Raw genomic sequence first — 57,671 nt, 5'->3', positions numbered from 1 at the left:
TGCGGCGGAGTGCGCGCCCGCCGGCACCCGCGCCGGGAGCGGCCTGCACCGGTGCCGCGGGGTCCGGCGGGCGGCGAGAGGAGGCCGCCGTGCCCACTGAGCCGCCCGCCCCCGCCCCGTACCGGTCTGCCGGCCGCTACGCCTCGCCGTGCGCCATCTTGATCAGGCGGTCCAGCACCTTGCCGCCGCTCGCCCGCAGGCCGTCGTGCTCCCACTCGTTGGTGATCCAGGTCCGCAGGCCGCGCACCGCGCGAGCGGTCTCCAGCGAGTCGGCGGTGTCCACGTACATGTCGTCGTGGTACACCGCCGCCACGACCGGTACGCCGTTGGCGGCCAGGCGCGCCCGGTCGTACAGGTCGGGCCAGTCGGTGCGGGCGGCGAGCAGCTCCGCGGTCTCCTTCAGCGGGCGCAGCGCGGGGTCGGTGTCGAACATCCAGGGGTAGATCATCTCCCCGGTGAACAGCACCGGCGCGTCCGACTCCAGCGCGGCCCGGGCGTCGAACCGCGGGAACTCCTTGCGGAGCCGCTCGGCCGACCAGGCGGTGCCGCCCTGGTCCACCGACCGCTGGCCGTAGATCGACTCGTGCAGCACGGCGTACAGCGGGCCGCCCGCGAAGGAGAGCTGGGCCTGGGCGCCGGCCAGGAAGGTGTCGGAGAGCTCGGGCCCGGCCGCGCCCTCCACCCAGGCCTCCTCCAGCAGGTAGTGCAGGACGCCGGAGCCGCTGCCGCCGCCAAGCAGCAGTCCGAGGGCCTGGAACGCCTCGACGGTGAGCAGCCCGCCGTCCGGCAGGGTCGCGGGGGCGTCCGCGAGGTGGGCGGCGATCCGCCGCACCGCCTCGACGTCCTGCGGGAACCGGGCGTAGTGGTCCTCGTTCTTGCGGGCCACGCGCGGGTAGGCGGCGCGGTAGACGTCGTCGGCCGAACTGCCGAGGCCGGCCAGGCCTCCGGTGATGAAGGCCTCGGTCAGGCCCTCGGGGGCGATGGAGAGGTAGGTGAGCGTGCAGAAACCGCCGAAGCTCTGACCGAGCACGCTCCAGCGCCGGTCGGCGCCGAGCAGCCGGGTGCGGATCAGCTCTGCGTCCCGGACGATCGAGTCCGCGCGGAAGCGGGCCAGGTAGTCCGCCTGATCCTGCGGGCCGCCGCGCCGGGCGAGGGTCTGCCGGGTCGCGGGCGTGGACCGCCCGGTGCCGCGCTGGTCGAGCAGGAGCACCCGGTAGTCGTCCAGGGCGCGCTCCAGCCAGGAGTCCCGGCTGAGCGGGCGGGCGGCCTTGCCGCCGGGCCCGCCCTGGAGGAAGAGCAGCCATGGCAGGTCGTCCCGCTCGCGGCCGGCGGCCACCACCTCCCGGGCGTACACCTCGATCTGCTCGCCCTGCGGGGCGGCGTGATCGAGGGGCACCTGGAAGACGTGGTCGGTCGTGACAATCCCGGGCAGCCGGCTGACGGTGGACATGGAACTCCTCGGTCTCTGCTGGTCACAACGGTGGTGTCGCGGTTCACGGGATCACCGGGTGCGGGGGCCGCGACCCCCGCACCGTATCCTGGCGGCGATCGAGCGCCGGTTCGACCGTCCCCGTCCATCCGGCCGGGCGGCCGACCCCGGCCGACGCCCGGTCCGAGCGGTGCGGACGACAGCCAGGAACGCCCGGAACCAGGCCTCGGCCGCAGGCGGCGACGGGCCCGTGGCGCGGTCCCGGTGATGCTCCGACGGACGCGGCACGACCGCCCGGCGGGGGCGGTCCCGACCAGCGGCGCTTCGGGCGGGGCGTGACCTGGCGGCGGTGCGCGGCGTTCACCCCGGGGGCCCTGCGCCGGACGGAGACCGACCGGGGCCCGGCCCGGCCGCCCCTGGCCCCACGGCGACCGCCGGCCACGCGCGGTACCGGGCCCGGTCGCCGCGAGGGGACCGGCCGGCCCGACGGGCGCGGGCCACGCGGCAGGGCGTCACCGGCGGGCCGGAATGGCGGACCTGACGGGGTGTCGGGCGCGGTGGCGGGCCCGACGCGACGGCGCGGCGCGCCGGTACCGGCCCGGTACCGAGCACCGCTTGGTACGACCCGCCACCGGGTACGGCCAGACACGGCACACCCGCCGACGGGAAACCCCGCCGGCCCGGCACCATCAGCACGCGATCGAGCATGCTCGCGGCCCACCGGCCTGACCCGGCCACCGGACCGCCGAGGGGAGGAGAGTCCGGTGACCGCCATGAGGCCACCACAGGCCATGCCGGCCGAGAGCGTGGTCGGCGCGCCGAGACCGGTCGGGCGCCCCGACCAGGTCCCGCCGACCGGCCCCGGGGGCGCACCCGCCGGTTCGGGTCGGCCCACCGCCGCGCCGCGCCCGCAGCCCCCCGCGGTCCACCACGCGGTGATCTGCGTCAATGCCCCGGCGATGGCTGCCTCCGGCCCCGACGGCCAGCTGCGCGGCCACGGCCTGCACGGCTTCTACCGCAACGGTGTCCGGGCACTCGCCCGGATGGAGCTGCGGCTGGGCGGCATGGAGCCGCTGCCGCTCCAGGGCGCCCTGACCAGCACCGCCCAGGCTCGCTTCCTCGGCGCCGTCCGCATCCCCGGCGACCTCGACCCGGATCCGGCGCTCACCGTCGAGCGGCTGCGCCACGCGGACGGCGTGGAGACTGTCGTCGTGCGCAACACCGGCCCGCGGCCCGCACGGCTGCCGCTGGAGATCGCCGTCGGCACGGACCTCGGCCCGGTCGCCGAGATCGCCGCCGGACACCGCCCGCCCGACCTGCCGGGCCAGGTGCAGTCCGCCGGGTTGCGCTGGACGGGCCCCGCGCACAGCGCCGTGGTCAGCGCCAAGCCCTCTCCGCACGCCGTACTGGCCGGCGCCGGGGTGCTCCGCTGGGACCTGGAGGTCCAGCCCGGCGCCCGCTGGTCGGTCGAACTGCGCACCGAGCTGGAGAGCGCCGCCACCGGCCCGCGCCCACCCGGCGGGCGCGGCACCGGTGTCCCGCTGCCCTGGTCCGAGCCCGAGGTCCGCAGCGACGACTCCCGGGTCGCCCCGCTGGTCTCCCGCTCCCTGGACGCTCTCGGCGGACTGCTGTTCGCCGACCCGGACCGTCCGACTGACCTCTACCCGGCCTCCGGCGCGCCCTGGCGCTTCGGCCTTGCCCCGGCCGACGCGCTCTGGGCCGCCCGGCTGACCCTGCCGCTCGGGACCCGGCTGGCCGCCGGCACCCTCCGGGCGCTGGCCCGCCGTCAGCAGCTCGCCCCCGCCCCGGGCCGCACCGAGGGCCTGCTGCCCGGCGGCCTGCGGCACGGCGGCCCGGAGCTGCCGCCCACCTGCACCGCCACCGAGGCCACCCTGCTGTTCGTCACGGTGCTGGCCGAGGCCTGGCGCTGGGGCCTGCCCACGGCGGAGGTCGCCGAGCTGCTCCCGGCCGCCGAGCGGGCCCTGGCCGCCCTGCGGGACGGACTGGTCGACGGCTTCGTGACCGACCTGAGCCGCCCCACCGAGGAGCGCTCCGCCCACCCGGTCGCCGCCCGCGCCGAGGTCCAGGCGCAGGCCCACCGCGCCGCCCTGCACGGCGCCGAGCTGCTGGAGGCCTTCGGACGGCCGGGTGCCGAGGGCTGGCGGAGCTGGGCTGCCGAGCTGCGCGGGAGCTTCCGCGAGCGGTTCTGGATCGACGACCTCTCCGGCGGCCGCCCCGCCGCCGGGCTGGCCCCGGGCGGCCAGCCGCTGCCCGCAGTCGCCTCCTGCCTGGTGCACCTGCTGGACACCGGGCTCGCCGTCGACGGCGACCGGCACGAGAGCCTACTGGACCGTGAGCAGACCCGGTTGCTCGCCCAGCGTCTGGTCGCGCCGGAGCTGGACAGCGGCTGGGGCCTGCGCACCCTCAGCGCCAAGTCCCCCCGCTTCAACCCGCTGGGCCACCGCGGCGGCACGGTACGGGTCCACGAGACGGCGCTGGCGATCGCCGGATTGGCGGAGGCAGGCCACGAGAACGAGGCCGGCACCCTGTTGGAGGGCCTGCTCGCCGCGGCCGCCCACTTCGAGGGACGGCTGCCGGAGATGTACGCGGGGGAGCAGCGCACCCCCGGCTGCCCGCCCGTGCCGCACCCGGCGGCCTGCCGCCCGGCGGCGGTCTCCGCAGCCGGCGCCGCGCACGCGGTGTTCGCCCTCGCCGGGGTGCGGCCCGACGTGCCGGGTGGGCGGGTCCTGGTCCGCCCGGCCAGCACCGCGCCGCTCGGCGAGCTGGAGCTGACCGGCCTGCGGGTGGCGGGCGAGCCCTTCTCGGTCCGGGTGAGCCGGATCGGGGTGGCGATGGTCGAGGAGGCCTCCGCGGACCTGCAGCTCGTCGCCCGCTGACCGCGCGCCCCGGGCCGGCCCGCCCCGGGCCGGTGGCGCCGCTTCGGCGACTTCGGCCCGGGAGTCCCCGCCCGCCCGTGCGCGAACCGTGCCGGGCGGGCGGGCCGACGGCCTCGGGAGGGCCGGGCGCAAGGCCTGTGCTTATCGTCAGAGAGACGACTATGATCGTCGCCATGTCGCGTTACGATCCGTCGGCCTTCCCCCCGTTCGCTGTCACGGTTGACCTGGTGGTGCTGACGGTGCGCGACCACGCGCTCTGCGCCCTGCTGGTCAGACGCGGCGAGCCGCCGTTCCAGGGGTACTGGGCGCTGCCCGGCGGCTTCGTCCGCCCGGACGAGGGCCTGGCCGAGGCCGCCTCCCGGGAGCTGGCCGAGGAGACCGGCCTGCGCGCGCACTCGGCCCCGGGCCACGACGCGGTCGGCCCCGGTGCGGCCGGGGCCCACCTGGAGCAGCTCGCCACCTACGGCCATCCGCAGCGCGACCCCCGGATGCGGGTGGTCAGCGTGGCCTACCTGGTGCTCGCCCCGGACCTGCCGACGCCCCGGGCCGGCGGCGACGCCAGCAGCGCCCGCTGGGCACCGGTCGGCGAGCTGCTCGGCGACAGCCCGGCCGACGGCGTCCCGCTCGCCTTCGACCACGGGCTGATCCTCGCCGACGGCGTGGAACGCGCCCGCTCCAAGATCGAGTACTCCTCCCTCGCGACCGCCTTCTGCCCGACCGAGTTCACGGTCGGGGAGCTGCGCCGGGTCTACGAGGCGGTCTGGGGCGTGGTGCTGGATCCGCGGAACTTCCACCGCAAGGTCACCGGCACCCCGGGCTTCCTGCTGCCCTCCGGCGGCACGACGACCCGTCAGGGCGGCCGCCCGGCCCAGCTCTTCACCGCCGGCGGCGCGTCCGCCCTCAACCCGCCCATGCTCCGCCCCGACTCCTGAGCGTCGGCCCGGTGCAGGACCGGCTGACCTCCCACGAGGACCAGCAGGGGAGGGTCGCGGACCAGGGCAGGGCCGCCGTCGACGAGTTCACGGGCGAGTGCAGCGACCACCACCTCCCGCCGCTGCCCTGGATCTCGGACTAGCCGCCCGGCAGGCCTGCAGCCGGCGGCACCGGGTGCGCGGCAGGGAACCCCAGGATCGGATTGTCCCCTGATCGGGTGAGGTGGGCGGCCGGTGGCCCCGTTCCGCTCCCGCAATGCCCGGAATCGCCGCCGCCGCCCCCTAGTGTGCTGGCGCGGGGCCGTGCGGGCACGGTCCCGCTCCGCGTCGAGCGGGTCGGCCGAGGGCACGGGAGCAGCCAGCGATGATCCAGATCACCGGACTGACCAAGGTCTATCGCAAGGGCGCTCCGCCCGCCGTGTTGGACCTGACCTTCGACGCCCGGCCCGGCGCGGTGACCGCACTGCTCGGTGCCGAGGGCGCGGGCAAGTCCACCGCACTGCGGCTGATGCTCGAACTCGAGCGCGGCCAGGGCGTCACGCTCTTCGACGGCCACCCTTACCGCCGGCTCCGGCGCCCCGAGCGCGAGGTCGGCGTACTGCTGCCCGGTCCGGGCGAGGGCGTGGCCGCGGTGGCCGGGCACCCGGGCCGCAGGGCGCGCGGCCACCTGCGGATGCTCGCGGCGGCCGTCGGCGTCCCGGCCCGGCGGGCCGACGAACTCCTGGAGCAGACCCGGCTGGCCTCCGTCGCCGGGCAGCGGCTGCGCGTCTTCTCGCCCGGCATGCACCGCCGGCTGGCCCTGGCCGCGGCCCTGCTCGGCGACCCCGGGACGCTGCTGCTGGACGCGCCGACCGAGGGCCTGTCGCCGCGCAACGTCGAGTGGTTCCACTCCTTCCTGCGCTCGTTCGGCGTCGCCGGCGGCACGGTCCTGGTGACCACCCGCACCCCGCAGGAGGCCTCGCAGCTCGCGGACCGGGTCGTCACCCTGGACCGCGGCCGTCTGGTGGCCGACCAGCCGGTCGCGGAGTTCCGGCGGACCAGGCTCAGCCCCGAAGTGGCCGTGCGGGGGCCGCAGATGGCGCGGCTGGCGGACCTGCTGGTCAGCCAGGGCGCCGAGGTCCGCCGGGACGGCAGCGTGGGCCTCGCGGTGGCCGGCGTCGACCGCACCGAGATCGGCGAACTCGCCTACCGTCACGGGATCCTGCTGCACGAGCTGGCCGACCGGGTGGTCGAGCAGCCTGCTCCCCGGGTCGTCCTGCCGGTCGCCTCGGGCCGCTCAGGCCACCTCCGGGTCCGCCCGGTACCGGACGCCGAACCGAGCCCCGAGCCGGCCCGGAAACCGAGCCCCGAGCCGGTCCACGAGCCCGCAGGGCCGCCGGCCGCCGGACCCGCCCCGGACGCCCCGGCCGACGCAGCAGACACCGACCCGGTCGCCGTACCGGCTGCCGCGCGATGCGCCGACCCGGCCGTCGCGCGGGCCACCGAGCCGGACTCCGAGGCCGCCACCACCCCGCAGCGCCGGGCGCCGCGCCCCCAGGACGACGCCTTCCTGCCCACCCGCGCCCTGCCCGTCGCCGTGGTCGCCGCGGGCCTCCCCGTCCTCGCCACGCCCGGTCCCCGGGCCACGTCGGCCCACCCCGGCCGGCCCGCCGAGCGCAACCGGCCCGCTGAGCGCAACCGGCCCCCCGAGCGCACTGGGCCCGCCGAGCGCAACCGGCCCGCCGAGCGCACCGTGCACGGCGAGTCGGCCCCCACCGTCGCTGTCGACCGGCTCTTCCGCGACGACCCGGCCCCGGCCGGGGAAGCCGTCCGGTCCAAGCCGCCGGGGCGCCGTGAGAACGCCGACCTGCTCACCGACGACACCGTCCGCCTCCGCCGCCTCGCCTCGGGCGCGACCGCCGCCTCGGCCCCCGCCACCACCGACGACCACCGGAGCGAGTGAACCGTGCCTGTCCTGGCCTACGAACTGCGCCGACTGCGCGGCCTGCGTTCCACCTGGCTGCTGCTCGCCGGCGTCCTGCTCGGTGACGCCGCCGTGGCCGCCGTCCTGGCGAGCCAGACCCCGGACGGCCCGCTGGCCGCGCTCGCCGGGGTGCGGCTGCTGACCGCCGCCGTCCCGCTGATCCCGCTGCCGTTCGCGGCCCTCGGCGCCGGAGTGCTGGGCGCGCTCTCGTACGGGCACGAGGTGTGCCACCCGGGGCTGCCGGCCTCGCTGGTGTCGTACCCGCGCCGGGTGCGGCTGCTGCTGGCCAAGCTGCTGGTGGTCGGCCCGGTGGCGGCGCTGCTGGCGTTGGCCACCCTGTTGCTCGACACGGTGGCCGTGCACCTCTCGCTGCCGGGCGGGGTGACGGTGGCGGCCTGGACGGAGCCCGGCGCACTGTCGGAGCGGCTGTCCGGGGCGGTGAGCGGCGCCGGGCTGTCCGGGCTGTCGGACCTGCCGGGCGTCTTCGCCCCGCTGGCGCTGGTGGCCGGCCACGGGGTGCCGGCCGCGCTGCTGGCGTTCGTCCTGCTGACCGTCGTGGCCGCCTGGACCGGGGTGCTGACCGCGTCGCTGACCCGCAGTGCCGCCGCCGGGGTGCTGCTGCTGTGCGCGCTGCCGCCGCTGCTGGAGTCCGGCGTCGCCCTGCTGCTGCGCCGGACCGGCCGGCCGTGGCCGGTGCGCGCGGCCGAGCTGCTGCCGTTCCAGTCCGGCATCGAGTGGGCCTACGGCTGGGTGTACGGCGGGGCGCACGAGGCGGCGGCCGGGAGCGCGGCGCTGACGGACCCGGCGCTGCTCGCGGCGGTCGGGGCCCCCGCGGCCGTCCTGCTGCTCGCCGCGCTGCTCGTCCAGGCCCGGCGCCGTGCGCTGTAGGGCCCGGCGCGGCGACCGGTAGGGCCCGGCGCCGCAAGCGGTGGGGCGTCGGCACCCCGAAGAACCAAGATCGACCAGCAGTGACCGTAATGAGCGGTTCTTCCTGATAAGAAGTCAATTATCCAGTCACGGGCGATCACCCTTTCGTGTGCTTTTCACGAGAATTCTCAAGCCGCGCCCGCCGATCGCCGACAAATGAGGCGTGAGTACCCTTGCGCACCCCACCATGACCCCCGCCCGTTCCGCCGATGGGCCGATCCACGGTTCCGGCGACCTGGACCGCTTCTCGTACGCCGACCGGCCGGCCCCGCCGGCGCCCCGCTGGGAGGGCGCCGAGTCCGACATCGGCCGGGTCGGCCGCAAGACCACCAGCAGCCGCGGTCGCGGCCTGCACGGCCAGCTGGTCCAGCAGCTCGGCCAGATGATCGTCTCCGGTGACCTCGGCGCCGACCGCCCGCTGGTCCCCGAGGAGATCGGCCAGCGTTTCGAGGTGTCCCGGACCGTCGTCCGCGAGTCGCTGCGTGTGCTGGAGGCCAAGGGCCTGGTCAGCGCCCGGCCGAACGTCGGCACCCGGGTCCGCCCGGTCGGCGACTGGAACCTGCTGGACCCCGACATCATCGAGTGGCGTGCCTTCGGCCCGCAGCGGGACGAGCAGCGCCGGGAGCTGTTCGAGCTCCGCTGGGCGATCGACCCGCTGGCCGCCCGGCTGGCCGCCGGCCACGGCCGGGAGGACGTCCAGCAGCGGCTGGTCGAACTGGTCGAGATCATGGGCCACGCCGCCGCCCAGGCCGACCTCTCGACCTACACCCGGGCCGACGCCGAGCTGCACGGCCTGGTCCTGCAGATGGCCGGCAACCGGATGCTGGAGCACCTGTCCGGGATCGTCGGCTGCGCCCTGCACGTCTCGGGCGGCCCGGCGATCTCGTGCGAGCGGCCCTCCGAGTCCTCGGTCAGCCTGCACGCCCGGCTGGTGGACGCACTGGGGGCCGGCGACGGCGCCGCGGCCGAGGTCGGGATGCGGGCGCTGCTCACCGTCCACCCCGAGGTCGAGCCGTCCGTCCCCGCGCCCCGGGAGCACTGAGCGGGCTGTTCCGACGAGCGGAGGCGCCTGGCCCGGCGGTCCGCTCCGCCGAGGCCCTCCGGCCGCACCGCGTGGCGCAGCCGGAGGGCCTCCGCATGCGGAGGCCCGGACGGCTCTCGCAGGACCGGATCGCCCAGGCCTCCACGATCTGCCGTGGCTGCCACGATCCGCCCAGACAACGACGTCCGCCCAGGCCATGACAAAAGCTTTCGGCGCGAGTGCGCGATGATGGAACCCGGCCCCGTGGCCGCGGCCGCCGAGTGGTGTGACCCGCGACACGAAGGCCATGCGTAACACTTGACGAGTAGCAGCGATGTCTCCTGAGCGGGAGCAGCTCCGGAATACTCCAACATGTCAGAATGCTGTGTTGGTCCGCGGCGCTGCTGCCGTCCTGCAAACCCAGTCCTCAAGCCCGAGTCGGTCGGAATCGACACCGCGCGTCCGACGCGCGATTTCCTTCCCCGCCCGCTCGGGCGGCCGGTACGGGTTCGAGTCCACTCATCGTCCGAGAGGTTGTTCGTGTCGGCCAGCACATCCCGTTCGCTTCCCCCCGAGATCGCCGAGTCCGCGGCTCTGCTGGCGCTCATCGAGCGGGGCAAGGCCCAGGGGCAGATCGCCGGTGACGACGTGCGCCAGGCGTTCGAGGCGGACCAGATCCCGGTCACCAAGTGGAAGAACGTCATGCGCAGCCTCAACCAGGTGCTGATTGAGGAGGGGGTGGACCTCATGGTCAGCGCGGCCGAACCGGCCGGCGCCAAGCGCAAGAGCGTTGCTGCCAAGAGCCCCACCAAGCGCACCGCCACCAAGGCTGTCACCACCCGGAGCCCGGCGGCCCCGACCAAGCCGCCCGTCCGGATCGCCCCCGGCGCCCCCGTCGCGGCTCCGGCCGTCGCGGCCGCCGCCGCGGCCCCGGTTCCCACCGTCTCCGCCGACATCACCGTCGAGGGGGCGACCGTCGGCATCGCCGAGGTGAAGGCCCCGGCGAAGAAGGCCGTGGCCAAGAAGGCCGCGGCCAAGAAGACCGCCGCGCCGGCCAAGAAGGCCGCCGCCAAGAAGACCGCCGCCAAGTCCGGCAAGGGCGACGAGGAGCTGCTCGGCGAGGAGGAGCTGCTCGAGGAGACGGCGACGCCGGGCGAGAAGGCCGAGGCCGAGGGCCCGGAGGAGGAGTCGGAGGGCTTCGTCCTCTCCGACGACGACGAGGACGACGCGCCGGCCCAGCAGGTCGCCGTCGCCGGTGCCACCGCCGACCCGGTCAAGGACTACCTGAAGCAGATCGGCAAGGTCCCGCTGCTCAACGCCGAGCAGGAGGTCGAGCTCGCCAAGCGCATCGAGGCCGGCCTGTTCGCCGAGGACAAGCTCTCGGCCGCCGACAAGCTCGCCCCCAAGCTCAAGCGCGAGCTGGAGATCATCGCCGAGGACGGCCGCCGGGCCAAGAACCACCTGCTGGAGGCCAACCTCCGCCTGGTGGTCTCGCTGGCCAAGCGCTACACCGGCCGCGGCATGCTCTTCCTGGACCTGATCCAGGAGGGCAACCTGGGTCTGATCCGTGCGGTCGAGAAGTTCGACTACACCAAGGGCTACAAGTTCTCGACCTACGCCACCTGGTGGATCCGCCAGGCGATCACCCGCGCCATGGCCGACCAGGCCCGGACCATCCGTATCCCGGTGCACATGGTCGAGGTCATCAACAAGCTGGCCCGCGTCCAGCGCCAGATGCTCCAGGACCTGGGCCGCGAGCCCACCCCGGAGGAGCTGGCCAAGGAACTCGACATGACCCCCGAGAAGGTCATCGAGGTCCAGAAGTACGGTCGTGAGCCGATCTCGCTGCACACCCCGCTGGGCGAGGACGGCGACAGCGAGTTCGGTGACCTGATCGAGGACTCCGAGGCGGTCGTCCCGGCCGACGCGGTCTCCTTCACCCTGCTCCAGGAGCAGCTGCACTCGGTGCTGGACACCCTGTCCGAGCGCGAGGCCGGCGTGGTCTCGATGCGCTTCGGTCTGACCGACGGCCAGCCGAAGACGCTCGACGAGATCGGCAAGGTGTACGGGGTCACCCGTGAGCGCATCCGCCAGATCGAGTCGAAGACCATGTCGAAGCTGCGCCACCCGTCGCGCTCCCAGGTGCTGCGCGACTACCTGGACTGATCGATAACGATCGTCGACGTGAAGGCCCGGAGCCGTACGGCTCCGGGCCTTCACGGCTGTCCGGCCCCGGGTGTGTCAGCGTCCGGGTGCTGGTTGTCGCTCGTCCGGGTGGCGGCGTGTCCGGAAGCGGACGCACAGCGTAGTTGAACACCTACGCTGTGCCGGTTGCCTGCTGCCGAGCCTTCTGGAGTCACGGTGCCGACCGAGCCGGACCGCACTGACCTGCCGACCCCCGTCCCGCCCCGGGCCGACCCGGCCGCCGCCCGGGCGGACCGCCGTCGCCGGGCTGCCGTGCTGGCGCTGCTCGCCGCCGTACCCGTCCCGCTGGTCGCCCTCGGTGCGGCGGCGCCGGCCGAGGCACAGCGCCGGGTGGTCGGCGGCAACGCCGCCAGCACCGTCGACCACCCGTGGATCGTGGCGCTGGCCAGCCGCCAGCAGTTCGGCAGCGGCCGCTCCGGTCAGTTCTGCGGGGGCGCGCTGGTCGGCCCGACCAAGGTGGTGACGGCCGCGCACTGCTTCTACGACGAGGGCAAGGGGCGGGTGGAGCGGCCCGGACTCAAGGTGATCGTCGGCCGGGACGACATGCGCGGCACGTCCGGCCGCGAGGTGGCGGTGCAGTCGGTCTGGATCCACCCCGACTACTCCTTCGCCGCCAACATGAACGACGTCGCGGTGCTCACGCTCGCCGAGTCCCAGGGCTCCCGGCCGGTGGTCGAGCTGGTCGGCCCGGGCGAAACGGCGCCGTACGCGGCCGGGACCAGGGCGCAGGTGTACGGCTGGGGCGACACCACCGGGCGGGGTGCCTACTCGCCCGTGCTGCGCGGGGTGGACGTGTCGATCGTTCCGGACCAGACCTGTGCGCACGCCTACCCGGGCGGGCAGGACGGCAAGTTCGACGCCCGGGGCATGGTCTGCGCGGGCGAGGAGAAGGGCGGCAAGGACGCCTGCCAGGGCGACAGCGGCGGCCCGCTGGTCGTCGACGGGCGACTGGTCGGCCTGGTGTCCTGGGGGACGGGCTGTGCCGAGGCGGCCCACCCGGGCGTCTACACGCGGGTGTCCACGGTCGCGGACGCGGTGCACTCGGTGCTGTGAGTGGCGGGGAGCCGCCGCGAGCCTCGCGGTGAGTGATGCGTCGGTCACGTTCTGACGCAGCGTCGAATCACCGAGCCCGCAGCGGGTGAACGCGGGAGAACCGTCCGGAGAACAACGGAGCCGGGCGACCGGCCCCCGAGGGGGTCAATCGCCCGGCTCACCGGTCGCGCGCAGTGCGTGACCGGACACAGCTCGACGCTGGCTGCTGGTGGCGGCGCCTGGAATCAGCGCTCGTCGTCGGTGGCCGTCGCGTTGGGGCTGGTGCTGAGACGGCCGCTCTCGTCCTGTATCTCCACGGCGATCTTCTTGAGCTCGGGCTCGAACTTCCGGCCGTGGTGGGCGCAGAAGAGCAGCTCTCCGCCGCTGGCGAGTACGACGCGCAGGTAAGCCTGGGCGCCGCATCGGTCGCAGCGGTCAGCCGCGGTGAGCGGGCTCGCAGGTGTCAGAACAGTAGTCACGTCGCCTCTTCTCTAGCTCGACGAGCTGTCGTACCAGGGTCAACATCCAACCAGGCCGAAAACGTTCCCGCTCGTGGCTTTTCTTCTCTGAGGATTCTGCATGTGTTGATGAGGACGTGCCCCGGGCGCCGGTGGTTCATGCGTGCCGAGTCCCGGGATCCGTCCACCGCTCGAACGTCCGATCGGGATCGGGTCCGAGGTCCGCGTAGCATAATCCTCTGCCGGGTTGGAGCATAAGCCCCGTCCCGGGCCCCGGTAGCCTGCATAACGGCAGTTCCGGAGCTTGCGCCGGTCCCACGATCCGCCAGGACCGGTGCTATCGGGAGGAGATGGCGCCCCCGGGGGCCCACGCCCCGGCGCGGTCCTTGTTCGCGCAGCGCGTACAAGCTGCGCGGGGCCCGGCCGACGTGCTGCACACCCGACGGAGGGGTGTGGGCACGCAGAGCGACGGATGTCGGTGCGGCGTGCTGCACTGGCGTTTGGTCCGGATCCGTCCGGATGTGACCGATGAGACAGAACTTCACCGAGGAGAGTGCCGCGTGAGTGCCGAAACGACCGTGCCGTCCGCGCTGCTGGCCGGCGACGACGGTTCCAACTACACCGCGCGGCACCTGCTCGTCCTGGAGGGCCTTGAGGCGGTTCGCAAGCGCCCCGGCATGTACATCGGCTCGACCGACAGCCGTGGCCTGATGCACTGCCTCTGGGAGATCATCGACAACTCCGTCGACGAGGCGCTCGGCGGCTACTGCGACCGCATCGACGTCGTGCTGCACCCGGACTCCTCGGTCGAGGTCCGCGACAACGGGCGCGGCATCCCGGTCGACGTCGAGCCCAAGACCGGACTGTCCGGTGTCGAGGTCGTGATGACCAAGCTGCACGCCGGCGGCAAGTTCGGCGGCGGCTCCTACGCGGCCTCCGGCGGTCTGCACGGCGTCGGCGCCTCGGTGGTGAACGCCCTCTCCGCCCGGCTGGACGTCGAGGTCGACCGCGGCGGCCACACCCACGCGATCAGCTTCCGCCGCGGCACCCCGGGCATCTTCACCGAGACCAGCCCGGACGCGCCCTTCGAGCCCGCCAACGGGCTGACCAAGGCCCGCAAGGTGCCGAAGACCCGCACCGGCACCCGGATCCGCTACTGGGCCGACCGGCAGATCTTCCTCAAGGACGCCAAGCTCTCCCTGGAGACGCTGCACAGCCGCGCCCGGCAGACCGCCTTCCTCGTCCCCGGCCTGACCATCGTCGTGCGTGACGAACGGCTCACCGAGAGCGAGCAGATCGACGAGTCGGTCTTCCGCTACGACGGCGGCGTCGCCGAGTTCTGCGAGTTCCTGGCCCCCGACAAGCCGGTCTGCGACGTGCTGCGGCTGCGCGGCGAGGGCACTTTCAAGGAGACGGTGCCGGTCCTGGACGAGCTCGGCCACATGACCCCCACCGAGGTCACCCGCCACCTCGGGGTGGACATCGCGCTGCGCTGGGGCACGGGCTACGACACCACCCTGCGCTCCTTCGTCAACATCATCGCCACCCCCAAGGGCGGCACCCACGTCACGGGCTTCGAGCGCTCGCTGGCCAAGACCGTCAACGAGGCGCTGCGGGCCGGCAAGCTGCTGCGCGTCGCCGAGGACGACGTCACCAAGGACGATGCCACCGAGGGCCTCACCGCGGTGGTCACCGTCCGGCTCGCCGAGCCGCAGTTCGAGGGCCAGACCAAGGAGGTGCTCGGCACCTCGGCGGCCAACCGGATCGTCGCCGCCGTCGTCGCCAAGGAGCTCAAGGCCTTCCTCACCTCGGCCAAGAAGGACGAGAAGCTCCAGGCGCGGGCCGTGCTGGAGAAGGTCGTCGCGGCCGCCCGCACCCGGGTCGCGGCCCGCCAGCACAAGGAGGCCCAGCGCCGCAAGACCGCGCTGGAGACCAGCTCGCTGCCCGCGAAGCTGGCCGACTGCCGCAGCGACGACGTCGACCGCAGCGAACTGTTCATCGTCGAGGGCGACTCCGCGCTCGGCACCGCCAAGCTCGCCCGCAACTCCGAGTTCCAGGCGCTGCTGCCGATCCGCGGCAAGATCCTCAACGTGCAGAAGGCCTCGGTGAGCGACATGCTCAAGAACGCCGAGTGCGCCGCGATCATCCAGGTGATAGGGGCCGGCTCGGGCCGCACCTTCGACATCGACCAGGCCCGCTACGGCCGCGTCATCTTCATGGCCGACGCCGACGTCGACGGCTCGCACATCCGTACCCTGCTGCTGACCCTCTTCCACCGCTACATGCGGCCGATGGTCGAGCAGGGCCGGGTCTTCGCCGCCGTGCCGCCGCTGCACCGGATCGAGCTCACCAACCCCAAGCGCGGCCAGGAGAAGTACCACTACACCTACTCCGACGCCGAACTGCGCTCCACCCTGCTGGAGTTCCAGCGCAAGGGGCTGCGTTGGAAGGACCCGGTGCAGCGCTACAAGGGTCTGGGCGAAATGGACGCCGACCAGCTGGCCGAGACCACCATGGACCCGCGCCACCGCACGCTGCGCCGGATCAACCTGGGCGACCTGGAACAGGCCGAGAGGATCTTCGACCTCCTGATGGGCAACGACGTCGCCCCGCGCAAGGAGTTCATCGTGGACTCGGCGGCCACCCTGGACCGCTCGCGCATCGACGCCTGACGCACCCCGTCCGGCCGGGCCCTCCACCCACGGGTGGAGGGCCCGCGCGCTTTCCGTTCCACCCGAGGTCCACCCCCGCTCCGATCAGGGGGAACGGCCCGGTCCGTAGCGTCGGAGAGGTCAGCACAAGCCCTTCCGTCGGGACGGAGAAGTTCGATGAGCGCCCTTGCCAACCTCCTCGTGATCGCGGTGGTGATGGTCGCGGTGGTCCAGCGCCAGATGCGTGTCCAGCGCCTAGACACCGAGCGCCGCTTCTGGCTGCTGCCGCTGATCCTGGGCGTGCTCGCACTGCGCGACCCGCAGATCATCGACCATCAGCACACCGGGCTCTCGATCGCCCTGCTGGCCGCCGGACTGGTGACGGTGCTCGCGATGGGCTCCGTCTGGGGCTGGACCGTCCGGCTCTGGCGGGACGCCGACGGCACCGTCCTGGCCAAGGGCACCAAGGCCACGATGGCCGCCTGGGGCGGGATGATCGCCGTCCGGGTCGGCCTGTACGGGATCGGCTCGGCGCTGCACGTCCACCAGTCGGGCAGCGCGCTGATGCTGGGCATGGCGGTCATGCTGCTGGTCCGCTCGCTCGTGGTGAACTGGCGGGCCCGGATGCTGGAGCCCGTCGAGCGGACCGCCGTGCTGCGGTGATCTCGTCGAGACCCTGTCGAAGGACCGCAGTGATCCCCCGTCGGTGAGCCCTGAGCCCGCCGTGAGCACCGAGGAGGCACCCGTGGCCGCGTGGTACCGGACCCGCTGGCCGTCCCGCGAGGGGCTGGAGCGTGAGGCCGAGAGCCGGCCGCGGCGGGTCCTCAGCGTGTTCGGTCGGATCGTCCTGCTGGCCGTCGTCGGCTGGGGGACCTTCTCCGACGGCAAGTACGCCGGCTGGGCGGCGGTGGCCGCGGCGGCCGGGCTGGTCGCGGCCGTCGCGCTCTGCGCGCTCTACCTGCGGGTCACCCGGGAGCAGCGCCCGACGGCCTCGTACCTGCTGTCGGCCGCCCTGATCGGTGCCGCCTGGCTCGCCAACCGGGGGCTGGCCTACACGCTGGCCGACTTCCTCTGGATCGGGCTGGCCGTGACGGTGCTGATCCGGCTGCCGCCCGCGCCCGCGCTGCTCGCGGCGGTGGCCGCGCTGGGCTCGTACACGGCCGCTTCCCCGGCGAGCTGGCTCAGTATCTCCGCCACCGTCGGCGGTTCCGTCCTGCTCGGCTACCTGCTGCGGCTGGACGTCGAGGCGCGCGGCACCGCGCGCCGACTGCTCGAACAGGAGCGGGCCGCGCGGGCCGCCGAGGCGGAGAGCGCGGCGCTCGCCGAACGGGCCAGGATCGCCCGGGAGATCCACGACGTGCTCGCCCACAGCCTCTCCGCGCAGCTCGTCCACCTGGAGGCGGCCCGGCTGATGCTGGAGCGCGACACCGATCGCGAGCAGATTCGCGAACGGGTCGTCGCCGCCCGGCGGATGGCGCAGGACGGGCTGGCCGAGACCCGGCAGGCGCTGTCCGCGCTGCGCGGCGAGTTCACCCCGGTCGGGGACTTCCTGGTCGAGCTGACCGGCCGGGAGCGGGCCGCCCTCGTCGTCACCGGCACACCCCGGCCGCTCGCCGCCGAGCCGGCCCTCGCGGTGCGGCGCACCGCGCAGGAGGCGCTGACCAATGTGCGCAAGCACGCGCCCGGCGCCCGCTGCTCCGTCGAACTGCGCTACCTGGACGGAGTCGTGGAGCTGGAGGTGCGCAACACCCGCCCGCCGCGCGGCCAGTCCGCGGGTGAGCTGTCGCCGGGTGAGCTTTCGCCGGGGGAGCTGGCCGGCAGCGGCAGCGGGTACGGTCTGCTGGGAATGCGCGAACGCGCGGAACTGCTCGGCGGCACGCTGCTGGCGGGCCCGGAGGACGGAGGGTGGCGCGTGCTGCTGCGGGTGCCGGCATGACGGCGGCGATCACCAGGGTGCTGGTGGCGGACGACCAGACGGTGGTGCGCGAGGGCATCGTGATGCTGCTGGGGCTGCTGCCCGGCATCGAGGTGGTCGGCGCGGCGGGCGACGGGGAGGAGGCCGTCGCCCTGGTGGAGCGCCATCACCCGGACGTGGTGCTGATGGACCTGCGGATGCCGCGCTGCGACGGCGTCGAGGCGACCCGGCGGATCCGGGCGGCGCACCCGGAGACCGAGGTCGTGATCCTCACCACCTACGCCGACGACGACTCGCTGTTCCCGGCACTGCAGGCCGGGGCGCGCGGCTACCTCACCAAGGACGCCGGCGCCGAGGAGATCGCCCGGGTCGTCGCGGACGTCCGCGCGGGCGCGGCCGGGCTCTCGCCGCAGGTCCAACTCCGGCTGTTGGAAAGGCTGTCGGAGCAGCCGGGCCGGTCCGCGCCGACGGCCGAACGGCGCGCCGTGCGGCCGGGGGAGCTGCCCGACGGGCTGACCGTCCGGGAGGCCGAGGTGCTGGCGCTGATCGCGCAGGGGCTCTCCAACGCCGAGATCGCCCAGCGGCTGTTCGTCAGCCAGGCCACCGTGAAGACGCACATCAACAACCTGTTCGCCAAGACCGCGGTCCGGGACCGGGCGCAGGCGGTCGCGTACGCGTTCCGACACGGAATCACCGGTACGCAGCAGTAGTCGTATGAGTGTCTGTCGGATGATCGATCACCTCATCGAGTGAACGTATCTACGGTGGTCGGAGGCGCTGTCCGGCGGCCCCCATCATGGTTCGGGTCAGAACGTCCGGCCGGGCCCAGGAGCAGCAGTGCCACAGCAGCAGACGAGCAGTCCCGGGCAGGGACAGCGATTCGACTGGTGGGCCGCTCCGGCTGCCGCCACCCTGTCCGCCACCCCGTCCGGCAGCCCGGCCGACGTCCCGTCCGGAGCCACGTCCGAGCCGTTCGAGCCGTCGGCACCGCACCGCCGATCGGCCGTGCCGACGCAGCCCGCGCCCGCCCGTACGGCTCCGGCGGGCACGGCTCCGGCGCGTACGGCTCCCGCCCGTGCGGAGCGGTCGGCACCGGTCGCGGCCGAGCCCGCCGCCGCGCCGGCCGACCGGGCCGCCGTCCCGCCGATCTGCCCGGACGCCCCGGTCGTCGACGCCGCTCCGGAGGCCGCCGACAGCACCAAGGTCTACCGGGCGGTCCAGGCCAGCGCGGCCTTCCAGGACATTCGCCGCAGCTACCGGTCGTTCGTCTTCCCGGTCACCGGTGGCTTCCTCGGCTGGTACCTGCTGTACGTCGCCGCCCAGGCGGCCGCCCCCGACCTGATGCGCACCCAGGTGGCCGGGCCGTTCAACGTGGCCTGGCTGCTCGGCCTGCTGCAGTTCGCCTCCACCTTCCTGCTCACCTGGCTCTACGCCCGCAACGCCCGGACCAAGCGCGACCGCGCCGCCCTGGGCCTGCGCTGGGACACCCAGGACCAACTGCGATGACGAGCGTGATGACCACACTGATGACCGGCCCGGTGAGGAACGCGGTGACGACCGTGCTGACGACCGCCACCCCGCCCCCCGTCGCCCCCACCGGCGACCACCACTCGCTCGCGATCGTGCTGTTCGCCGTCGTCGTCCTGGTCACCCTCGGCATCACCCTCTGGGTCGGCCGCCAGGGCAACGCCGCCGAGGACTTCTACGCAGGCGGCCGCGACTTCACCCCGCTGCAGAACGGCTTCGCCCTCTCCGGCGACTACCTCTCCGCCGCCTCCTTCCTCGGCGTCGCCGGGCTGATCGCCCTGTACGGCTACGACGGCGTGCTGTACAGCATCGGCTTCCTGGTCGCCTGGCTGGTGGTGCTGATGCTGGTCGCCGAACTCGTCCGCAACGCCGGCCGGTACACCCTGGCCGACGTGCTCGCGCTGCGGCTGCGCCGCCGCAAGGTGCGCGCCGCGGCCGGCGGCGCCAGCGTCGTCGTCACCCTGCTCTACCTGGTCGCCCAGATGGTCGGCGCCGGCTCGCTGGTCGCCCTGCTGCTCGGCACCGACAGCCCGCAGGCCCGGACCTGGACCATCATCGGGGTCGGCGCCCTGATGATCGTCTACGTGACGATCGGCGGGATGCGGGCCACCACCTGGATCCAGATCATCAAGGCCTTCCTGCTCACCGCCGGCTCGGTGCTGCTCACGGTGCTGCTGGTGGTCCGCTTCCACGGCGACCTCGGCGAACTGATGCGCCAGGCCGCGCAGCACAGCGGCGCCGGACACCGCTACCTGGAACCCGGGCTCAAGTACGGCCGCACCTTCACCAGCCGGCTGGACTTCTTCAGCCTCGGCCTCGCCCTGGTGCTCGGCACCGCCGGCCTGCCGCACATCCTGTCCCGCTTCTACACCGTGCCCACCGCGCGCGCCGCCCGCCGCTCCACGATGTGGGCGATCGGCCTGGTCGGCGGCTTCTACCTGATGGCGATCGTGCTCGGCCTCGGCGCCACCGCGCTGGTCGGCTCGGCCGAGGTGCGGCACGCCAACTCGGCCGGGAACACCGCCGTGCCGCTGCTCGCCCTGGTGCTCGGCGGCGGCAACGGCAGCACCGGCGGGGTGGTGCTGTTCGCGCTGATCTCGGCGATCGCCTTCGCCACCATCCTCGCCGTGGTCGCCGGACTGACCCTGGCCTCCTCGGCGGCCTTCGCCCACGACATCTGGGCCGGGGCCTGGCGCAACCGGCCCCGGCGGCGCCCCCGGGCACTTCGCGACCGGGGGCGCCGCCGTCGGGCCGAGGCCGTCCCGGCGTCCCGGTCGTCGGAGGGCGTCGCGGCCTCCCGGGCTGCGGAGGAGCCCGGGCCCGGGGCCGGCGAGCGGCAGGAGATCGTCGTCGCCCGGATCGCGGCCGTCGGGATCGGCGCGGCGGCGATCGTGCTCAGCCTCTACGCGCAGCAGCTGAACGTCGCCTTCCTGGTCGGCCTGGCCTTCGCCGTCGCCGCCTCCTCCAACCTGCCCGTGCTGCTGTACAGCCTGTTCTGGTCGCGGTTCACCGTCCGCGGCGCGGTCTGGTCGGTGTACGGCGGTCTGGTCCCGGCGATCGTGCTGGTGTTCTTCTCACCGGTGGTCTCCGGCACCAAGGTGGCGCTGTTCCCCGGCGTCGACTTCCACTGGTTCCCGCTGGAGAACCCCGGCATCGTCTCCATCCCGCTCGGCTTCCTGGCGGGCTGGATCGGTACGGTCACCTCGCCCGAGCCGGCCGACGCGGACCGCTTCGCCGAGCTGGAGGTGCGTGCCCTCACCGGTGCGGGCGCGGCCTGAGCCGTCGCGCCCGGGGAACCCCGGGCCTGGGGCCGCCGGGGTTCCCCCATATCCGGGGCCCTGCGGCGCCGGGCCCGGTGCCACCAAGCCGGGACTGCTGCCACCCGGCCCGGCCGGGACTGCTGCCACCCGGCCAGGACCGGGGCTACGCCCGAGCCGCTAGCCCGTAGCGGTGCTCCGGGCGGCCGGTGTCGCCGTACCGCAGGGTCAGCCGTAGCCGACTGTCCCGTTCCAGCTGCTTGAGGTAGCGCTGCGCCGTGGAGCGGCTCAGCCCGGTGGCGTCGGCGACCTCCTGGGCGGACAGCGGCCGGCCCGCCCGGCGCAGCACGCCCATCACCAGGTCGGTGGTCGGCGCCGAGTGACCCTTGGGCAGGGTCCCGGCCGGGGCGGCGGCGCTGCGCAGGGTCGCGAACAGCCGGTCCACCTCGTCCTGGCCGGCCTCCCGGGCCGGTGCGGCCAGCGCGTGCCGCAGCTGCGCGTACGCCGCCAGCTTGTCCCGCAGCCCGGCGAAGGTGAACGGCTTGACCAGGTACTGCAGCGCGCCGTGCTGCATCGCGGCATGCACCGTCGACACGTCCCGGGCGGCGGTCACCATCATCACGTCGCAGGCCACCTGGCGTTCCCGCAGCCGGCGCACCAGGGCCAGGCCGGTCTCGTCGGGCAGGTGGTGGTCGAGCAGCAGCAGGTCCACGGGGCGGCGTTCCAGCGAGGCCAGCGCCTCCCCGGCCGAGTGCGCGGTGCCGGTGACCCGGAAGCCCGGCACCTTGGCCACGTACGCGGCGTGCACGTCGGCGACCCGGAAGTCGTCGTCCACCACGAGTACGTCGATCATCAGGCCTCCACGAGCCGATCGGTGAGCAGGGCCTCGGGCAGCTCGACCGTGAACCGGGCGCCGCCCATCGGCCCGGCGTCGAGCACGATCCGGCCGCCGGTCCGTTCGACCAGCCGCCGCACCATCGCCAGTCCCAGCCCGCGCGGACGGTGCGCGGGTGCGTCCTTGCTGGTCCACCCCTCCTCGAAGACCTGCTCGCGCAGCTCCTCCGGCACGCCCGGGCCGCTGTCCGCGACCTGCAGCAGAAGGGTCGAGCCGGCCGCCGCCAGGCTCACCTCCGCCCGGCCGCCCCCACCCGGCGTCAACGCGTCCACCGCGTTGTCGATCAGATTGCCGAGCACCGTCACCAGCGCCCGGGCGTCCACCACCGCGTCCGGCAGGTGCGCCGCCGGGGCCAGCACCAGCCGGACCCCGCGCTCCTGCGCCACCGCCGTCTTGCCCGCCAGCAGCGCCGCGACGTGCGGATCCTGCACCTGCTCGGCGATCCGGGCGGCGACCACGGCGTGCGAGCCGGACTGCTCCGAGATGAACGCCACCGCCTGCTCGTGGCGGCCCAGTTCCAGTAGGCCCAGCAGGGTGTGCATCCGGTTGGCGTGCTCGTGGTCCTGGGCGCGCAGCGCCTCGGTCAGGCTGCGGGTGGTGTCCAGTTCGCGGACCAGCGACTCCAGCTCGGTGCGGTCGCGCAGTGTGACCACCGCGCCCCGCTCGGGGGTCGCCATCCGGTTGACCACCAGCACCCGGTCGTCCCGGACGGCCGGCAGATCGGCGCCGGTGATCCGCCCGGTCAGCACGTCGGCCAGCCGGCCCGGCGGCAGCACCTCGGCGATCGGGCGGCCGGTGCAGTCCTCGGGCAGGCCGAGCAGTCGGACCGCCTCGTCGTTGGCCAGCCGGATCCGGCCGCGCTCGTCCAGCGCCACCATGCCCTCGCGGATGCCGTGCAGCATCGCCTCCCGCTCCACCAGCAGCGCGGAGATGTCGGCCAGCGCGATGTTGTGGGTGCGGCGCTTGAGCCGGCGGGCCAGGGCGAGCGTGGCGACCGTACCGGCGGCCAGGCCGGCGCCCGCGCACAGCAGGATCCCGGTGAGCATCTTCAGCAGCCGGCGCCGGATCGAGTCGTCGCTGATGCCCACCGACACCTCGCCGACGATCCGGCCGTCCGTCATCCGCAGTGGCACCTTGCCGCGCGCGGTGCGGCCCAGGGTGCCCTGCTGGATCGCGGTGATGCTGCGGCCGCCCAGCGCCGGCTCCGGGTCGGTGCTGACCCGGTGGCCGATCCGGCCGGGGTCGGTGTGCGAGAGCCGGATCCCGTCCAGGTCGGTGACCACCACGAAGCTGGCGCCGGTGGCCAGGCGGATCTGTTCGGCGTTGCGCTGCGCGGTGACCACGTCGCGGGTGTCGGCGGCCCGGGCGATCGTCTCGTCGGTGGCGGTGGCCTGGGCGATCGACAGCGCCCGCTGCATCGCGTCGTGGTCCAGCTCGCTGCTGACCGGGGCCAGGAACAGCCCGGCGGTCACGGTGGTGACACCGACGGTGACGACGGTCTGGCTCAGCAGCAGCTGGGCGAAGACCCGGCGGGGCCAGTGGGGGAGCTTCATCCGGGCCTCCTCTCGGCAGCTTCGGGCGGTTCTGCGGGGGTGGGGGCGCAGGGGCGGGTCTGCGGGGGTGGTTCTCGGGGTGGTTCTGCGGGGTGGGGAGCGTCCTCGGGAGGGGCGGGACACGGGGGTCGGGACACCCTACGTTTCCGGCGTGTTTCTGTCAGCCGCGTCCCCGCAGTTGTAGCGGAAGCAAAACGAGCAGAACACCCCTCTATGCGGAGAAGTCGCAGTACGCGGAGAAGGCTCCCGCCGGGGCCGGGGCCGCTCCTACCTTTCCGGGGCAAGCACTGACCCGGGAGGATCGAATGAGCACAACCCCGGCGATCGAGCTGACCGGCGCGACCAAACGGTTCCGCACCCCCTCCGGGGCCCTGCACACCGCCGTCCGCGATCTCGATCTCACCGTCGCCCAAGGCGAGTTCGTCGCCGTTGTCGGGCCCACCGGCTGCGGCAAGTCGACCACGTTGACCCTGGTCAGCGGCCTGGAGGAGCCCACCGAGGGCGAGGTCCGGGTGTACGGCGAGCCCGTCAGCGGGATCGACCCGAAGGTCGGGTTCGTCTTCCAGCAGGACGCCGTCTTCCCCTGGCGCACCGTCCTGTCCAATGTCATGGCCGGCCCGCGTTTCCGCGGCGTGCCCGCCGCCGAGGCCAAGGAGCGGGCCCGGGACTGGCTGGGCCGGGTCGGCCTCGCCGCCTTCGAGGACCGCTACCCGCACCAGCTGTCCGGCGGCATGCGCAAGCGCGTCGCGCTCGCCCAGACCTTCGTCAACGACCCGGCGATCCTGCTGATGGACGAGCCGTTCTCGGCGCTGGACGTGCAGACCCGCGCCCTGATGTCGGACCAGTTGCTGGAGCTGTGGGCCGGCACGAGTTCCTCCAGGGGCGCGGCGTCGGTCGTCTTCGTCACCCACGACCTGGACGAGGCCATCGCGCTCGCCGACCGGGTCGTCGTCATGACCGCCGGACCGGCCACCGTCAAGGAGATCTTCACCGTCGACCTGCCACGACCGCGCAGCGTGGAGGCCGTCCGGCTGGAACCGAGGTTCGTCGAGCTGTACCGCGAGATCTGGGCCTCGCTCGGCGAAGAGGTGCGCATCACCCGGGAGAGAGGAGCGGGTCGTGCCGCTTGAGACCGCGTCCGCCGTCGCCGGGAAGTCCCCGGCCGTCACGACGAGAACCGAGGCCCGCGAACGGGCCGCCCGCAACCGGAAGTTGGGTGTCTACGGCGCCCGGGGGGCGGTCCTGGTCGCCTTCCTCGGGCTCTGGGAGGTCTGCGCCCGTACGGACGTCATCGACCCGTTCAACTTCTCGCAGCCGTCGAAGATCTGGGACCAGATCTGGCAGTGGATCACCCACGGCACCGCGCAGGGCTCGCTCGGCGAGCAGATCGGCTACACCCTCTACGAGGCCCTCACCGGCTGGGTGATCGGCGTCATCGGTGGTGTGCTGCTGGGCATCGCGCTCGGCCGGATCCGCTTCCTGGCCGACGTGTTCGGGCCGTACATCAAGGTGCTCAACGCCATCCCGCGCATCGTGCTCGCGCCGATCTTCCTGATCTGGTTCGGCCTCGGCCCGGCCTCCAAGGTCGCCTCCGCCGTGGTGCTGGTGTTCTTCCCGGTGTTCTTCAACGCCTTCCAGGGCGCCCGCGAGGTGGACCGCAACCTCGTCGCCAACGCCCGCATCCTCGGCGCCGACAACCGCAAGGTCACCCTCCAGGTGGTCATCCCCGCCGCCACCACCTGGATCTTCACCAGCCTGCACGTCAGCTTCGGCTTCGCGCTGATCGGCGCCATCGTCGGCGAGTACATCGGCGCCACCAAGGGCCTCGGCCTGCTCGTCGCGGCCGCCCAGGGCACCTTCAACGCGGCCGGCGTGTACGCCGCCATGACCATCCTCGCCGTCGTCGCGCTGCTCACCGAGGGGCTGCTGACCTTCGCCGAGAAGAAGCTGTTCCGCTGGAAGCCCGCCGACGCGGGCGACGGCCGCTGACACCCCCCGCCGGCAAGAAGAGAGAGGCACCCCCCACCCATGCGCCCCAACCCGACCGGCAGAGCCGCTGCCGCCGCCCTCGCCGCCGTCCTGCTCCTCCCGCTCTCCGCCTGCGCCAACGACGCCGCCACCGCCGGCCACGGAGCGGTCGCCGCCCCGGCCGGGCAGCAGGTCGACGGGCCCAAGGTCAAGATCATGGTCGGCGGCCTGGACAAGGTCATCTACCTGCCCGCGATGCTCACCCAGCGGCTCGGCTACTTCGCCGAGGCCGGCGTCAACGTCGAGCTGATGACCGAGCCCGCCGGCGTCAACGCCACCACCGCCCTGCTCGCCGGGGACGTCCAGGGCGCCGTCGGCTTCTACGACCACACCATCGACCTACAGGCCAAGGGCAAGAACGTCGAGTCCGTGGTGCAGTTCGCCCAGGCGCCCGGCGAGGTCGAGGTGGTCTCCACCAAGCAGGCCGACGCCGTCAGGTCCGGCGCCGACTTCAAGGGCAGGAAGCTCGGCGTCACCAGCCTCGGCTCCTCGACCGACTTCCTCACCAAGTACCTCGCGGTCAAGAACGGCACCGCCGTCAGCGAGTTCAGCCCGATCGCGGTCGGCGCCGGCCAGACCTTCATCGCCGCGCTCCAACAGGGCAGCATCGACGCCGGGATGACCACGGACCCGACCGTCGCCACCATCCTGGACAAGGGCCTCGGCAAGGTCCTCTACGACATGCGCACCCCCGAGGGCTCGCGCCAGGCGCTCGGCGGGCTGTACCCGTCGTCCTCGCTGTACATGAACATCGACTGGGTGGAGAAGAACAAGGACACCACCCAGAAGCTCGCCAACGCCTTCGTGAAGACCCTCAAGTGGATGTCCACCCACACCCCCGAGGAGATCGCCGCGAAGATGCCCGCCGACTACGGGCAGGGCGGCGCCGACCAGTACGCGGCGGCGATCAAGGCGACGCTGCCGATGTTCACCACGGACGGCGTGATGCCGGCCGACGGTCCGAAGACCGTGCTCTCGGTGCTCGCGGCGTTCCACCCGGACGTCAAGGGCAAGGAGGGGTCGATCGACCTGTCCAAGACGTACACCACCGAGTTCGTCGGCAAGGCCACCGGCTGAGCCCCTGCTGCCGCGGTCCCGCGCTCACCCCCACGGGCGCGGGGCCGCTGTTCGTTCGCTCGGACCCCTTGCCGGAACCCTGGTCAGACCCCTTGTCGGGCCACTTTTCGGACTCCGGGTCGGGCCGATTTTCGGACTCCTGGTCAGGCTCCTCGTCAGATCCCCCGTACGGACAGCACGTCCATGCGGGACGGCGTCCCCGCCGCCTTGCCGCAGCTCTCCGGACGCGGCGGCTCGCTCGCCGACTCGATCACGTCCACCTCCCAGGCCCGGCCGTCCTGGTGCAGCACCGTCACCAGCCAGCGGCCCGCGCCGTCCGGCCGCTGGCTGAGCGTCAGCGCGTCCACGCCGGTCTCGCCGGTCGCCAGCCGCACCGCGTGCTCGGCCGCCTGGCCCGGGCGCTCCCAGCCCGAGCAGCCGCGCGACCACGCCGGCACCATGTGCCCGGACGCCGTCGCCGCCAGCACCTCCTTGGCGCTCTCCGCCGTCAGCCGTCCGTACGCGTAGCCGTACGGCAGCACCAGCATCGTCGGGGAGAAACGGTGCCCGCCCAGGTGGGTCACCTCCCACACCTCGCTGTGCCCGGCCGCCGCCAGCTCCGCCGCGAGTGGACGGCCCAGCAGCGCGCAGCAGCGGTCCCGCCGCCCGTTGGTGCACACCAGCGCCACCGGGCCGCCGACGTGCTCCGCCCCGAAGCCCGTGTGGTCACCCGCGCCGAGCGCCGCGAAGTCCAGCCCCAGCAGCTCCGCCGGGTCCGTCACCCCCGCCCGGCGCACCCAGCCGCGGCCCGGCACCGTGTGCGCCACGACCACCTCGTGCCGCGCCGTCGGCAGGCAGTCCGCGTGCCGCCCCGGCCGCCGGATCAGCGCCACCCGCACGCCCGTCCCCGCCGCGGCCTCCTCCAGCGCCTGACCGAGCGCCGCGTCCAGATGGCTCTCGCGCAGGGCCTTGGCACCCCACGGCCCGTTCTGCTCCACCAGCAGCCAGGTGCTCGCCACCGCCGCCGTCGCGGCCAGCGGCTCCGAAAGTTCACGCGACAACGTCGCACAGGTGCTCACCCGGGCAAGGCTACCCTCACCGTCTGCCGCGGCCGTCGAGCCCCGGAAACGGCGGAGGGAGGGACACCCCGCGCGGCATCCCTCCCCCCGTGCGCCGCTACGCCGGGCCGGCGACCACCGCGATGGGCGTGGTGACCGGGATGCCGGAGCCGTCGCGGCGGGGGTCGCGGTCGGGCAGGTCGACCGGGGCGCCCTTGGCGGTGGCGGCGCGGGCCGGGGCGGCGCCGGCCCAGGCGAAGGCCAGGGCGTCCTCGCCGCGCAGGAAGCGCTGGCAGCGGACGCCGCCGGTGGCGCGGCCCTTGCGCGGATACTGCTCGAACGCGGTGACCTTCCAGGTCGTCTGCTCGCCGTCGGACAGCGTGCCGGAGGTCGTGGCGACCGAGACCACCACGGCGTCGGTGGCCGGGTCCACCGCCGTGAAGGACAGCACCCGCGCCCCGTCGGACAGCTTGACGCCCGCCATGCCGCCGGCCGGACGGCCCTGCGGGCGGACCTGGCCCGCCGGGTAGCGCAGCAACTGCGCGTCCGAGGTGATGAAGACCAAGTCCTCCTCACCGGTGCGCAGTTCGATCGCGCCGACCAGCTCGTCACCCTCCTTGAGGGCGATCACCTCGAACTCGTCCTTGTTCGCCGGCCACTCGGGCACCACCCGCTTCACCACACCCTGCAGGGTGCCCAGCGCCAGCCCCGGCGAGGACTCGTCCAACGTGGTCAGCGCCAGCACCCGCTCCCCGGCCTCCAGCCGCAGGAACTCGCCCACCGCGGCCCCGCCCGCCAGCGTCGGCGACGGCGTCGGCGGCAGCGCGGGCAGGTCGATCACCGGCAGCCGCAGCACCCGGCCCGCGGACGTCACCACGCCCACGTCGGCACGCGCCGTCGCGTGCACCGCCGACACGATCACGTCGTGCTTCGCCCGCTTCTCCGACAACTCGAACGGCTCGCCGTCCGCCGTCCGCGCCAGCAGCCCGGTCGAGGACAGCAGCACCCGGCACGGGTCGTCCGCGACCTCCAACGGCACCGCCAGCGCCGCCGACGGCGCCGCCCCCGCCTCCAGCAGGACCGTCCGCCGCTCCGTGCCGAACTGCTTCGCCACCGCGCCCAGTTCGGACGACACCACGCTGCGCAGCCGGGTGTCCGAATCCAGGATCTCGGTCAGCTCCGCGATCTCCGCGGTCAGCTTCGCCTTCTCCTGCTCCAGCTCCACCCGGTCGAACCGGGTGAGCCGGCGCAGCGGGGTGTCCAGGATGTACGCCGTCTGCGTGTCCGACAGCGAGAAGCGCTCCATCAGGCGCTCCTTCGCCTGCTGCGCGTTGTCACTCGACCGGATGATCGCGATGACCTCGTCGATGTCGAGCAGGGCCACCAGCAGGCCCTCGACCAGGTGCAGCCGCTCCTCGCGCTTGCGGCGGCGGAAGTCACTGCGCCGGCGCACCACGGTGAAGCGGTGGTCGACGTAGACCTCCAGCAGCTCCTTCAGACCCAGCGTCAGCGGCTGCCCGTCCACCAGCGCCACGTTGTTGATGCCGAAGGTCTCCTCCATCGGCGTCAGCTTGTAGAGCTGCTCGAGCAGCGCCTCCGGCACGAAGCCGTTCTTGACCTCGATCACCAGCCGCAGCCCGTGCTCGCGGTCGGTCAGGTCCTTGACGTCCGCGATGCCCTGCAGCTTCTTCGCGTTGACCAGGTCCTTGATCTTCGCGATGACCTTCTCCGGGCCGACGTTGTACGGCAGCTCGGTGACCACGATGCCCTTGCGGCGGGCCGTCACCGCCTCCACCGTCGTCGTCGCCCGGATCTTGAAGGTGCCGCGGCCGGACTCGTAGGCGTCCCGGATCCCCGACAGGCCCACGATCCGCCCGCCGGTCGGCAGGTCCGGACCGGGGACGAACCGCATCAGCGTGTCCAGGTCGGCGTTCGGGTGCTTGATCAGGTGCCGGGCCGCCGCCACCACCTCGGACAGGTTGTGCGGCGGCATGTTCGTCGCCATGCCCACCGCGATGCCCGTCGCACCGTTCACCAGCAGGTTCGGGAACGCGGCCGGCAGCGCCAGCGGCTCCCGCTCGCTGCCGTCGTAGTTCGGGCCGAAGTCGACGGTGTCCTCGTGGATCGACTCCACCATCGCCATCGACGCCGCGGTCAGCCGCGACTCGGTGTAACGCATCGCGGCCGGCGGGTCGTCGTTGCCCAGCGAACCGAAGTTGCCGTGCCCGTCGATCAGCGGCAGCCGCATCGAGAACGGCTGGGCCATGCGCACCACGGAGTCGTAGATCGACGCGTCACCGTGCGGGTGCAGCCGGCCCATCACCTCGCCCACCAGGCGCGCGCACTTCACGTGCCCGCGCTCCGGGCGCAGGCCCATCTCGTTGGCCTGGTACAGGATCCGGCGGTGCACCGGCTTCAGACCGTCCCGCGCGTCGGGCAGCGCACGCGAGTAGATCACCGAGTAGGCGTACTCCAGGAAGGAGCCCTGCATCTCGTCCACGACATCGACGTCGAGGATCCGCTCCTCGAAGTCTCCGGGCGGCGGGGTCTGCGAACTGCGGCGGGCCATCGCGGCGGGGCTCCCTTACGTGTCGCTGGCTGTGTCTAGGTCGGTCGTCGGTCGGCCGGTGCCGTCCTGACGCCGAACCCGTCAACCAGGTGTGGTCGACAGGGCACGGCGCCCCCATTGTGGACCCTCGCGCCGACACTCCCGGTCAGCGGCCCTCTTCCGCCCCTGGCGAACGACCCCGTCCGCGCGGACACAAACACGGCTCCCGCACGTTGCACCACAATGGGGGACGCCACACGAACCCCGACATCGACGACGGGAAGGACCCGAGCGCATGGCCAACCCGGCCCCCGCCTCCAGCCGAGGCATCGCCATCACCGAGCACCGCCTGGCCAACGGGCTGCGCGTCGTCCTCTCCGAGGACCACCTCACCCCGGTCGCCGCCGTCTGCCTCTGGTACGACGTGGGCTCCCGCCACGAGGTCAAGGGCCGCACCGGCCTCGCCCATCTCTTCGAGCACCTGATGTTCCAGGGCTCCGCCAACGTCTCCAACAACGGCCACTTCGAACTGGTCCAGGGCGCCGGCGGCTCGCTCAACGGCACCACCAGCTTCGAGCGCACCAACTACTTCGAGACCATGCCCGCCCACCAGCTGGAGCTCGCCCTCTGGCTGGAGGCCGACCGCATGGGCTCGCTGCTCGCCGCGCTCGACGAGACCTCCATGGAGAACCAGCGCGACGTCGTCAAGAACGAGCGCCGCCAGCGCTACGACAACGTCCCGTACGGCACCGCCTTCGAGAAGCTCACCGCCCTCTCGTTCCCCGACGGCCACCCGTACCACCACACGCCCATCGGCTCCATGGCGGACCTCGACGCGGCCACGCTGGAGGACGCCCGGACGTTCTTCCGCACCTACTACGCGCCCAACAACGCCGTCCTGTCCGTCGTCGGCGACATCGACCCCGAGCAGACCATCGCCTGGGTCGAGAAGTACTTCGGCTCCATCCCCGCCCACGACGGCAAGCAGCCCCCGCGCTCCGGCGAACTCCCGGACACCATCGGCCGCGAGATCCGCGAGGAGATCCACGAGGACGTCCCCTCCCGCGCCCTGACAGCCGCCTACCGCCTCCCGCACGACGGCACCCGCGAGGCCGACGCCGCCGACCTGGCCCTCACCATCCTCGGCAGCGGCGAGTCCAGCCGCCTCTACAACCGGCTCGTCCGCCGCGACCGCACCGCCGTCGCCGCCGGGTTCGGCCTGCTGCGCCTGGCCGGCGCCCCCAGCCTCGGCTGGCTCGACGTCAAGACCTCCGGCGACGCCACCATCGCGCAGATCGACGCCGCCGTCGACGAGGAACTCGCCCGCTTCGCCGCCGAGGGCCCCACGGCCGAGGAACTCGAGCGCGCCCAGGCCCAGATCGAGCGCGAGTGGCTGGACCGGCTGACCACCGTCGCCGGCCGCGCCGACGAACTCTGCCGCTTCGCCGTCCTGTTCGGCGACCCCAAGCTGCTCAACGACGCCCTCCCCAAGGTCCTCGACGTCACCGCCGAGGAGGTCCAGGCCGTCGCCAAGGCCCGGATCCACCCCGACAACCGGGCCGTCCTCGTCTACGAGCCGACCGCCGCCGAGACCGACGCCGCTTCCGCCGCCGCCGACTCCGCCGCCGACTCCGACGCCGCTTCCGAAGAGGAGGGTGCCGCCGTATGAGCACCGACTACGTCCCCGCCATGACCTTCCACCCCCAGCCCCAGCCCGGCACCCCCAGCCCGTGGGCCTTCCCCGCCCCCGAGCGGACCGCCCTCGGCAACGGCATCACCGTCCTGCACTGCCACCGGCCCGGCCAGCAGCTGGTCGCCGTCGAGGTCCTCCTCGACGCCCCGCTCGCCGCCGAACCCGAGGGCCTCGACGGCATCGCCGCCATCCTCGCCCGCGCCCTCAGCGAAGGCACCGACACCCTCAGCGCCGAGGAGTTCGCCGGCGAACTCGAGCGGGCCGGCGCCACCCTGGACGCGCACGCCGACCACCCGTGCATCCGGGTCTCCCTGGAGGTGCCCGCCTCCCGGCTCCAGCGCGGCCTCTCCCTGCTCGCCGACGCCCTGCGCGCCCCCGCGCTGCCCGAGGCCGAGATCGAGCGCCTGGTCGCCAACCGCCTGGACGAGATCGTCCACGAGCAGGCCAGTCCCGCCCGGCGCGCGGCCAAGGCCCTCTACGCCGAGCTCTTCGACGCCGCCGACCGGCTCTCCCGGCCCCGCGCCGGCACCGCCGACACCGTCAAGTCGATCGACCGCGCCGCCGTCAAGGCCTTCTACGAGGCCCACGTCCGCCCGGCGACCAGCACCCTCGTCGTGGTCGGCGACCTCACCGGCGTCGACCTGCCCGCCCTCCTGGAGAGCACCCTCGGCACCTGGACCGGCTCGGCCGCCGAGGCCTCCGTCCACGCCCCGGTCGCCGGCGACGACCACGGCCGTGTCGTCATCGTGGACCGCCCCGGCTCCGTCCAGACCCAGCTGCTCATCGGCCGGATCGGCCCCGACCGGCATGACCCGGTCTGGGCCGCCCAGACCCTCGGCACCTACTGCCTGGGCGGCACCCTCACCTCCCGCCTCGACCGCGTCCTGCGCGAGGAGAAGGGCTACACCTACGGCGTCCGCTCCTTCGCCCAGCCGCTGCGCTCCGCCGCCGACGGCAGCGGGCGCTCGCTGCTCGCCATCAGCGGCTCGGTGGACACCGCCTCCACCGCCCCGGCGCTCGCCGACACCTGGACCATCCTGCGCACCCTCGCCGCCGAGGGCCTCACCGACGCCGAGCGCGACGAGGCCGTGCAGTTCCTGGTCGGCGTCGCCCCGTTGAAGTACGAGACCGCGGGCTCGGTGGCCGGCACCCTGGCCGACCAGGTCGAGCAGTACCTGGCGGACGACTACCAGGCCGAGGTCTACCGGCAGCTCGCCGAACTGCCCACCGCCGCCGCCACCGAGGCGGTCGTCGCGGCCTTCCCGCCGGACCGGCTGGTCACCGTCCTGGTCGGCGACGCCGCCACGATCGCCGACGACGTGCGGGCGCTCGGCATCGGCGAGGTCACCGTCGTCAGCTGACGACCGCTGCGGTTCCGTCCGGCCCGGTGGAGCACCCGCTCCACCGGGCCGAACGCGTTTTTAAATCCCTTGCGGGCCCCGTCCGGTCCGTGGATAGATATCCCCGGCACACACGTACGAACTCTGACGAACGAAGGGAGGCGGTCACCATGCGGGTCGAGCGAGCCATACGACGACGCTCCCCAAGGCCGCATTCCCTCTGTGCCGCCCCGGGCGCCTGAGCCCCACCCCTGAACTTCCCCGAGCCCCGCCGGGATCCTTTCGCGCGGCACCCCATTTCTCGTGAACCACCCGACCCATGGAGGTCGTTCAGCGATGACGTACACCGAGGTACCCGGCGTCCGGGTCCCGATCCGGATGTGGACCGATCCGGCGACGGTCGAGAGCCAGGCCCTGCAGCAGCTGCGCAACATCAGCTCCCTGCCGTGGCTGCACGGCCTCGCCGTGATGCCCGACGTCCACCTGGGCAAGGGCGCGACGGTCGGCTCCGTCATCGCCATGAAGGGCGCGGTCTGCCCGGCGGCGGTCGGCGTCGACATCGGCTGCGGGATGAGCGCGGTGAAGACCTCGCTCACCGCCAAGGACCTCCCGGACGACCTGTCCGGCCTGCGCAGCAAGATCGAGCAGACCATCCCGGTCGGCCGCGGCCTGCACACCGACCCGGTCGACCCGGCGAAGCTGGACGGCTTCCGGGCGGCGGGCTGGGACGACTTCTGGCAGCGCTTCGACGACATCGCGGAGGACGTCAAGTGGCGCCGCGAGCGGGCGATGCAGCAGATGGCCACGCTCGGCGGGGGAAATCACTTCATAGAAGTATGTGTTGATACGACCGGTGTGGTCTGGCTGATGCTGCACTCCGGATCCCGAAACATCGGCAAGGAGCTGGCGGAGCACCACATGGGCGTCGCCCGCTCGCTGCCGCACAACCAGGGCCTGGTCGACCACGACCTCGCGGTCTTCCTCGCGAAGACCTCGGAGATGGCCGCCTACCGCCAGGACCTGTTCTGGGCGCAGGAGTACGCCAAGAACAACCGAGCGGTGATGATGGCGCTCTTCCAGGACGTCGTCCGGCGCGAGTTCGCGAAGGCGAAGGTCACCTTCGACGAGGTCATCAGCTGCCACCACAACTACGTGGCGGAGGAGCGGTACGACGGCGTCGACCTGCTCGTGACCCGCAAGGGCGCGATCCGGGCCGGCTCCGGTGACTTCGGGATCATCCCGGGGTCGATGGGGACGGGCTCCTACATCGTCCGCGGCCTGGGCAACAAGGCGTCGTTCAACTCCGCCTCGCACGGCGCCGGCCGCAAGATGAGCCGTAACGCCGCGAAGAAGCGGTTCACCACGCGGGACCTGGCCGAGCAGACCGCGGGCGTGGAGTGCCGCAAGGACAGCGGCGTGGTGGACGAGATCCCGGGCGCCTACAAGAACATCGAGAAGGTCATCGAGCAGCAGAAGGACCTCGTCGAGGTGGTCGCGCACCTCAAGCAGGTCGTCTGCGTCAAGGGCTGACCTCGACGGGCGAAGGGCCGACCACAGCAGATCGGGGTGCCGCCGGAAGTCCGGCGACACCCCGATCGGGCGGTTGCGAGGCCTCAGGCCGCGGCGGGGAGCTCGTCGAGGCCCTCCTGGACGAGCTTGGCGAGGCGGTCGAGCGCGTCGTCGGCGTCGGCTGCGTCGGAGGCCAGGATGACCTCGTCGCCGCCCTGGGCGCCCAGGGCGAGGAGGCCGAGCATGGAGGCGGCGTTGACCGGGTTGCCGCCGGGCTTGGCGATGGTGATCGGCACGCCGGTGGCCGTCACGGCCCGGACGAAGACGGAGGCGGGACGGGCGTGCAGGCCCTCGGCCCAACCGATGGTGACGCGGCGCTCGGCCATGAGACGTGCCTTTCCGGTGAAGCTGGTCACGGCCGTGCTCGGGGAGCGGGGGAAGCGGCCGTGTTGTCTAGACCAGTGTCGCACGCAGGCAACCCCTGCGGGCCGCTGCGTTCAGGACTTGTGATTGTTTCTTTTCGGGGCATAAACCCCGGCCACTGGTCCTGTCCGCCCTGCCGTGAGCACGCACCCGGCGCCATCCGGCCCGCCGCCGGATAACCTGACGAATGTGGACGACTCCGCGGTGCCGAACCCCGAGCAGCAACCGGACTATCCGCAGCACTGGGAAGCCGACATCCTGCTGCGCGACGGTGGCACGGCCCGGATCCGGCCGATCACGCCCGCCGACGCAGGGCGCCTCGTGGAGTTCTACGAGCAGGTCTCGGACCAGTCCAAGTACTTCCGTTTCTTCGCTCCTTATCCCCGGCTCTCCGCCAAGGACGTCCGCCGCTTCACCCACCACGACTTCGTGAACCGGGTCGGCCTCGCGGTCGTCATCCGGGACGACTTCATCGCCACCGTCCGGTACGACCGGATCGACGCCGAGGGCCGCCCGTCCGCCACCGGGACCGACGCCGAGGTGGCCTTCCTCGTGCAGGACGCCCACCAGGGCCGCGGCGTGGCCTCGGCACTGCTGGAGCACATCGCGGCCGTCGCGCAGGAGCGCGGCATCCGCCGCTTCCAGGCCGAGGTGCTGCCGGAGAACCGGAAGATGGTGAAGGTCTTCACCGACGCCGGCTACACCCAGCGCCGCAGCTTCGCCGACGGCGTGGTGCACCTGGAGTTCAGCCTCGAACAGACCGACCGCTCGCTCGCCGTGATGCGTGCCCGCGAGCACCGCGCCGAGGCGCGCTCGGTGCAGCGGCTGCTCACCCCGCGCTCGGTCGCGGTGATCGGGGTCTCCCGCACCCCGCAGACGGTCGGGCGGGCGATCCTGCGCGACCTGCTGGGCGGCGCCCCGACCGAGTGCCCGGTCTACGCGGTGAACCGCAACGCCCCGCCCGGCACCGAGCTGGACGGCATCCCGGTGCACCGTTCGGTTCTGGACATCCCCGGGCCGGTGGACCTCGCGGTGATCGCCGTCCCCGAGGGCGCCGTCCCGGCCGCCGTCGCCGAGTGCGGTGCCCACGGCGTGCAGGGCCTGGTGGTGGTCACCGCCGGCTACGCGGAGACCGGTCCGGAGGGCCGGGACCGGCAGCGCGCCCTGGTCCGCCAGGCCCGCGCGGCAGGGATGCGGGTGATCGGCCCGAACGCCTTCGGCCTGATCAACACCGACCCGGCGAACCCGCTGAACGCCTCGCTCGCGCCGCGCCTGCCCGGCCGCGGCGGCTTCGGGATCTTCTGCCAGTCCGGCGCGATCGGCGTGGCCCTGCTGGAGGCCGCCCACAAGCGCGGCCTCGGCGTCTCCTCCTTCGCCTCGGTGGGCAACCGCGCCGACGTCTCCGGCAACGACTTCCTGCAGTACTGGGCCGAGGACGAGGCCACCCGGGTCGTCCTGCTGTACCTGGAGTCCTTCGGCAACCCGCGCAAGTTCACCCGGATCGCCCGCCGCCTGGCCGCCGCCAAGCCGATCGTGGTGGTCAAGGGCGCCCGGCACACCGGCAGCCTGCCGCCCGGCCACGCCGTCCCGGCCACCGCCACCGGCCTGCGCGACGCGACCGTCGACGCGCTGTTCGAACAGGCGGGCGTCATCAGGGTCGCGACCATCACCGAGCTGTACGACACCGGCGAGCTGCTGGCCCTGCAGCCGCTGCCGCCGGGGGACCGGGTCGCGGTGGTCGGCAACTCGGACTCGCTCGGCCTGCTCACCTACGACGCCCTGCTGGGCGCGGGCCTGCGCCCGCGGACCCCCGTCGACCTGACCACCGCCGCGACCGGCGAGAACTTCCGGATCGCGCTCGACGTCGCCCTCGCCGACCCCGCCGTGGACGCGGTGATCGCCGTCGCCATCCCGCCGATCGGCACCTCGGCGCACGCCTTCATGGGCGGCCGGCTGACCGGCGAGGACGACCCCGCGATGGGTTCCGACGACCCGGAGATCGCCGCCGCCCTGCTCGAAGCCGGTCAGCGTGCCCAGGAGTTGGGCAAGCCGCTGGTGCTCGCCCACCTGGCACTGACCGACCTGCCGGTCCGGCTGCGCCCCGGCGGCATCCCCGCGTACGCGGCGCCCGAGCGGGCCGTGCACGCCCTCGCCAACGCCGTCCACTACGCGCAGTGGCGCCGCCGGACGGCCGAGGCGGAGGAGACCGCGCGCGTCCCCGAGCTGGACCGGATCGATGAGCCCGGCGCCCGCAACCTGGTGGCGGCGGCGCTGAGTACCCGAACCGCGATCGCCGCGCGCACCCAGCCCGGCGGCGCCCGGATCACCCTGTCCGACGCCGAGGCCCGCGACCTGCTGGTCCGCTACGGCATCGACGTCTCGTCGACGCGGCCGGCCCCGGACGAGGAGACGGCCGTCGCGGCGGCGGCCTCGCTCGGCTACCCGGTGGCTCTGAAGGCGACCGCCCCGCACCTGCGCCACCGCCCCGACCTGGGCAGCGTCCGGCTGGACCTGACCGACGAGCCGGGCCTGCGCCGCGCCCACCGCGAGTTGGACGCGCTGCTCGGCGGCGCCGCGCAGGCCGAGCTGGTGGTGCAGCGGATGGCGCCGCGCGGTGTGGACACCGTGATCGGCGCCACGGTGGACCCGGCGGTCGGGGCGATCCTGTCCTTCGGCCTGGCAGGCGCACCGGCCGAACTGCTGGGCGACACGGCGCACCGACTGGTTCCGGCCACCGACCAGGACGTCGCCGGGCTGATCCGGGAGGTGCGGGCCGCGCCGCTGCTGTTCGGCTGGCGCGGCGCGGAGGCGGTGGACACCGCGGCCCTGGAGGAATTGCTGCTCAGGGTGTCGCAGCTGGTGGACGACGTCCCGGAGATCGCCTCGGTGGATCTCGAACCCGTGGTCGTGGCCCCGCACGGGCTGGCGATCCTGGGGGCGCGGGTGCGGGTCGCGCCCCTGCCGGTCCGCAGCGATCTGGGCCCGCGCGCGATGAGCACGCTGTAACCTTCCTTGGTTGCGCCCTGCCCGGGCGCTGTTGTCCGAAGCTCGGCGCCGTGCCGCCCGCTTCGTCGGCGGACCATGCCAGGATGGAGATATGGCGAAGACCGGTACCACCACCACTCAGGACCTGCGCTCGGCGATCGAGCGCAGCGGCTACTACCCAGCCCTGGTGTCCGAGGCGGTCGAGTCCGCGGTGGGCCCGGAGCCGATCGGCTCCTACCTGGTGCACCAGGAGACGACCTTCGACGCCAACGAGGTCCGCCGGCACGTGACGGTGCTGGTGCTGACCCCGACCCGGTTCGTGGTGAGCCACACCGACGAGCAGTCCGGGGCCGAGGGCAGCCCCTCGGTGCCGTTCGCGACGACCTCGACGGAGAGCGTCCGGCTGGACCGGATCGGCTCGGTCGTGGTGAGCCGGATGGTGGCGAACCCGGAGACGTACACGCCGGGGACGCTTCCGCGCGAGGTCGTGCTGACGATCGGCTGGGGCGCGGTGCAGCGCCTGGACCTGGAGCCGGCCGGCTGCTCGGACCCGAACTGCGAGGCGGACCACGGCTACACGGGCTCGGCGACCGCCGACGATCTCTCGCTGCGGGTGAGTGAGGCCGGTGACGGCCCGGAGACGGTGGCCCAGGCGCTGGTGTTCGCCCGGGCACTGTCCGACGCGACGATCGACAACGGCCCGCGGGTCTGATCGCCGCCACCGAACGCTACGAATCCGGTTCCATGTCCTTCGTTCCTGCCGACGGCTACGACGCCTTCGAGATCCTTGACCCGGCCGCGGCCCCCGCGCCCCCGTACGGCAGCGGTTCGCTGTGCGACCTGCTGCCCTCGGTGGCGGCGGGGCTCGGCGTTCCCGGGTTCACCGCGACGCTGCCCATCGCCCCGGCGGACCGGGTGGTGGTGTTCCTGGTGGACGGCCTGGGTTGGGAGCTGCTGCTTCGCCACCCCGAGTACGCGCCGTTCCTGTCCTCGCTGGCCGGGAGCTCGCTGGGCGGCAGCGGCCGTCCGCTGACCGCGGGCTTCCCGTCCACCACGGCGACCTCGCTGGCCTCGGTCGGCACCGGGACGCCGCCGGGCCTGCACGGCCTGGCCGGGTACACGGTGGCGGTGCCGGGCGCCGGCTACCTGATGAACCAGCTGCGCTGGCAGCCGCCGACCGAGCCGCACGCCTGGCAGCCGTACCCGACGGTCTTCGAGCGGACGCACCAGGCCGGGGTGGCGACCGCGCAGGTCTCGTCCCCGCTGTTCGCGCAGACCCCGCTGACCCGGGTGGCGCTGTCCGGCGGCACCTTCCTCGGCCGCACCACCGGCGAGGAGCGGATGGACCTGGCGGCCTCCTGGCTGGCCGAGCACGACCGGGCGCTGGTGTACACATACGTCAGCGAGCTGGACGGCGCGGGCCACCGTTTCGGGGTGGACTCCGACGAGTGGCGGATGACGCTGGACGCGGTGGACCGGCTGGCCCGCCGGCTGGCCGAGCAGCTGCCGCCGCGTTCGGCGATGTACGTGACGGCCGACCACGGCATGATCGACATCGCGCCGGAGGACCGGATCGACTTCGACGAGGACTGGGAGCTGGGCGCTGGCGTGGCCCTGCTCGGCGGTGAGGGCCGGGCCCGGCACGTGTACGCGGTGCCGGGGGCCGCGGCCGACGTGCACACGGTCTGGAGCGAGGTGCTGGGCGACCGGATGTGGGTCGCCACCCGGGACCAGGCGGTCGCGGCGGGCTGGTTCGGCCCGGCCGTGGACGAGCGGGTGTACGGCCGGATCGGCGACGTGGTCGCCGCGGCGCGCGACGACATCGCGATCGTCGCCTCCCGCAACGAGCCCGGCGAATCCGCGATGATCGGCCTGCACGGCTCGATGACCCCGGTCGAGCAGTTCGTGCCGCTGCTCGAAGTCCGCGGCTGAGCCGCTCCCTTGACTCATCCGTGCCCGAACTCCCCTGATCTGAAAGGCCCCTGCTCCACCCATGGCTGAACTGGTGTTCTTCTCGGGCACGATGGACTGCGGCAAGTCGACGCTGGCGCTGCAGATGGACCACAACCACGCCGCGCGCGGCCGGCAGGGCGTCATCCTCACCCGCAACGACCGGGCGGGCACCGCGACGATCTCCAGCCGGCTGGGCCTGCAGGCCGAGGCGGTCGAGGTGACCGACGACTTCGACTTCCACACGCACGTGGTGCACCGGCTCTCGGCGGGTGGCCGGGTGGACTACCTGATCTGTGACGAGGCGCAGTTCTTCTCCGCCGGGCAGGTCGACCAGCTGGCCCGGGTGGTGGACGAGCTGGACATCGACGTCTACACCTTCGGCATCACCACCGACTTCCGCACCCGGCTGTTCCCGGGCTCGCAGCGGCTGATCGAACTGGCCGACCGGGTGGAGGTGCTGCAGGTCGAGGCGCTGTGCTGGTGCGGGGCGCGGGCGACCCACAACGCCCGTACGGTCGGCGGGGTGATGGTGGTCGAGGGCGCCCAGGTGGTGATCGGCGACATCTCGGTGCGCGACGACGAGGTCGGCTACGAGGTGCTGTGCCGCCGCCACCACCGCCGCCGGCTGACCGCCGCGACGGCCCGCGCTTCGGTGCTCTCCCCGGACGTGCTGCCCTTCGAGGAGCAGCAGGCCTGACCGGCGCCGCAGGCCTGAGCGAGGCTGCAGTCCTGGCCGGGCCTCTGCAGGCCTGACCAAGGCTGCAGACCTGACCGAGAGCAGGCCTAACCGAAGGTCTGCAGCACCGAGAAGTGCCCGCCCTGCGGGTCGGCCAGCCGGGCGGCGCGGCCGCGGGTGGTGTCGTGCGGCTCGACCAGGATCCGGCCGCCGAGCTCCACGGCGTGACGGGCGGTCAGGTCGGCGTCCCGGACGGCGAAGTGGGTGCGCCAGCGCGGCGGGTGGCCGCGCAGGTCGGCGCGGTGCCGGATGCCGGCGACCGCCCGGCCGTGTACGAGCAGCGCGCTCTCGTCCGCACCGGGCCGGACCGGTCGGTCGAGCACGGTGGCGTAGAAGACGGCGGCGCCCTCGGTGTCGGGGGTGAGCAGTTCGGCCCAGGTCGGTCCGCCGTGCTCGGTGCCGGCTTCCCGGCCGAGGTGCTCCTCGCCCTGCCAGAGGCCGAAGACGGCGCCGGACACGTCGGAGGCGATGGCCATCCGGCCGGCGCGCTCGGCCTGCAGCGGCCCGACGGCGACGGTGCCTCCGCATTCGCGGACCAGCTGGGTGGTGCGGTCGGCGTCGTCCACGGCGAAGTAGGTGGTCCACTGCACCGGGAAGCCGGTGGCGGTGGAGAGGCCGAGGCCGGCGACCGGCGCCCCGTCGAGTTCGGCCCGGACGTAGTCGCCGAGCTGGCCGGGTCCTGGGGTGTACGTCCAGCCGAGCAGTACGCCGTAGAAGGCGCGGGCGCCGGCCAGGTCGTCGGTCAGCAGGCTGACCCAGCAGGGCGTGCCCTGGGCCAGTCGGAGTTCCACCGCGGGCAATGCGGGCCTCCTCGTGGGTGGTTGGCGCACGGAAACCTCGGGCGCGAGGGTGATGCTTCCACCCTGGCGGGCGCCCAACCCTCGGGCCGCGCGGAAAATCCGGCAAAGTCCGCACAAAGAGCGGCGGGTCGGCGGTGCTGCGCGACAATGGCCGCCATGACCACCTACAACGACGGTTCCCCGCTGATCTCCGCGGTCGAGCTGGCGGAGGCGCTCGCCTCCGCCCGTCCGCCGGTGCTGCTGGACGTGCGCTACCAGCTGGTCGGTGCCGCGCCGGGCGGCCCGACCGCGGCCGAGGAGTACCGGGCCGGGCACCTGCCCGGCGCCCACTTCGTCGAGCTGGACCGGGACCTCGCGGCCCCGCCCGGTGCCCCCGGCCGGGGCGGGCGCCACCCGCTGCCGGACCCGGAGGAGTTCGGCGCGGCGATGCGCGGCTTCGGGGTGAGCGCCGAGCGCCCGGTCGTGGTGTACGACGGCGCGGCCTCGATGGCGGCGGCCCGCGCCTGGTGGCTGCTGCGCTGGGCCGGGCACCGGGACGTCCGGGTGCTGGACGGCGGCTTCGCGGCCTGGCAGGCGGCGGGGCTGACGGTGACGGCCGAGCTGCCGGAGCCCGCGGAAGGCGACTTCAAGCCGGTGCCCGGCCGGCTGCCGACGGTGGACGCGGACGGCGCCGCGGCCTGGGCGCGCGGCGGTCTGCTGCTGGACGCCCGGTCGGGGGAGCGCTACCGGGGCGAGACGGAGCCGGTGGACCCGCGGGCCGGGCACGTCCCCGGCGCGGTGTCGGCGCCGACGGCCGAGAACGTGGGCCCGGACGGGCGGTTCCGTCCGGCGGCCGAGCTGGCGGCCCGGTTCCGGGCGCTGGGCGCGGGGGAGCGGGAGACCGCGGTGTACTGCGGCTCGGGGGTGACGGCGGCGCACCAGATCCTGGCGCTGGAGGTGGCGGGTCTGCCGGCCACGCTGTACCCGGGGTCGTGGAGCGAGTGGTCGAGCGACCCGGGCCGCCCGGTGGCGGTCACCGACCAGCCGGGCTGAGTCCGGGAACGCCGAAGGGCGGGAGGCCCGGCCTCCCGCCCTTCGGCATCGGTACTACTCCTGCTTCTTGCGCCGGCTGCCGAAGACGATCTCGTCCCAGCTGGGCACGGTGGCCCGGCGCCCGGGCCGGACGCCGTCCGCCTCGGCCTGCCGGTCGGTGGTGCCGACCAGGCGCTCGCGGTGCGGGGCGACGGCGCGCGGCATCAGGATGTCGGCGTAGGCCGAACCCGCGCCGACCGCCGGGGCGGCGGCCGCGGCCGGCTCCTCGCTCTCCTCGGCGACCTCGGCGGGCACCGGCTCGATCGGGGCGGGGCTGCCGACGGCGAGGTCGCCGCGGAAGGCGGGGACCACGTCGAGCAGGCTGGTCAGCGAGTCCCGGGACTCGGCGGTGGCCTCCCGCGATTCGCGGACCTCGCGGGCCGACATGATGCGGTCGGCCGAGGGCCGGTCGATCATCGGGCGGGGCGGCCGGTCCTGGGGGAGCCGGGCGATCCGCGGGATGAACGGGAAGATCGACTCCTCCTCGCGCTCGACGTTCTCGCCGATCAGCGCGCGGGCCTCGTCGTCGTTGGGCTGGACCAGGCGCCGGGGCGGGTCGTACGTCCACGAGGCGCTGCGGCCCTCGCCGTCGGCCCGGTAGGAGAGGATGACCTCCCAGGTGCCGTCGTCGCGGCGCCAGGAGTCCCAGCGCTCGGTGTCCTTCTCGGCGCCGCGCAGCGCGAGCCGCTCGGCGACGGCCTCGCCGAGCTGCGGGCCCGGGGACTCGCCGTTGCGGCGGATGGCGGTCTTGCGGGCGCGCTCGGCCATGAAGGCGCGCTCGGCGAGGACCGGACCCTCGAAGCGACGGACGCGGTCGACGGAGATCCCGGCGGCCTGGGCGACCTCCTCGGCGGAGGCACCGGCTCGTATCCGGGCCTGGATGTCCCGGGGGCGCAGATGGCTCTCGACCTCGATCTCGATCTGGCCGAGGCGCGGCCGGTCGCCGCGGATGGCGGCGCGCAGCCGCTCGTCGATGGGGAGGGTGTACTCCGTGCTGTCGGCAGCCTTGAGCACCAGCCGTGTGCCGTCGTTGCTGACGGCCACAACCCGCAGTTCGGGCACGGTTACCTCCCGGGTGGTGCCTGCCGACGTCACCTGCGTCGCTGCTCCCGTACTGAGTGTGGCCTGCCCGCTCGCGACTGGCCACAACCTTGCTGAGTTCCCCGGCGTGTCGGGCTTACGCCCCGCCACGCCGCTGTGGCACGGTTGCCTTTTTGCCACGCCATCCGTCGACGTCGCGCCTGGGTGTCCCGGCCGTCCTCGCACGCGGAGTGTTCGCGACGATCCGGGACCCGGCGTCGCCGTGCGTGCCTGTTCCGTGGCTCCTCGTCAAGCTGCCGGTGTAGAAGCAGTCGACAAGTCGACCCAAGGCTCAGGCTTTACGAACAGTACTCCATTCGTGGCATCCAAAGGGGCGGCTCGCCGCTCAAGTCTCCCGCGATTCACGGGAATCTCAAGAGCGCGCTCCCCCGATGGCGGACCACCAGTGGGTGAACGGTGATCATCTTCACACAATCCGGGCGCGCAGAACCGCATTTTCGTCCCTTGTGTCCTTCTTTGGGCAAGATGGAGTGGCTTGTTCGAGGAACAGTCGTACGGACCGAGGGATGTTGATGTCGGAGCTGAGCCCCGCCGAGGAGGGCGGCAAGGAGGAGCGCAAGCGGATCGATCTGAGTGTGGCTCAGGTCGCGGCGGGTGCGCTGGCCGCCGTGGTGGGCGCGCTGTTGGCCTCCGAACTGGGCGTGTACGGGACGATCATGGGCGCCGCGGTGGTGAGTGTCGGGGCCACCACCGGCGGCGCTGTGCTCCAGCACGTCTTCAGGCGGACCGGCGAGCAACTGCGCGACGCGGTGGACCGGGGGCCGATCCAGACCGCGAACACGCTGCGCCAGGTGCCGGCGGAGCACGAAGCGCCGCCGCGGCCTTCGGTGATCACCGCGGAGTGGAGCGAGCCGCAGGTGGTGCGGGCGCGCCGGCGGTGGACCTGGAAGACCTACGCGGTGGTGTCCGGGCTGGTGTTCGTGCTGGCGATGACGCCGATCGTGGCGTTCGAACTGGCGACCGGGCAGCCGGTGTCGGCGACGGTCAAGGGCGAGTCCGGCAACGGCACCTCCTTCGGCGGCTCGGTGGCGCCCAAGTCCTCCCAGCCGCAGGACGCTCCGCCGGAGCGGCCGGGCCCGGGCGACAGGCGCGCTCCGGAGGCCACGCCGTCCGGCGGCGCCTCGGCCCCGGCGACGACGCGGCCGAGCCGGGAGCCGAGCGGCACCCCTGGTACCGGCCCGGGTACGGCTTCGCCCTCGGCGAGTCCGAGCGCGACCCCGTCGGCCGGTTCCTCCCCGTCGGCGGGGGGCGGGAAGCCCACCGGCGAGGCCACGACGCAGCCGCCCGTGCCGGGGAACGAGCCGACGGGGTCGACGACGGTGGCCCCGCCGCCGGCGGCCGGGACCCCGGCGAACTGACGAGCCCGGGCGGACCGGCGAGTCCGGGCGGACCGGGCCCCGTGGATCAGGCCCCCAGCACCCGGCGCAGGTAGTCGTTGCCGAAGATCCGCTGCGGGTCGACCTCGTCGCGCAGGGCGGTGAAGTCGCCGAAGTGCGGGTAGACGCCGGCCAGGTACTCGGCGTCGCGGGTGTGCAGCTTGCCCCAGTGCGGGCGGCCCTGATGGGCGGTCATCAGCTGTTCGACGCCGGTGAAGTAGCCCTGGTCGGCGGTGCCCCGGTAGAGGTGGACGGCGATGTAGGCGCTGTCCCGGCCGGAGGCGGTGGAGAGCCAGAGGTCGTCGGCGGGGGCGAAGCGCACCTCGACCGGGAAGCTGACCTTCCAGTCGGAGCGTTCGATCAGGGCCTTCAGCTCGCGCAGCACCTCGCCGACGGCCGCGCGTGGCACCGCGTACTCCATCTCCACGAAGCGGACCTTGCGCGGGCTGGTGAACACCCGGTACGCGGTGTCGGTGTAGCTGCGGTCGGACCAGGCGCGGCTGGCCAGCGCGGCGATCGAGGGGATCGAGCCGGGGAAGCGCCGGCCGACCCGGCAGGCGCCCTCCCAGACGGTGTTGGAGAGGAAGTCGTCCTCCAGCCACCCCTTGAACCGGGGCAGCGGGGCGGCCGGGCCCTGGCTGCGGTTGTTGCGCTTGGTGGAGCAGCGGTCGGTGTGCGGGAACCAGTAGAACTCGAAGTGCTCGTTGACGGCGGCGAGGTCGTCGAGGCGCTCCAGCACCTCGTCGAACGCCATCGGCTGCTCGTGCGCGGTGAGCAGGAAGGCCGGTTCGACGCCGAAGGTGAGCGCGGTGATCACGCCGAGGGCGCCGAGGCCGAGCCGGGCGCCCTGGAAGAGCCGGGGGTTCTCGGTGGGGGAGCAGCGCTTGAGGGAGCCGTCGGCGAGGACGATCTCCAGCGCGCGGATCTGGGCGGCGAGCGAGCCGGAGTCGCGGCCGGTGCCGTGGGTGCCGGTGCTGGTGGCGCCGGCGACGGTCTGGACCTCGATGTCGCCCATGTTGGTGAGGGAGAGGCCCTCGGTAGCGAGGACCCGGTTGAGTCGGTGCAGCGGGAGGCCGGACTCGACGGTGATGGTGCCCGCCTCGCGGTCGATCTCGCGGATGGCGGTGAGCGCGTGCGGGCGGATCTGGACGCCGTCGCCGGCGGAGGCGATCGAGGTGAAGGAGTGGCCGGAGCCGACGGCCTTGACGGTACGGCCCTGCTCGGCGGCGCGCAGGATCTCCTTGGCCAGTTCCTCCGCGGTGCCGGGGGCGGCGGCCCGGGCGGGCTCGGCGCTCTGGTTGCCGGCCCAGTTGGTCCACCGGGTGCGGGTCGCGGTACTGGCCTGGGGCATTGCGCTGCCTCCTGCTCCGTGGCACCGGGGTCGGCGCGGTCCGGGACGGCGCGGCCGCCCTACCCGCGGGTAGGGCCACGGGTAGGGCGAGAGATTAGTCAGTTCACCGTTCGGCGTCTACGGGTCGATCGGCGTCCGCGGCGGGCTGCTCGGCGGCCAGTCCGGCGCGCAGCCGGCCGAGTCCGCCCAGTGCGGCGACCACGCCGAGCATGCCGGCGGCCAGCGGTACCCAGTAGCCGGCGGCGGCACCGGAGGCGTCCACCACCCAGCCGCCGGCCGAGGAGCCGACCGCGACGCCCAGGGCGAGGCCGGTGGTCGTCCAGGTCATGCCCTCGGTCAGCTGGGACGCCGGCACGAGCCGCTCGACCAGGGCCATCGCGCTGATCAGGGTGGGGGAGATGGCGATGCCCGCGACCAGCAGGGCGCCGCCGACCGCGGCCAGCCCGCCGACGCCGTGCACCGCGTGGGCGACCAGCAGCAGCGGCACCATGCTGACGGCCATGAACACCACGCCGAGGAAGAAGCGGGCGGCCAGCGAGCCGGTGAGCTTGAGGGTGCCGTAGACCACGCCGGCCAGGCAGGAGCCGAGCGCCCACAGGGCGAGGATCACGCTGGAGATCGACTTGTGGCCCTGGGCCTCGGAGAAGGCGACGGTGACGACCTCGACCGAGCCGAAGATCGCGCCGGTGGCGACGAAGGTCAGGATCAGCACCTGGAGGCCGTGGTTGAGGATGACCGAGTGGCCGTCGTGCCGGGCGGTCGGGTGGACCGGCGGCTCGGTGGAGCGCTGTCCGGCGAACAGCAGGACGCCGACGGCGAGGAAGATCCCGGCGAGCAGCACGCCGGCCTCGGGGAAGACGGAGGTGGCCAGCCCGATGGAGAGGATCGGACCGACGATGAAGCAGACCTCGTCGACGACGGCCTCGAAGGAGTACGCGGTGTGCAGCTTGGGGGCGTCGTCGCGGTAGAGGTGGGCCCAGCGGGCGCGGACCATCGCGCCGGTGCTCGGCATGACGCCCATGCCGGCCGCGAAGACGAACAGCGTCCAGTCCGGGGCCTTCAGTCGGGCGCAGAGCAGCAGGCCGACGACGGCGGCGATGGTGAGCGCCATGGCCGGGATGATGATCTTGCGCTGGCCCAGCCGGTCCACCAGCCGGGAGACCTGGGGGCCGAGGACGGCGGCGGAGATCGCCAGGGTGGCCGAGACCAGGCCCGCGACACCGTACGAGCCCCTCAGCTGGGAGAGCATGGTCACGATGCCGATGCCGGTCATGGAGATCGGTAGCCGGGAGACGAAACCGGTGGTGGAGAAGGCCAGAGTGCCGGGGGAGGCGAATATCCGGCGGTAGCTGGACAGCACGGGAGAACTCCGGACGGGGGTGGGGTAAGGAACAAGGCAGGTGAACACAGCTTACGTACGTTGGCAAACGGTATTTTCCGGACACCTGCGCGGCCCCGGCGACAGCGCCCGGCCCCTCAGTGGCAGGATCGGTGCCATGTCCGACGCGCGCAAACCCTCCCCCTCCGGCGCCGCTCCGTACGACGCCCTGCTGCTCCTGTCCTTCGGCGGGCCCGAGGGCCCCGAGGAGGTCGTCCCCTTCCTGGAGAACGTCACCCGCGGCCGCGGCATCCCCAAGGAGCGGCTGAAGGAGGTGGGCAAGCACTACTTCATGTTCGGCGGGGTCAGCCCGATCAACGAGCAGAACCGCGAACTGCTCGCCGCGCTGCGCAAGGACTTCGCCGAGCACGGGCTTGACCTGCCGGTCTACTGGGGCAACCGGAACTGGGCGCCCTACCTGGTCGACGCCCTGCGGGAGATCGCCGCCGACGGCCACCGCCGGATCGCCGTGCTCGCCACCAGCGCCTACGCCGGCTACTCGGGCTGCCGCCAGTACCGGGAGAACCTCGCCGACGCGCTGACCGCCCTGGCCGAGGAGGGTGTGCCCGCCCTGAGGGTCGACAAGCTGCGGCACTTCTACAACCACCCCGGTTTCGTCGAGCCGATGATCGACGCCACCGTGGCCGCGCTGGCCGAGCTGCCCGCCGGGGTACGGGACGGCGCCCGGCTGGCGTTCACCACCCACTCCATCCCGGACGCCATGGCCGAGTCCTCCGGCGCCCCGGACGACCCGGCCCGCGGCACCCCGGGCGGCGCGTACGTCGCCCAGCACCTGGACGTGGCCCGGCTGATCGCCGCCGCCGTCGCCGAGCGCACCGGCGTCGCCGACCGACCCTGGGAACTGGTGTTCCAGAGCCGCAGCGGCGCCCCGCACACCCCGTGGCTGGAACCCGACATCTGCGACCACCTGGAGGCCCGGCGGGCCGAGGGCGCGCCCGCCGTGGTGATGGTCCCGATCGGCTTCGTCTCCGACCACATGGAGGTCAAGTACGACCTCGACACCGAGGCGGTCGCCAAGGCCGCCGAACTCGGCCTGCCAGTGGCCCGCGCCGCCACCGTCGGCGCCGACCCCCGGTTCACCGCCGCTGTCCGCGACCTGGTCCTGGAGCGGGCCGCCACCGAGCGCGGCGAGGGCGTGACCCGCTGCGCCCTCGGCGCGCTCGGCCCCAGCCACGACGTGTGCGCGATCGCCTGCTGCCCCAACCCGCGCGCCCCGCGCCCGGCCGCCGCCGAGCACTGACCGCCCGTCCCGCCGCTCACCGCCGCCCCGGAGGAGAATCCCGTGACCGCCCCCGCCCAGCCCGACGACCGGCTCCTCGACGACCTGCTGGACGTCGCCCTGGACGCGGCCCGGCAGGCCGGCGTCCTGCTGCGCGACGGCCGCCCCGCCGACCTCGGCGTGGCCGGCACCAAGAGCAGCCCGGTCGACGTGGTCACCGAGATGGACCTCGCCTCCGAGAAGCTCCTGCTGGAGCTGATCACCGACCGCCGCCCGACCGACGGCTACCTCGGCGAGGAGGGCGCCGAACGGTCCGGCACCAGCGGGGTCCGCTGGGTCGTGGACCCGCTCGACGGCACGGTCAACTACCTGTACGGACTGCCCTCCTGGGCGGTCAGCGTGGCCGCCGAGCTGGACGGCCGGGCGGTCGTCGGCGTGGTGTTCGCCCCGGCGCGCGACGAACTGTTCCACGCCGTCCTGGGCCGCGGCGCCCGGCTGAACGGCCGGCCGCTCTCGGCCCGCCCCGCCCCGCCGTGGGGCCAGGCGCTGATCGCCACCGGCTTCAACTACGTCCGGTCGGTGCGGGTGCGCCAGGCCGAGGTGCTGCTGGCGCTGATGCCCGAGGTGCGGGACATCCGCCGGGGCGGGGCGGCCGCGGTCGACCTGTGCGACGTCGCCGCCGGGCGGCTGGACGGCTACTACGAGCGCGGCCTCGCCCCCTGGGACCGCGCGGCCGGCTGTCTGATCGCCGCCGAGGCCGGCGCGCTGACCGGCGGCCGCCCCGGGCACGGCCCGGACGGCGAGCTGACCGTGGCCGCCGCCCCGGGCGTGTACGAGCCGCTGCAGGAACGCCTGGCCACGCTGCGCGCCTGGGCGGACTGACCGGTTCCGGCCCGGCCGGGCGGGTTCGCACGCCCGGGACCGCGGCTCGGCCCCGGGCATGCGAAGAGCCCTGGCATACGGGGGATGCCAGGGCCTGGGGTTTCGCACGGCCCCCGCAGGGCCGCAGGTGCCGGAGGACCGGCGACGGGTCGGTGGTGCCGGACGGGTCAGGCAGCGGTGCGGTGGCGCTCCAGCACCGTGTCCACGCCGTGCTCGGCGGCGAGTCGGCGGAGGTCGTCCAGCTCGGACTGCTCCACCTCGGCGAGGAACTCGTCCCCGGCCTCGATCGCGCGGTGCAGGTCCTGCTCGGCGTTGGCTATGCGCTGCAGGATTCCGGCCTTGAAGGCGTCCATACGGGCCCCCTTACTGTGTCGGACGTGCACGGTCGTGCGTTCTCCGCCCTGAGGAAGGTCCAGCCGGTGAAAGCGCCCCGGCCGGCAGTGGTGGATCGCCGGTCGGACGCGGAGACGGCCTTCGGCCGCTCCCGGTGATGTCCCAGCCCCAGGGCCGGCGCGGATGAACGCACGGCGGGTGGGTGCGACCGGCCAAGGGCCAGATCGCGGGTGTGCAGCTGTCCTCCCCGCCGGGGCGGCCGGGAAACCTCCCGGCGAAAGAAAGTTGCCCGTGTCACAGTCCAAGCGGAGTGGTGCCGACACGAACGGTCATCGCCGCGGACCCGGACCCCGTGCCCGAGGGGCAGCTTATCGCTGCTTTACCGCAGGACCAGGCAGGATGGAGCCACCGTCGGAGCCGTGCGTCCGCTTTCCGGGGCCGGCCTGGAGAAGGGACAACGACCGTGCGGGTTCTCGTCGTCGAGGACGAGCAGCTGCTTGCCGAGGCCGTCGCGACCGGCCTGCGCCGCGAGGCGATGGCTGTCGACGTGGTGTACGACGGGGAGGCCGCGCTCCAGCGCATCGCGGTCAACGACTACGACGTGGTGGTCCTGGACCGCGACCTTCCGCTGGTCCACGGCGACGACGTCTGCCGCAAGGTGGTCGAGCAGGGCCTCGCGACCCGGGTGATCATGCTGACCGCCTCCGGCGACATCAGCGACCGGGTCGAGGGCCTGGAGCTCGGCGCGGACGACTACCTTCCGAAGCCGTTCGCCTTCAGCGAACTCGTCGCCCGGGTCAGGGCGCTGGGCCGCCGCGCGACCGTTCCGCTGCCCCCGGTGCTCGAACGCGCCGGCATCTCGGTCGACCCCGGTCGGCGCGAGGTGATCCGCGACGGCCGCACCGTCCAACTCGCCCCCAAGGAGTTTGCCGTCCTGGAGGTGCTCATGCGGGCCGGCGGCGCCGTCGTCTCCGCCGAGCAGCTGCTGGAGAAGGCCTGGGACGAGCACACCGACCCGTTCACCAACGTCGTGCGCGTCACCGTGATGACGCTGCGCCGCAAGCTCGGCGACCCGCCGGTGATCGTCACCGTGCCGGGCTCCGGCTACCGGATCTGACCCCGGGATCCCTTCGACGAAGGGCCCGGATCCCGGGAATCCACCACCCCGCGCCCGCCCCGGCGGACGCCCCGAGAGGACGATCATGACCACCCCGCCCCCGGCCGGCGGGCCCTCCGGCGCGCCCGCCGGCGGCCCGCGCGCCGTACCGCCCAAGCCTCTGCACCCGCCGCGCTCGGCCCGGTCGAACCAGACCTACGTCCCCGGCGACGGCGTGCTCGCCTGGCTGCCCTTCCGCCCCACCATCCGGATGCGGCTCACCCTGCTCTACGGCGGGATGTTCCTGATGGCCGGCGTCGTGCTGCTGCTGGTGATGTACTTCTTCGTCCAGCAGGCCCTGCAGGAGGTCGGCCAGCCGCACCTGGTGCTCAACGGACCGGGCATCTCGGTGCGGACCCCGGACAACCTCACCCTCAACAGCCAGTCCGCGCTCGACCAGTGGCTGAACGACTACAAGGCCTACCAGGCCAGCCAGGCGCTCAACACCCTGCTGCGCAAGCTGCTGACCGTCCTGGTCTGCCTCGCCGTGATCGCCTTCGCGGCCGGCTACGCGATGGCCGGCCGGGTGCTGCGCCCGCTCGGCCGGATCACCCGCACCGCCCGCGACGTCGCCTCCTCCGACCTGCACCGCCGGATCGAGCTGGACGGGCCGGACGACGAGCTCAAGGAGCTCGCCGACACCTTCGACGACATGCTGGACCGGCTGGACCGCTCCTTCGACTCCCAGCGCCGTTTCGTCGCCAACGCCTCGCACGAGCTGCGCACGCCGCTGGCGATCAACCGCACCCTGCTGGAGGTCCAGCTCTCCGACCCGGCCGCCTCCCCCGACCTGCAGCAGCTGGGCAAGACCCTGCTGGCCACCAACGAGCGCAGCGAGCAGCTGGTCGAGGGCCTGCTGCTGCTCGCCCGCAGCGAGAACGAGCTGACCGACCGCCGCCCGGTGGAGCTGTCCGAGGTGGCCACCCGGGCGCTGGAGCAGACCCGGGCCGAGGCGGACAAGCGCGAGGTCGAGCTGCGCTCGAAGCTCGATCCGGCCGTGGTCGCGGGCAACGGCGTGCTGCTGGAGCGGCTCGCGCTCAACCTGCTGCAGAACGCGGTCCGGTACAACACCCCGGGCGGCTGGGTCGAGCTGGCCACCGCCGAGGTGCCGGGCGGCGGCGAGCTGGTGGTCTCCAACACCGGCCCGATGGTGCCGGGGTACGAACTGGAACACATCTTCGAGCCGTTCCGCCGGGTCAAGGGCGCCGACCGCACCCGCAGCGACAAGGGGGTCGGGCTGGGTCTGTCCATCGTCCGCTCGGTCGTGCGCGCCCACGGCGGCACCATCGAGGCCACCCCGCGCGCCGGCGGCGGCCTCACCATGCGGGTTCGCATCCCCTCGCCGTAGGCAGACCGGCTGCCGTCGGCTCGTGGAACAGCAAGCCGCCCCCGTCAGGCCCGTCAAGACGACATAAGGCCTGGCGGGGGCGGCTTGTCTTTTGCGGCCCCAGCAACTTACGGTGTCGTAACCTACGCAACCGTAAGTGCGAGTCCGCCGGCGCCCCCGCCGGAGTCCGCACGACGTGTGCCCGCCCAACGCGCCGGTCCCCGCGCGTGCCGTCCCCCAGGAGCAAACCGTGACCATCGCCCCTGTGCAGCGCAGCACCGTGCAGAGCAGCACCTCGCTCGGATCGAGCGGCTGGACCGACGCGCGGCTGATCCTGGCCCTCGAGGAGGTCGTGGAGAAGGAACTCGACCGCCACCTGAGCGTCGCCAAGGAGTGGATGCCGCACGAGTTCGTCCCGTGGAGCCAGGGCCGCGACTTCGACGGCGTGCTGGGCGGTGAGGCCTGGTCGGTCGAGCAGTCGCAGGTGACCGCGCTGGGCCGGGTGTCGCTGGTGGTGAACCTGCTGACCGAGGACAACCTCCCCAGCTACCACCACGAGATCGCCAGCATGTTCGGCCGCGAGGGCGCCTGGGGCACCTGGGTGCACCGCTGGACGGCCGAGGAGGGCCGCCACGGCATAGCCATCCGCGACTACCTGCTCGCCACCCGGGCCGTCGACCCGGTGGAGCTGGAGCGGGCCCGGATGAGCCACATGTCCGAGGGCTTCGAGTCCGACAACGCGCACAGCATGCTGCAGTCGGTCGCGTACGTGGCCTTCCAGGAGCTCGCCACCCGCATCGCGCACCGCAACACCGGCAAGTACGCCGGCGACCCGCTGTGCGAGCAGCTCCTGGCGAAGGTCGCCAACGACGAGAACCTGCACATGGTCTTCTACCGGAACCTGCTGAAGGCCGCCCTGGAGATCGCCCCCGACCAGGCCATGCGGGCCATCGCCGACGTGGTCACCGACTTCCGGATGCCCGGCCACGGCATCCCCGGCTTCGAGCGCGCCGCCGCGCAGATCGCCCTCGGCGGGGTGTACAACCTGCGCATCCACCACGACGACGTGCTGCAGCCGGTGCTGCGCCACCTCAAGGTGATGGAGATCGGCGGCCTCGGCCCGGAGGGGGTGCTGGCGCAGAACGAGCTGGGCGTCTTCCTGGACGGGCTGGACTCGCAGGCGCGGAGGTTCGAGGAGCGCCAGGCGGCGATCATGGCGCGTCGGGCGGCCCGGCGGAGCGCGGAGTAGGGTGCTCCCGCAGGCGGTCGGAGTGGGTGGATTTTCCGTGGTTTGCCCCGGAAGATTCTGAACGTGACCAAGCTCACACCGTGTCGCTCCATGGTTTCGGCCAACCCCGGAGAGTGATCACCCGTTCGGGGGTGTAGATCGCCGTCCGTGACCGGATTTCGCCCCCGGGCGGATCCGCCGGATCGGTCGTCATCCCTGAGAGGCAAGGGATTCGGCGGGTACCCGCACCTCCGGTGCTCACTGTGCGTGGCTGGCTCACCGGGCCCGGGAAGGGTCGGCGATGGCCCAGCGTGAGGCCTTTTGCGGCCCCGAGGATCACCCCGATGGACCCCGGGCTGAGTGTCGATTGAGTAACAGGGCTTGAAGTAAGGCAAAATCTCCGCCTCGGGTCGGGCACAAGACCGGCCCCCCATGCGTTACGTGCGCTGGAGATACCCGCACACACCGCACAACCCGGAGGGGGAGAGCGACAAATGGCAACCGACTACGACACCCCACGCAAGACTGACGACGAGCTCAACGAAGACAGCATCGAGGAGCTCAAGGCTCGGCGGAACGACAAGGGCGGCGGCTCTGTCGACGTCGACGAGTTCGACGCCGCCGAAGGCATGGAGCTCCCCGGCGCCGACCTCTCGAACGAGGAGCTCGCCGTCCGGGTGCTGCCGAAGCAGGCGGACGAGTTCACCTGCATGAGCTGCTTCCTGGTCCACCACCGCAGCCAGCTCTACAGCGAGAAGAACGGCAACCCGATCTGCCGGGACTGCGGCGCCTGAGCACCGCGGCAGACAGGGCCCGGTGCCCGCGGCTCCCGCGGGACCGGCACACCGCTCCTTCCGGCCCCGGGCAGCGGGGCCGGACGGCAGTTTCGGAGCCCGTCCGAACGGACGGGCCCGGCAGGACGGAGTCGGCCGACGCGTCGGCCGGCACAAAGTCGTAGGGACGGTCCCGCAGCAGCGGAACCGTCCCTCTCCGTTTTCCGGTCCTCGGACCCTTCAGGTTTCCGGTCCTTGGACCCTTCAGGTTTCCGGTCCTCGGACCCTTCAGGTTTCCGGTCCTCGGACCCTTCAGGGCCTCCCAGGGCCTCCCAGGATCTGTCAGGACCTGTCACACGACCCTTCGGGGCCCTCGCGGCCCGCGCGCTCAGGTACGGGCGCCGCGCCGGGCCTCCTCCAGCGCCTCCGCCAGCTTCATCGGCGAGCGGGTCGACAGATAGAGATACGGCGTCGGGTCGGCCGGATCGCTCACCTCGACCCGCAGCGCCGTCGGGACGTAGCTGCGCAGCAGCATGAAGGCGCGCGGATCGGCCTTCGGACCGCGCCAGGCCGCCGCCTCGGCGGGGCTCAACGCCTGCGCGGCGCCGAGCGCGTCCACCGGGATCCGGGCCGGTCCGGCCACCAGCGAGCCCTGGACCACACGGATCCGGGCCGAGCCGTAGCTGCTGATCCCGACCGCGCCGGCAGCGATGCCGACCACCAGCCCGACCAGCGCGGCCGGGCCGCTGACCCGGATCAGGATCAGCGCGAGCGTGAGGCCCACCGCGACCGGGAGCAGCCACCAGGAGCGCGGCACCGTGAGGCGTTCGTCGTACATGCCCTCCATTGTGGGCGCCCTGACGCCTGGCGCGGGACGCCACCCCCACCGGGGGCCTACCTACCCCTGAGTAGGGTTGGGCTCCGTGACCGGTACGACAGCCCCCACCACTCCCACCGACCGGCCGGCGCCCGCGGTGCCGCCGTCCCCGACCACCCCGCCGCCGGACGCCGTCCTGCCGCCGCGCGCCCCCGAGGCACCGGCCCCCGGCACCCGGCTCGGCTCCCACTACGAGCACTGCTTCGGCTGCGGCCCGCAGCACCCCGGCGGCCTGCGGATCGACGCGATCGCCGGCGAGGGACTCGACGTCACGGCCGAGTTCACCGTCCGGGACGTCCACCAGGGCGGCCCCGGGCTGGCCCACGGCGGCGTGCTGACGACCGCCATGGACGAGACCCTTGGCACGCTCAACTGGCTCCTGCACGCCCCCGCCGTGACCGGCCGGCTGGAGACCGACTTCCTCTGCCCGGTGCCCGTCGACTCGGTGCTGCACCTGCGCGCCTGGGTCACCGGCGTGCACGGCCGCAAGATCTACAGCGCCGCCGAGGCGCGGATCGGCGGGCCGGACGGACCGGTCGCCGTGCGTGCTCAGGCGCTCTTCATCCAGGTGAAGCTGGAACACTTCACCACGCACGGTCGAGCCGAGGACGTCGGAAAGGTCCTCGACGACCCGGATCTGATGAAGCGCGCACGAGCCTTTGAGGTGAACCCTTGAGTGACACCCCCCGCCCGCAGCTGGACGTCCTGATCAAGCGCATCGACCCCGAGCTGCCGCTGCCCGCGTACGCGCAGCCCGGGGACGCCGGCGCCGATCTGCGCACCACCGTCGATGCCGAGCTGGCCCCCGGCGAGCGGGCGGTCCTGCCGACCGGCATCGCCGTCGCCCTCCCGGACGGCTACGCGGCCTTCGTCCACCCCCGGTCCGGGCTCGCAGCTCGTTGCGGAGTTGCTCTCGTGAACGCCCCGGGGACCGTCGATGCCGGGTACCGTGGAGAGATCAAGGTGATCGTCGTCAATCTGGACCCGCACGAGGGGGTCAGCTTCCGCCGAGGGGACCGGATCGCCCAGCTGGTGATCCAGCAGGTCGAGAAGGCCCGCTTCCACGAGGTGGAGGAGCTGCCTGGGTCGGCACGCGCCGAGGGCGGGTTCGGGTCGACCGGCGGCCATGCCGCGGTCTAGCATTCCCGCGGCCTCGCAGGAAGCCGAGCAGGTATTCGCATCGGTCTTGGACCGGGAAGGACAGTGACCGTGTTCCGTCGTCGCCAGAAGAGCGAGGACGCTGTCGAGCAGCTCGCCGACGACGCCATCAGCGCCGACGAGACGGCCGATGACGTCGAAGGTTCCGCCGAGAGCGAGAACGTGACCGAGCTGGACCCGGCCGACAGGGTCGGCCTGCCGCCGGCCCCCCGGCCGGACGGTCCGTGGGACCACTCGGAGCTGGAGAACCCCGAGGAGGGACGAGTCGACCTCGGGGGTCTGCTGGTCCCCGGTGTCGAGGGAATGGAACTGCGCGTCGAGGTCGCCGGTGACGCGATCGTGGCCGCCACCCTCGTGCTCGGCAACAGCGCCATCCAGCTCCAGGCCTTCGCGGCCCCGAAGTCCGAGGGCATCTGGGGGGAGGTCCGCGAGGAGATCGCCAACGGCATCACCTCGCAGGGCGGCCTCATCGAGGAGGAGGAGGGCCCGCTCGGCTGGCACCTCCGTGCCCAGGTTCCGGTGCAGCTGCCCGACGGCACCCAGGGTGTCCAGCTGGTGCGGTTCGTCGGCTGCGACGGTCCGCGCTGGTTCCTGCGCGGCGTGATCTCGGGTCAGGCTGCGGTGCAGCCGGAGATGGCCGGGATCCTGGAGCAGGTCTTCCGCCAGACGGTCGTCGTCCGTGGCGAGTCCCCGATGGCTCCCCGCGACCCGATCGTGCTGAAGCTTCCCGAGGACGCCCAGATGGTGGCCGACGGTGGCGGGGCGGCCGCCACCGCCGGCGAGGGCGACAACCGCTTCGGCGGCGCCTCGATCGACCCGTTCGCGCGCGGTCCGGAGATCACCGAGGTTCGCTGATCGGTCCGTGATCGGCCCTGATCGCCCCTGCCCGGGACCCCGGGCAGGGGCGATTTGCATGTGGCGGGCCCGTCCCCGTACAGTTCCGGAGTCGCCGCGGGAGACCGGGGCGGCAAAGCGGAAAGCAAATCCGATGAATGAAACTCCGGAAAACGGAGCGGAAAACATCTGATAAGCTTGAAACACGAAAGAACGAAGCCCGGAGGGTCCGCTGGAAGGCGGTCCGAAGGAAGCGTCCGTTCCTTGAGAACTCAACAGCGTGCCAAAAGTCAAC

The 57,671-nt window shown here is 73.3% G+C and carries 48 protein-coding genes and 1 pseudogene (1 of these 49 running past the window's edge); 36 read left to right on the top strand and 13 right to left on the bottom strand.

Annotated elements, in window-relative coordinates:
- Positions 1-100: the final stretch of a DUF4192 domain-containing protein gene (locus tag ACZ51D_RS38445; protein WP_465623164.1), read on the top strand. 1,418 nt of this gene lie to the left of the window's left edge; 100 of the gene's 1,518 nt are visible here — the last part of the coding sequence; its start codon lies beyond the left edge, outside the window; it ends in the stop codon at positions 98-100.
- A 36-nt stretch (positions 101-136) separates the two neighbouring features.
- On the opposite strand, the gene ACZ51D_RS38440 is transcribed toward ACZ51D_RS38445, so the two are convergent.
- Positions 137-1,450, bottom strand: a complete 1,314-nt coding sequence (locus ACZ51D_RS38440) for an alpha/beta fold hydrolase (RefSeq protein WP_465664876.1) — start codon at positions 1,448-1,450, stop codon at positions 137-139.
- 752 nt (positions 1,451-2,202) lie between these two features.
- Here ACZ51D_RS38440 and ACZ51D_RS38435 point away from each other — a divergent pair.
- From ACZ51D_RS38435 to ACZ51D_RS38400, 8 genes are all read left to right on the top strand, one after another.
- Positions 2,203-4,326 (top strand): amylo-alpha-1,6-glucosidase, encoded by a 2,124-nt coding sequence (locus tag ACZ51D_RS38435; protein WP_465623245.1) that lies wholly within the window; start codon positions 2,203-2,205, stop codon positions 4,324-4,326.
- 173 nt (positions 4,327-4,499) lie between these two features.
- Positions 4,500-5,258, top strand: coding sequence for an NUDIX hydrolase (locus ACZ51D_RS38430; protein ID WP_465623160.1), 759 nt, complete (start codon positions 4,500-4,502; stop codon positions 5,256-5,258).
- 11 nt (positions 5,259-5,269) lie between these two features.
- The gene (locus ACZ51D_RS38425) at positions 5,270-5,401 is read left to right on the top strand and encodes a hypothetical protein (protein ID WP_465623158.1); all 132 of its coding nucleotides are present in this window, start codon (positions 5,270-5,272) and stop codon (positions 5,399-5,401) included.
- A 221-nt stretch (positions 5,402-5,622) separates the two neighbouring features.
- Positions 5,623-7,200 (top strand): ATP-binding cassette domain-containing protein, encoded by a 1,578-nt coding sequence (locus ACZ51D_RS38420; protein ID WP_465664874.1) that lies wholly within the window; start codon positions 5,623-5,625, stop codon positions 7,198-7,200.
- Positions 7,201-7,203: 3 nt separating this feature from the next.
- Positions 7,204-8,109 carry a hypothetical protein gene (locus ACZ51D_RS38415; protein WP_465664872.1) on the top strand — a complete coding sequence of 302 codons (906 nt, stop codon included), beginning with the start codon at positions 7,204-7,206 and terminating at the stop codon, positions 8,107-8,109.
- Between the two features lie 202 nt (positions 8,110-8,311).
- Positions 8,312-9,190, top strand: a complete 879-nt coding sequence (locus ACZ51D_RS38410) for a FadR/GntR family transcriptional regulator (protein ID WP_360505985.1) — start codon at positions 8,312-8,314, stop codon at positions 9,188-9,190.
- Between the two features lie 519 nt (positions 9,191-9,709).
- Positions 9,710-11,335 (top strand): RNA polymerase sigma factor, encoded by a 1,626-nt coding sequence (locus ACZ51D_RS38405; protein ID WP_465623152.1) that lies wholly within the window; start codon positions 9,710-9,712, stop codon positions 11,333-11,335.
- A gap of 291 nt (positions 11,336-11,626) precedes the next feature.
- Positions 11,627-12,427, top strand: a complete 801-nt coding sequence (locus ACZ51D_RS38400) for a S1 family peptidase (RefSeq protein WP_465623243.1) — start codon at positions 11,627-11,629, stop codon at positions 12,425-12,427.
- Between the two features lie 224 nt (positions 12,428-12,651).
- Here the strand turns inward: ACZ51D_RS38400 and ACZ51D_RS38395 are convergent, their stop codons facing one another.
- Entirely contained in the window at positions 12,652-12,885 is a 234-nt protein-coding gene (locus tag ACZ51D_RS38395) for a DUF7455 domain-containing protein (protein ID WP_360505994.1), read from the bottom strand.
- A 539-nt stretch (positions 12,886-13,424) separates the two neighbouring features.
- Here ACZ51D_RS38395 and ACZ51D_RS38390 point away from each other — a divergent pair.
- From ACZ51D_RS38390 to ACZ51D_RS38365, 6 genes are all read left to right on the top strand, one after another.
- The gene (locus tag ACZ51D_RS38390; protein WP_360505997.1) at positions 13,425-15,536 is read left to right on the top strand and encodes a DNA gyrase/topoisomerase IV subunit B; all 2,112 of its coding nucleotides are present in this window, start codon (positions 13,425-13,427) and stop codon (positions 15,534-15,536) included.
- A 156-nt stretch (positions 15,537-15,692) separates the two neighbouring features.
- A complete protein-coding gene (locus ACZ51D_RS38385) occupies positions 15,693-16,178 on the top strand; it encodes a DUF1453 domain-containing protein (RefSeq protein WP_465623150.1) in 486 nt (161 codons plus the stop codon).
- A gap of 82 nt (positions 16,179-16,260) precedes the next feature.
- Positions 16,261-17,451: a sensor histidine kinase gene (locus ACZ51D_RS38380; protein WP_465623148.1), complete on the top strand. Its 1,191-nt coding sequence runs from the start codon at positions 16,261-16,263 to the stop codon at positions 17,449-17,451.
- Positions 17,448-18,140, top strand: coding sequence for a response regulator transcription factor (locus tag ACZ51D_RS38375; protein WP_465664870.1), 693 nt, complete (start codon positions 17,448-17,450; stop codon positions 18,138-18,140). Before ACZ51D_RS38380 ends, ACZ51D_RS38375 begins: the two co-directional genes overlap by 4 nt.
- 127 nt (positions 18,141-18,267) lie before the next feature.
- Positions 18,268-18,936: a DUF485 domain-containing protein gene (locus ACZ51D_RS38370; RefSeq protein ID WP_465664868.1), complete on the top strand. Its 669-nt coding sequence runs from the start codon at positions 18,268-18,270 to the stop codon at positions 18,934-18,936.
- On the top strand, positions 18,933-20,735 hold the full coding sequence (locus ACZ51D_RS38365) for a solute symporter family protein (protein WP_465623144.1): 1,803 nt from the start codon (positions 18,933-18,935) through the stop codon (positions 20,733-20,735). Before ACZ51D_RS38370 ends, ACZ51D_RS38365 begins: the two co-directional genes overlap by 4 nt.
- Positions 20,736-20,880: 145 nt before the next feature.
- Here the strand turns inward: ACZ51D_RS38365 and ACZ51D_RS38360 are convergent, their stop codons facing one another.
- Positions 20,881-21,567: a response regulator gene (locus ACZ51D_RS38360; RefSeq protein WP_360506014.1), complete on the bottom strand. Its 687-nt coding sequence runs from the start codon at positions 21,565-21,567 to the stop codon at positions 20,881-20,883.
- Positions 21,567-23,162 (bottom strand): ATP-binding protein, encoded by a 1,596-nt coding sequence (locus ACZ51D_RS38355; RefSeq protein ID WP_465623142.1) that lies wholly within the window; start codon positions 23,160-23,162, stop codon positions 21,567-21,569. Before ACZ51D_RS38355 ends, ACZ51D_RS38360 begins: the two co-directional genes overlap by 1 nt.
- A 305-nt stretch (positions 23,163-23,467) precedes the next feature.
- Between ACZ51D_RS38355 and ACZ51D_RS38350 the strand changes: the two genes are divergently transcribed.
- Genes ACZ51D_RS38350 through ACZ51D_RS38340 form a run of 3 tightly spaced genes read left to right on the top strand, consistent with a single transcriptional unit; the run spans position 23,468 to position 26,267 of the window.
- On the top strand, positions 23,468-24,292 hold the full coding sequence (locus tag ACZ51D_RS38350) for an ABC transporter ATP-binding protein (protein WP_360506020.1): 825 nt from the start codon (positions 23,468-23,470) through the stop codon (positions 24,290-24,292).
- On the top strand, positions 24,282-25,151 hold the full coding sequence (locus ACZ51D_RS38345) for an ABC transporter permease (protein WP_465623140.1): 870 nt from the start codon (positions 24,282-24,284) through the stop codon (positions 25,149-25,151). The genes ACZ51D_RS38350 and ACZ51D_RS38345 overlap by 11 nt, the downstream gene beginning before the upstream one ends.
- Before the next feature lie 39 nt (positions 25,152-25,190).
- On the top strand, positions 25,191-26,267 hold the full coding sequence (locus ACZ51D_RS38340) for an ABC transporter substrate-binding protein (protein ID WP_360506025.1): 1,077 nt from the start codon (positions 25,191-25,193) through the stop codon (positions 26,265-26,267).
- 155 nt (positions 26,268-26,422) lie between these two features.
- On the opposite strand, the gene ACZ51D_RS38335 is transcribed toward ACZ51D_RS38340, so the two are convergent.
- Both ACZ51D_RS38335 and ACZ51D_RS38330 read right to left on the bottom strand, forming a co-directional pair.
- Entirely contained in the window at positions 26,423-27,325 is a 903-nt protein-coding gene (locus ACZ51D_RS38335; protein ID WP_465664866.1) for a sucrase ferredoxin, read from the bottom strand.
- A gap of 97 nt (positions 27,326-27,422) precedes the next feature.
- Positions 27,423-29,873 carry a DNA gyrase/topoisomerase IV subunit A gene (locus tag ACZ51D_RS38330; RefSeq protein WP_360506031.1) on the bottom strand — a complete coding sequence of 817 codons (2,451 nt, stop codon included), beginning with the start codon at positions 29,871-29,873 and terminating at the stop codon, positions 27,423-27,425.
- Between the two features lie 274 nt (positions 29,874-30,147).
- Between ACZ51D_RS38330 and ACZ51D_RS38325 the strand changes: the two genes are divergently transcribed.
- The 3 genes from ACZ51D_RS38325 to ACZ51D_RS38315 all read left to right on the top strand — a co-directional run bounded on the left by ACZ51D_RS38325 (position 30,148) and on the right by ACZ51D_RS38315 (position 34,415).
- Positions 30,148-31,521, top strand: a complete 1,374-nt coding sequence (locus ACZ51D_RS38325) for a M16 family metallopeptidase (RefSeq protein WP_465664864.1) — start codon at positions 30,148-30,150, stop codon at positions 31,519-31,521.
- A gap of 20 nt (positions 31,522-31,541) precedes the next feature.
- Positions 31,542-32,906, top strand: a complete 1,365-nt coding sequence (locus ACZ51D_RS38320) for a M16 family metallopeptidase (protein ID WP_360506092.1) — start codon at positions 31,542-31,544, stop codon at positions 32,904-32,906.
- Positions 32,907-33,221: 315 nt separating this feature from the next.
- Positions 33,222-34,415 carry an RtcB family protein gene (locus tag ACZ51D_RS38315; RefSeq protein WP_465623133.1) on the top strand — a complete coding sequence of 398 codons (1,194 nt, stop codon included), beginning with the start codon at positions 33,222-33,224 and terminating at the stop codon, positions 34,413-34,415.
- A gap of 83 nt (positions 34,416-34,498) precedes the next feature.
- Here ACZ51D_RS38315 and ACZ51D_RS38310 read toward each other — a convergent pair whose 3' ends face one another.
- Positions 34,499-34,780, bottom strand: coding sequence for an HPr family phosphocarrier protein (locus tag ACZ51D_RS38310; RefSeq protein WP_360506040.1), 282 nt, complete (start codon positions 34,778-34,780; stop codon positions 34,499-34,501).
- Positions 34,781-35,021: 241 nt separating this feature from the next.
- Here ACZ51D_RS38310 and ACZ51D_RS38305 point away from each other — a divergent pair, with 241 nt between their 5' ends.
- The 4 genes from ACZ51D_RS38305 to ACZ51D_RS38290 all read left to right on the top strand — a co-directional run bounded on the left by ACZ51D_RS38305 (position 35,022) and on the right by ACZ51D_RS38290 (position 40,452).
- Positions 35,022-37,823, top strand: coding sequence for a bifunctional acetate--CoA ligase family protein/GNAT family N-acetyltransferase (locus tag ACZ51D_RS38305; RefSeq protein ID WP_465664886.1), 2,802 nt, complete (start codon positions 35,022-35,024; stop codon positions 37,821-37,823).
- Positions 37,824-37,914: 91 nt separating this feature from the next.
- The gene (locus tag ACZ51D_RS38300; protein WP_360506045.1) at positions 37,915-38,514 is read left to right on the top strand and encodes a DUF5998 family protein; all 600 of its coding nucleotides are present in this window, start codon (positions 37,915-37,917) and stop codon (positions 38,512-38,514) included.
- Positions 38,515-38,546: 32 nt separating this feature from the next.
- A complete protein-coding gene (locus ACZ51D_RS38295) occupies positions 38,547-39,734 on the top strand; it encodes an alkaline phosphatase family protein (protein WP_465623130.1) in 1,188 nt (395 codons plus the stop codon).
- A 61-nt stretch (positions 39,735-39,795) separates the two neighbouring features.
- Positions 39,796-40,452 (top strand): thymidine kinase, encoded by a 657-nt coding sequence (locus ACZ51D_RS38290; RefSeq protein ID WP_360506051.1) that lies wholly within the window; start codon positions 39,796-39,798, stop codon positions 40,450-40,452.
- Between the two features lie 86 nt (positions 40,453-40,538).
- On the opposite strand, the gene ACZ51D_RS38285 is transcribed toward ACZ51D_RS38290, so the two are convergent.
- The gene (locus ACZ51D_RS38285; RefSeq protein WP_465623239.1) at positions 40,539-41,282 is read right to left on the bottom strand and encodes a VOC family protein; all 744 of its coding nucleotides are present in this window, start codon (positions 41,280-41,282) and stop codon (positions 40,539-40,541) included.
- Between the two features lie 165 nt (positions 41,283-41,447).
- Between ACZ51D_RS38285 and ACZ51D_RS38280 the strand changes: the two genes are divergently transcribed.
- Positions 41,448-42,323 carry a sulfurtransferase gene (locus tag ACZ51D_RS38280; RefSeq protein WP_465623128.1) on the top strand — a complete coding sequence of 292 codons (876 nt, stop codon included), beginning with the start codon at positions 41,448-41,450 and terminating at the stop codon, positions 42,321-42,323.
- A gap of 54 nt (positions 42,324-42,377) precedes the next feature.
- Here ACZ51D_RS38280 and sepH read toward each other — a convergent pair whose 3' ends face one another.
- Positions 42,378-43,457, bottom strand: a complete 1,080-nt coding sequence (gene sepH, locus ACZ51D_RS38275; RefSeq protein ID WP_465623126.1) for a septation protein SepH — start codon at positions 43,455-43,457, stop codon at positions 42,378-42,380.
- A gap of 518 nt (positions 43,458-43,975) precedes the next feature.
- On the opposite strand from sepH, the gene ACZ51D_RS38270 reads away from it, so the two are divergent.
- On the top strand, positions 43,976-44,821 hold the full coding sequence (locus tag ACZ51D_RS38270; protein ID WP_465623124.1) for a hypothetical protein: 846 nt from the start codon (positions 43,976-43,978) through the stop codon (positions 44,819-44,821).
- A gap of 46 nt (positions 44,822-44,867) precedes the next feature.
- Here the strand turns inward: ACZ51D_RS38270 and ACZ51D_RS38265 are convergent, their stop codons facing one another.
- Together ACZ51D_RS38265 and ACZ51D_RS38260 are read right to left on the bottom strand one after the other, a co-directional pair.
- Positions 44,868-46,190 (bottom strand): D-arabinono-1,4-lactone oxidase, encoded by a 1,323-nt coding sequence (locus ACZ51D_RS38265; protein WP_465623122.1) that lies wholly within the window; start codon positions 46,188-46,190, stop codon positions 44,868-44,870.
- Positions 46,191-46,293: 103 nt separating this feature from the next.
- Complete coding sequence (locus ACZ51D_RS38260) at positions 46,294-47,550, bottom strand: MFS transporter (RefSeq protein ID WP_465664862.1); 1,257 nt, start codon at positions 47,548-47,550, stop codon at positions 46,294-46,296.
- A gap of 136 nt (positions 47,551-47,686) precedes the next feature.
- On the opposite strand from ACZ51D_RS38260, the gene ACZ51D_RS38255 reads away from it, so the two are divergent.
- Both ACZ51D_RS38255 and ACZ51D_RS38250 read left to right on the top strand, forming a co-directional pair.
- The gene (locus ACZ51D_RS38255; RefSeq protein ID WP_465623118.1) at positions 47,687-48,829 is read left to right on the top strand and encodes a ferrochelatase; all 1,143 of its coding nucleotides are present in this window, start codon (positions 47,687-47,689) and stop codon (positions 48,827-48,829) included.
- 42 nt (positions 48,830-48,871) lie between these two features.
- Positions 48,872-49,690 carry an inositol monophosphatase family protein gene (locus ACZ51D_RS38250; RefSeq protein ID WP_465623117.1) on the top strand — a complete coding sequence of 273 codons (819 nt, stop codon included), beginning with the start codon at positions 48,872-48,874 and terminating at the stop codon, positions 49,688-49,690.
- Positions 49,691-49,857: 167 nt separating this feature from the next.
- Here ACZ51D_RS38250 and ACZ51D_RS38245 read toward each other — a convergent pair whose 3' ends face one another.
- Positions 49,858-50,043, bottom strand: coding sequence for a hypothetical protein (locus tag ACZ51D_RS38245; protein ID WP_030057688.1), 186 nt, complete (start codon positions 50,041-50,043; stop codon positions 49,858-49,860).
- A gap of 443 nt (positions 50,044-50,486) precedes the next feature.
- On the opposite strand from ACZ51D_RS38245, the gene ACZ51D_RS38240 reads away from it, so the two are divergent.
- From ACZ51D_RS38240 to ACZ51D_RS38225, 4 genes are all read left to right on the top strand, one after another.
- Positions 50,487-51,140 carry a response regulator transcription factor gene (locus ACZ51D_RS38240; protein WP_465664860.1) on the top strand — a complete coding sequence of 218 codons (654 nt, stop codon included), beginning with the start codon at positions 50,487-50,489 and terminating at the stop codon, positions 51,138-51,140.
- Positions 51,141-51,225: 85 nt separating this feature from the next.
- Positions 51,226-52,527 carry a sensor histidine kinase gene (locus ACZ51D_RS38235; protein WP_465623115.1) on the top strand — a complete coding sequence of 434 codons (1,302 nt, stop codon included), beginning with the start codon at positions 51,226-51,228 and terminating at the stop codon, positions 52,525-52,527.
- A 229-nt stretch (positions 52,528-52,756) separates the two neighbouring features.
- Positions 52,757-53,755, top strand: coding sequence for an acyl-ACP desaturase (locus tag ACZ51D_RS38230; protein ID WP_465664858.1), 999 nt, complete (start codon positions 52,757-52,759; stop codon positions 53,753-53,755).
- A 473-nt stretch (positions 53,756-54,228) separates the two neighbouring features.
- A complete protein-coding gene (locus tag ACZ51D_RS38225) occupies positions 54,229-54,528 on the top strand; it encodes a DUF4193 domain-containing protein (RefSeq protein WP_030057692.1) in 300 nt (99 codons plus the stop codon).
- A 367-nt stretch (positions 54,529-54,895) separates the two neighbouring features.
- On the opposite strand, the gene ACZ51D_RS38220 is transcribed toward ACZ51D_RS38225, so the two are convergent.
- A complete protein-coding gene (locus ACZ51D_RS38220) occupies positions 54,896-55,345 on the bottom strand; it encodes a DUF3093 domain-containing protein (RefSeq protein WP_396289671.1) in 450 nt (149 codons plus the stop codon).
- A gap of 136 nt (positions 55,346-55,481) precedes the next feature.
- Between ACZ51D_RS38220 and ACZ51D_RS38215 the strand changes: the two genes are divergently transcribed.
- From ACZ51D_RS38215 to ACZ51D_RS38205, 3 genes and pseudogenes are all read left to right on the top strand, one after another.
- Entirely contained in the window at positions 55,482-56,060 is a 579-nt protein-coding gene (locus tag ACZ51D_RS38215) for a PaaI family thioesterase (RefSeq protein ID WP_465664884.1), read from the top strand.
- A pseudogene (gene dut / locus ACZ51D_RS38210) lies at positions 56,057-56,591 on the top strand (dUTP diphosphatase). The gene ACZ51D_RS38215 and the pseudogene dut overlap by 4 nt, the downstream one beginning before the upstream one ends.
- Positions 56,592-56,593: 2 nt before the next feature.
- A complete protein-coding gene (locus ACZ51D_RS38205) occupies positions 56,594-57,397 on the top strand; it encodes a DUF3710 domain-containing protein (protein ID WP_360506080.1) in 804 nt (267 codons plus the stop codon).
- Positions 57,398-57,671: the final 274 nt, after the last annotated feature.

This window comes from Kitasatospora sp. NPDC033851 (genome assembly GCF_055576085.1).
The sequence above is the reverse complement of the archived record's forward strand: the minus strand, read 5'-3'. Positions and strand labels throughout refer to the sequence as shown.

Coding starts and splice junctions, on each gene's coding strand:
- ACZ51D_RS38325 (WP_465664864.1), top strand. CDS start 30,148: ATGGCCAACCCGGCCCCCGCCTCCAGCCGAGGCATCGCCATCACCGAG.
- ACZ51D_RS38385 (WP_465623150.1), top strand. CDS start 15,693: ATGAGCGCCCTTGCCAACCTCCTCGTGATCGCGGTGGTGATGGTCGCG.
- ACZ51D_RS38420 (WP_465664874.1), top strand. CDS start 5,623: ATGATCCAGATCACCGGACTGACCAAGGTCTATCGCAAGGGCGCTCCG.
- ACZ51D_RS38300 (WP_360506045.1), top strand. CDS start 37,915: ATGGCGAAGACCGGTACCACCACCACTCAGGACCTGCGCTCGGCGATC.
- ACZ51D_RS38270 (WP_465623124.1), top strand. CDS start 43,976: ATGTCGGAGCTGAGCCCCGCCGAGGAGGGCGGCAAGGAGGAGCGCAAG.
- ACZ51D_RS38430 (WP_465623160.1), top strand. CDS start 4,500: ATGTCGCGTTACGATCCGTCGGCCTTCCCCCCGTTCGCTGTCACGGTT.
- ACZ51D_RS38340 (WP_360506025.1), top strand. CDS start 25,191: ATGCGCCCCAACCCGACCGGCAGAGCCGCTGCCGCCGCCCTCGCCGCC.
- ACZ51D_RS38265 (WP_465623122.1), bottom strand. CDS start 46,190: ATGCCCCAGGCCAGTACCGCGACCCGCACCCGGTGGACCAACTGGGCC.
- ACZ51D_RS38235 (WP_465623115.1), top strand. CDS start 51,226: ATGACCACCCCGCCCCCGGCCGGCGGGCCCTCCGGCGCGCCCGCCGGC.
- ACZ51D_RS38360 (WP_360506014.1), bottom strand. CDS start 21,567: ATGATCGACGTACTCGTGGTGGACGACGACTTCCGGGTCGCCGACGTG.
- ACZ51D_RS38350 (WP_360506020.1), top strand. CDS start 23,468: ATGAGCACAACCCCGGCGATCGAGCTGACCGGCGCGACCAAACGGTTC.
- ACZ51D_RS38365 (WP_465623144.1), top strand. CDS start 18,933: ATGACGAGCGTGATGACCACACTGATGACCGGCCCGGTGAGGAACGCG.
- ACZ51D_RS38290 (WP_360506051.1), top strand. CDS start 39,796: ATGGCTGAACTGGTGTTCTTCTCGGGCACGATGGACTGCGGCAAGTCG.
- ACZ51D_RS38280 (WP_465623128.1), top strand. CDS start 41,448: ATGACCACCTACAACGACGGTTCCCCGCTGATCTCCGCGGTCGAGCTG.
- ACZ51D_RS38330 (WP_360506031.1), bottom strand. CDS start 29,873: ATGGCCCGCCGCAGTTCGCAGACCCCGCCGCCCGGAGACTTCGAGGAG.
- ACZ51D_RS38355 (WP_465623142.1), bottom strand. CDS start 23,162: ATGAAGCTCCCCCACTGGCCCCGCCGGGTCTTCGCCCAGCTGCTGCTG.
- ACZ51D_RS38220 (WP_396289671.1), bottom strand. CDS start 55,345: ATGTACGACGAACGCCTCACGGTGCCGCGCTCCTGGTGGCTGCTCCCG.
- ACZ51D_RS38255 (WP_465623118.1), top strand. CDS start 47,687: ATGTCCGACGCGCGCAAACCCTCCCCCTCCGGCGCCGCTCCGTACGAC.
- ACZ51D_RS38435 (WP_465623245.1), top strand. CDS start 2,203: ATGAGGCCACCACAGGCCATGCCGGCCGAGAGCGTGGTCGGCGCGCCG.
- ACZ51D_RS38225 (WP_030057692.1), top strand. CDS start 54,229: ATGGCAACCGACTACGACACCCCACGCAAGACTGACGACGAGCTCAAC.
- ACZ51D_RS38440 (WP_465664876.1), bottom strand. CDS start 1,450: ATGTCCACCGTCAGCCGGCTGCCCGGGATTGTCACGACCGACCACGTC.
- ACZ51D_RS38375 (WP_465664870.1), top strand. CDS start 17,448: ATGACGGCGGCGATCACCAGGGTGCTGGTGGCGGACGACCAGACGGTG.
- ACZ51D_RS38315 (WP_465623133.1), top strand. CDS start 33,222: ATGACGTACACCGAGGTACCCGGCGTCCGGGTCCCGATCCGGATGTGG.
- ACZ51D_RS38295 (WP_465623130.1), top strand. CDS start 38,547: ATGTCCTTCGTTCCTGCCGACGGCTACGACGCCTTCGAGATCCTTGAC.
- ACZ51D_RS38245 (WP_030057688.1), bottom strand. CDS start 50,043: ATGGACGCCTTCAAGGCCGGAATCCTGCAGCGCATAGCCAACGCCGAG.
- ACZ51D_RS38310 (WP_360506040.1), bottom strand. CDS start 34,780: ATGGCCGAGCGCCGCGTCACCATCGGTTGGGCCGAGGGCCTGCACGCC.
- ACZ51D_RS38320 (WP_360506092.1), top strand. CDS start 31,542: ATGACCTTCCACCCCCAGCCCCAGCCCGGCACCCCCAGCCCGTGGGCC.